This is a genomic window from Streptomyces afghaniensis (genome assembly GCF_044327915.1).
Lineage (GTDB): Bacteria > Actinomycetota > Actinomycetes > Streptomycetales > Streptomycetaceae > Streptomyces > Streptomyces afghaniensis.
In genome coordinates this window covers 412581-468580 of the sequence record NZ_JBIRGJ010000009.1, presented here as the reverse complement: position 1 = coordinate 468580, position 56000 = coordinate 412581, and the positions used below count along the sequence as shown (strand labels likewise).

Below are 56000 nucleotides of genomic sequence, written 5' to 3'. Positions count from 1 at the left end.
GGTCGTTCAGGGCGGCGCTGGAGGGGGCGAGGGTGAGGTCGGCGGCGCCGTGGACGGAGCGGATGCGCCGCCAGGCGGCGGCCTCTCCGGCGCCCATGTAGGTACGGGCGTATCCGGCCAGGTCGGTCTGGTAGACGGCGACGGCGGGGATGCCGAGGCGGGCGGCGGCGGCCATGCCGCGCACACCGAGGACGAAGGGGCTGGCGAGGTGGACGACATCGGCACGGTGCTCGATGAGGGTGGCGGCCAGGCGGCGGCTGGGGAGGGCTACGCGGACCTGGGGGTAGCCGGGGAGCGGGAGGGAGGGGACGTGGACGACGGGGCACGGCGCGGACGCGTCGGGCTTGTTGCCCGGCGCGGGGGCCGGGGCGACGACGACGGGGGCGTGACCGCGATCGACGAGGTGCCGGGCGGTCTGGAGCGCGCAGTGGGCCACGCCGTTCACGTCGGGGGGAAAGGATTCGGTCACGATGACGACACGCATACCGGTGTTCTCGCCGTGCCGGACGTGGCCGCGTCAACGTGGATCTTTCCGGACGAGGAACGTCCTATGAGCGTTCTGAGGCGCACCCGCGCAGGTCAGGCCGCGTCCATGCGCTCCTGACCCGCGAGTCATCCCCCGTTCACCCGGGCGGCCTGATTCCGCCCTGGCGCTCTTGCACGAAGGGGGTCACACGCTCACGCAGAGGGGGGTCACACAGCGGTCTCCTCGGGACCGATCCGGCTCCGTACGGCCGTCTGGACCTCGGCCTCCTCGGCAGGGTCGGCGGCGAGCCGGCGCAGTCGCTCGACGACACGGGCGTCTCCGGTCTCGGCGTGCCGGGCGGCGATCTCCCGGGTGGTCTCCTCGCAGTCCCACAGGCACTCGACGGCGAAGCCGGTGGCGAAGGAGGGGTCGGTGGCGGCGAGGGCACGGGCGGCCCGGCCGCGCAGATGGGAGGAGGCGGTCTCGCGGTAGATGTGGCGGAGCACGGGCGCGGCACAGGCGATGCCGAGCCGTCCGGTGCCGTCGACCAGGGTCCACAGGGTCGGCGCGTCGGGGCCGTCGCCCCGTACGGCTTCGCGTAGCGCCGCGAGGACCAGGTCGCGGTCCTGCGCCCCGCCCCGGCAGGCGAGGACGCGTCCGGCGGCGGCCCCCAGCGCGTCCGGCCGCCGGGCCCAGCCGCGCGCCTGGTCCACGGCGGCGAGCGAGCGCATGCGTTCGAAGGCGGCGACGGCGGCGTCCACGACCACCGTCGAGCCGGTGGCCACGGCGCCCTCGATCAGGCCGAGGACGTCGGGATCGTTGCCGTCGGCGAGGTAGCGCAGGGCGGTGCACCGGGCTCCGTCGCCGCCGTCCTTCGCCGCCTGGATGATCTCGGCCCGGTCCTCGGGGCCCGCCACGGCGGTGAGACAGCGGGCGGCCGGGACATGGAGTGCGGCGCCCCGTTCGAGGCCTTGCTGGGCCCATTCGAAGACGGCCTGCACACTCCACCCTGGGCGGGGGCCGGCCGGCCGCATCTGCCGCTGCCAGCGGTCGAAACAGCCCGTCTCGTGGGCGGCGCGCACGCGTGTGGCGACGGATTCGCGGGGGTCCTCGGCCCACAGCCGCCACGGCCGTGGTTCGAAGGCGTCCCGGACGGCGGCGGCCAGCTCGGCGTCGCCCTCCGGATCGGCCGGGAACCGCGCGAGGACGGGTGCGGCGAGGGCGCGCAGGCCCGCGTCGTCGTCCCTGAGGGCCAGTTCGTCGAGGGCCCAGGCCCAGTTGGAGCCGTGGGCGGCGTACCTGCGCAGCAGTTCGAGCGCGTCCCGCCTGCCGTAGGAGGCGAGGTGCCCGAGGACGGCGAGGGCGAGCCCGGTGCGGGACTCGTCGGCGTCGAGGACGTCCTCGGCGCCGAAGAGGTGGGCCTCGATCTCGTCGAGCTCGCCGTTCAGGTCGAGGTAGAGGCGGGCGTAGTAGAGGGAGCGGTTCTCCACCTGCCAGTCGTGGCGGGGATCGCGCAGCACGCACTGGTTCAACGCCGCGAGCGCCTCGGGGCGCGGGGCGGTGAGCGCGTGCAGCGTGCCGTCGCCGCGGCCCCGCTGGAGCAGGCCGAGCAGCGTACCGCTGGGCGCTATGACCGGATCGAACATGGGAAACAGCCTCACATCAAGCGTCGACGCAACCGGGGACGTGTACTACCTGGCCGCGCGACAACACGTCGGAGTGTCCGCCGTTTCCTGCTTGCTGTAGACCATCTTCCTCTGCCTCTCGTCGGTGGCCCTTGCGGACCGCTTCACGGCCCGCGCGGTGCGGCAACACCTGCCCAACCATCACGTCCGTGAACCACGTCGTCATGATGACTCGGCACTTCCGTCTGCCGCGACCGAAATTTCGGCGGCCCCGTCCCGCCTCCCCCGTTTTCGTTGTCGTTCCAGGTCAGACTGGCCGGCTCAGCGCTCGCCGAACAGTTCGAGCAATTCCGTCCGGCCGAACATCCGGGCGGTGTCGACCGCCGAGGGGGTGCCGGCGGACGGGTCGGCGCCGCCCTCCAGGAGGGCCTTGATGACGTCCGCCTCGCCCTTGAAGACCGCTCCCGCGAGCGGGGTCTGGCCCCGGTCGTTCACCCGGTCGGCCTCGGCTCCGCGGGCGAGCAGCGCACGCACCGCCTCGGAGTGGCCGTGGTAGGCGGCGAGCATCACGAGCGAGTCACCGCGGTCGTTGGTGAGGTCGGCCGGAACGCCCGCGTCGACGTACGCCACAAGTGCCTCCGTCTGTCCCCGCCGGGCCAGATCGAAGATCTTGGTCGCCAGCTCCACGACCTCGGGGTCGGGGCCTTCGGTCATCGGCCGGACCGCCTCTCACATCACACGTCTGTCGGGTGCGTACGCCTGCGACCGGTGCAGCCGTACGAGTGAATCGCCAGGGTACTGGCTCGCGCGGCACATGACCCGATGTGCCCGAGGTAAAGATCACCACAGACCCAGCCGAGCGCAAGAGCCCAGCGCGACCGAGCCGGGAGCCACTCCGCCAGCCAGGGGAAATGGTACGCATTTCACCCAGTTGCACCTTTTATCGTATGGATACATCCTGTGAGCCTGGAAGTACTCATGGTGACTGTCCCCGCGAACCAGGAGACCTCAAATGATCCTCTCCATCTCAGGCGTGGTCCTGCTCGGCATCGTCGTCTTCATCTTCTTCCGCAAGGACGGCCTGAAGGCCTCGCATGCGGTGGTCACGATGCTGTTCGGCTTCTATCTGGCGAGCACGGCCATCGCCCCGAGCATCAAGGCGGGCGGCGAGAGCCTGGCGAGCCTCCTCGGCGGAATCAAGTTCTGACGACGCCGCCCCCCGTACGCATCCCGCCCGTACGCACTCTCTGGAGGCAGCAGTGGCCCGGCGCCCCCTCCCCCGCATTCTGAGCAACGGCAGCGCGCAGCTCGCCCGGAGCCGGGAGCTGGCCCGGACGGCGGCCGACAGTGCCACGGACATCCTCCACCCGCTGATCACGATCACGCGCGGTCTGCGCCGGCTGGCAGTGGCCGGGCGGCGCAGATGGACCGAGACCCCCAGGGAGAGACGGGGGGCGCTGCTGTTCCTCGTGGCCTCCGTGCTCCTGGTCGTGGCACTGCTGCCGTACGGACCGCTGCTCGCCGCCGTCACTCTGATGGCGGCTGCGGCCTGGACGGGACGGGACCGCAAGCCGACGGTTCCCGAGGGACCCGACGAGTCGCAGACCGAGCGCCTCCAAGCGCTCTACGAGGCCCTCGTGCCGTACTTCTCCTCCACCGAGGACCCCGAGCCGCTGTACGCCCACGGCGGTGCGTGGGACAAGGCCTTCCCCACCTACGCGTTCGACGGCGGCGGCCGGATCTCGCACCTGGTGGTCCGCTACCCGGCGTACTTCACGGACGGCGAGGCCGAGGCCCGGGCCCGGATCGAGCACCTGCTCGCAGCCAAGTCGGGCCGGGGCCGCGAGTACCACTTCACGTGGGACGAGGAGGGCAACCAGTTGACGGTCAGCGTGCTCCTGCCGCTGCCCGTCGACATCGCCGCCCAGCGTTTCGTCACCACACCCTGCGAGACGGTCCTCGGCTTCACCGACCCCACCGAGGTCCGGCGCACGCTCCCCCTCACCTTCGGCGCGCAGCAGCGGGACGTGCCCCCGGTCGTCTGGCGCACGGGCCTGCGCTCGACCGAGCCCCATCTGCTCGCCCTGGGCCAGCCGGGCAGCGGCACCTCGACCCTGCTGCGGTCCATCGCCCTCCAGGCCCTCCAGCACGGTGACGTGGTGATCGTCGACGGCGGCGGCACCGGCGAGTACGCCTGCCTGACCGGCCGGGACGGCGTCCTGGCCGTCGAGTGCGGGCTCACCGGGGCGCTGGCCAGCCTGGAGTGGGCCGCGCACGAGACCGAACGCCGCCTCATCGCCGCCAACCGCGCCCATCAGGCGGGCCACCCGCCGCCCGACGACACCAAGCGTCCCCTGTGGATCCTCCTGGACCGCCCGACGGCGTTCACCCATCTGGCCGCCGCCGACGACCGCAAGGACCCGCAGACCCTCCTCCAGGTCCCCCTGCGGCACGGTCGCCCGGCGAACGTGACGGTGGTGGTGGCCGACCAGCTCGACAGCGTCGACGCCCTCACCGAGGCCGTACGGCAGCACACCCGCGCGCGCGTGGTCCTCGGCCCGGCGACAGCTGCCCAGGTCGAGTCCGCCCTGGGAGTCCCCCCGCGCACCACCCCCGTGGACCAGGTCCCGCCCGGCCGCGGCTACGCCCGCCTGGGCACCGGCCCGGTCCACCGCCTCCAGGTCCCGGCCACCCCCAACCCCTACGACGACGCGACGTCCGACGCCCACCGCCAGGCGGTACTGGACCTCCTGCCGCCCCGCACGACACCGGCGGACGGGGAAACGGTGCCCGATCCGGACCCGGCGCAGGGCGAACCGGAGCTGGTCGGGCCGGAGCCGGCGGAACCGGAGCCGGTGGAAGCCGAGCCAGTACCGGTACTGCCGGAACCGGCAGACCGAAAGCCGGTCCCGGTCCTGACGAAAACCACCAAGACGTCCTAGCCGCCATCAGTCAGGCCGGTTCCCGCAGCTGCGGGGACCGGGCCCTACGCCACGAACGTCCGCGGCGACTCACCGGCCCCCACTCCCCCGTCCTCCACGATCCGCGCCGCCGCCGCCAGCCGCGCCGCCGCCTCCTCGGCCACCGCACCGCCCACGGTGAACGGCAACCGCACATATCCCTCGAACGCTCCGTCCACGCCGAACCGAGGCCCGGACGGCACCCGCACGCCCACCCGCTCCCCCGCCTCCGCGAGCCGCGACCCGGACAGACCGCCCGTCCGCACCCACAGCGTCAGCCCGCCACGAGGCACCTCGAACTCCCACCCGGGCAGCTCCCGCCGCACCGCCGCCACGATCTCGTCCCGGTTCTCCCGCGCCTGCTCCCTGCGCACCTGAACGGCCTGCTCCCAGCCCCTCGTGCCGAACAGCCAGTTCACGGCCAGCTGCTCCAGCACCGGAGTGCCGAGGTCCGCGTACGCCCGCGCCGCGACCAGACTGCGGATCACGTCCGGCGCGGCCCGCACCCACCCGATGCGCATCCCGGCCCAGAAGGCCTTGCTCGCCGACCCCACGGTGATCACCGTCGACCCGGCCGGATCGAAGGCGCACACCGCCCGCGGCATCCGCACGTCCGGGTCGAGCCACAGCTCGCTCATCGTCTCGTCGGCGATCAGCACGGTCCCCGCGGACCTGGCCGCGTCGACCAGGCGCCGCCGCTGGTCCTCGTCGGCGAGCGCACCGGTCGGGTTGTGGAAGTCCGCGACGACGTAGGCGATCCGGGGCGCGGCGTCCCGCAGGACCTGCCGCCAGCGGTCCATGTCCCATCCGGAGAGCCCCTCGGCCATCGCGACGGGCACGAGCCGGGCCCCTGCCTCCCGCATCAGCTGAAGGATGTTGGCGTACGAGGGCGACTCGACGGCGATGCGCTCGCCCCGCCCGGCGAACAGATGACAGATCGCGTCGATCGCGCCCATCGCCCCGGTCGTCACCATGATCTGCTCGGGCATGGTCGGTATCCCGCGCGCGGTGTAGCGCTCGGCGATCATCGACCGCAGCGCGGGCAGCCCCGCGGGGTAGTCGCCGTGCGTGTGCGCGTACGGCGGCAGTTCCTCCAGCGCGCCCTGCACGGCCCGGGTCAGCCACGGCTCCGGGGCCGGAAGCGCCGCACAGCCCAGGTCGATCATCGAACCGAGGGCCTCCGGCGGCAGCGGTTCCAGCCCTCGCGCGGGCAGCGGGTTCCCGGCCGGTACGGCCGTCCAACTGCCCGCGCCGCGCCGGGACTCCAGGAAGCCCTCGCTGCGCAGAGCCTCGTACGCGGCGGCGACCGTCGTACGGCTGACGGACAGGGAGAGGGCGAGTTCCCGCTCGGCGGGCAGTCGGGCGGCCACCGGGACCCGCCCTTCGAGCACCAGCAGGCGGACGCCGTCGGCGAGCGCGCGGTAGGCGGGCGGCCGGCGCGTGCCGGGCCCTGCCGGGCGGTCCTGCTGGGAGTTGAGCAACCGCGCGAGCTGTGCCGCACCCACGGCCGAGGTCCACTGCGCCATGAGAATCAGTCCACCTTCCCCGGATTGGCCATGGATGGCCTCTCCATCCAAGCCACAGGGTGTCATGCATCAGTCCACTACCAACAGGGGGGCACATCATGTCCACGCAGCGGCGGCTCGCCCGACGACTGACGCAGCTCTACGTCGGTCTCGCGCTGTACGGGGCGAGTTCGGCGCTCCTGGTCCGGTCCGGCCTCGGACTGGAGCCGTGGAACGTGCTGCACCAGGGGCTCGCCGAGCGGACCGGTCTGTCGATCGGTGTCGTGCTGACCATCGTGGGCGCCGCGGTGCTGCTCGCGTGGATCCCACTGCGCCAGCGGCCGGGCCTGGGCACGATCTCCAACGTGCTGGTCATCGGTATGGCGATGGACGCGACCCTGGCCCTGGTGCCCGACGCGCACGGCTGGGCGGTCCGCGTGGGCCTGCTGGTGGCGGGGATCGTCCTGAACGGCGCGGCGACCGGCCTGTACATCGCGGCCCGCTTCGGCCCCGGCCCGCGCGACGGCCTGATGACGGGGCTCCACCAGCTCACGGGCGTCTCGATCCGCCTGGTGCGCACCGGCATCGAGCTCACGGTCGTGGCGACCGGCTTCGCGCTGGGCGGCACCGTCGGAGCCGGCACCCTCCTGTACGCGGTGGCCATCGGCCCGCTCGCCCAGCTGTTCCTGCGCGTGTTCGCCGTCCCCGCGGCATCCGGCGGCAGCACGGTCGTTGCCACCGGTCAACCCCGAGGAGCGATACTGCGTCCGTGACCCCGCGGATACGCCATCCCTACCTCGACCATCCCGGCCCGATCGCCTTCGCGCACCGGGGCGGGGCCGCGGACGGCCTGGAGAACACCGTGCGGCAGTTCCGGTGCGCCGTCGAGGCGGGCTACCGCTACATCGAGACCGACGTCCACGCCACCCGGGACGGCACACTCGTCGCCTTCCACGACGCGACCCTGGACCGGGTGACGGACGGCGCGGGCCGGATCGCCGACCTGCCCTGGCAGGAGGTGCGCCACGCGCGCGTGGCCGGCGAGGAACCGGTGCCGCTCTTCGAGGAGCTCCTGGAGACCTTCCCGGACGTGCGCTGGAACGTCGATGTCAAGGCGGAGGCCGCCCTGCTGCCCTTCCTCGACCTGGTCGGCCGGACGAACTCGTGGGACCGGATCTGCCTCGGCTCGTTCTCCGAGGCCCGCGTGGTGCGCGCCCAGCGGCTGGCCGGTCCGCGCCTGGCCACCTCGTACGGCACCCGGGGGGTGCTCAATCTGCGGCTGCGCTCCTGGGGGCTGCCGGCCGCGGTGCGCCGCTCGGCGGTCGCCGCCCAGGTGCCCGAGATCCAGTCCGGCATACAGGTCGTGGACCACCGCTTCCTCCGCGCCGCCCACGCGCGCGGGCTCCAGGTGCACGTGTGGACCGTCAACGACCCGGAGAGCATGCACCGGCTTCTGGACCTCGGCGTGGATGGCATCATGACCGATCACATCGACACGTTGCGCAAGGTCATGGAGGACCGCGGCGTCTGGGTCTGAGACCCCCGGCCGGTCGCCTCTGCGCGTTCACGGGGAAGCGAGGGCACGGGTGGGCACCGACACCGCGCGTCCGGAAGCGGCCGACGGCGCTGCCGGCCTGAAGCGCGAGCAGCGCGGTTGGTACGTCTACGACTGGGCCTGCTCCGTCTACTCGACGAGCGTGCTCACCGTGTTCCTGGGCCCCTATCTCACCTCGGTCGCCGAGTCGGCGGCGGACGCCGAGGGGTACGTCCACCCCCTGGGCATCCCGGTCCGCGCCGGATCCTTCTTCGCATACTCGGTGTCCCTGTCGGTGATCGTGGCCGTGCTGGTGATGCCCCTGGTGGGCGCCGCCGCCGACCGCACCGGCCGCAAGAAGCCCCTCCTCGGGGCCGCCGCCTACCTGGGGGCCACGGCCACGACGGCCATGTTCTTCCTGGACGGCGACCGCTACCTGCTCGGCGGGACGCTCCTGATCGTCGCGAACGCCGCGCAGTCCGTGGCGATGATGCTCTACAACTCCTACCTGCCGCAGATCGCCCCGCCCGAGCAGCGGGACGCGGTCTCCTCCCGCGGCTGGGCCTGCGGCTACGCGGCGGGCTCGCTGGTCCTCGTCGCCAACCTGGTCCTCTACACCGGGCACGACGGTTTCGGTGTCTCCGAGAGCACGGCGGTCCGCATCTGCCTGGCATCGGCCGGTCTGTGGTGGGGCGCGTTCGCCCTCGTCCCGCTGACCCGGCTCCGCGATCGCAGGTCCGCCGCGCGGGAGGCGGCCCTTCCCGGCTTCCGGCAGCTGGCAGCGACCGTCCGCGACATGCGCCGCCACCCGCTGACCCTCGCCTTCCTGCTCGCGTACCTCGTCTACAACGACGGCATCCAGACGGTGATCTCCCAGGCCTCGGTCTACGGCTCCGAGGAACTCGGCCTCGGGCAGTCCACCCTGATCGGCGCCGTCCTGCTGGTGCAGGTGCTGGCGGTGGCGGGAGCGCTGACCATGGGCCGGCTGGCCCGGACCTACGGGGCCAAGCGCACGATCCTCGGCTCGCTGGTGGCGTGGACGGTGACGCTGGCGGCCGGGTTCTTCCTGCCGGCCGGGGCGCCGGTGTGGTTCTTCGCCCTGGCCGCCGGCATCGGCCTGGTCCTCGGCGGCAGTCAGGCACTGTCCCGGTCCCTGTTCTCCCATCTCGTCCCGCCCGGCAAGGAGGCCGAATACTTCTCCGCGTACGAGATGAGCGACCGCGGAATGAGCTGGCTCGGGCCGCTGCTGTTCGGGCTCACCTATCAGCTGACCGGGAGCTACCGGGACGCGATCATCTCGCTGGTGGGCTTCTTCGTCATCGGGTTCGCCCTGCTCGCGCGGGTTCCGGTGCGGCGTGCGATCGAGGAAGCGGGGAATCCGGTTCCTGACAGGATTTAGCACTCAAGGCGAAAGGGCTGTAGTGTACGCGTTTGGCCTGCCAGGCGTACCGTTACTGCGCGTCAAAGATGCCGAAACGCTGGGTTACATCTGCTAGCAGATGTGACAAACCGGGCGCTGGTGGGTACAACAAGGGCGGCTACGACGGCGACGCATGACCCGGAACGGGACTCGGAACGGGAATCTTTACCGCCGACCGGACGTTGACCGGATGACGACGACAGCGACACCTGTCCTGTGGGCGACAAGCCCGGGAGGCACGATTCATGAGTGAGCGAGCTCTTCGCGGCACGCGCCTCGTGGTGACCAGCTACGAGACGGACCGCGGCATCGACCTGGCCCCGCGCCAGGCCGTGGAGTACGCATGCGAGAAGGGGCACCGGTTTGAGATGCCCTTCTCGGTCGAGGCGGAGATCCCGCCGGAGTGGGAGTGCAAGGTCTGCGGGGCCCAGGCACTCCTCGTGGACGGCGATGGCCCTGAAGAGAAGAAGGCCAAGCCCGCGCGTACGCATTGGGACATGCTGATGGAGCGGCGCACCCGTGAGGAACTCGAAGAGGTCCTCGAGGAGCGCCTGGCGGTTCTGCGCTCCGGGGCGATGAACATCGCGATTCATCCCCGAGACAGCCGCAAGTCGGCGTAAGTCCCTCCGGGGTCTGGCCGAAAGTTACAGCGCGTCAAGACCGCGGGCGCCGTACGTGAAGTACGGCGCCCGCGGTTTTGTCATGCGCTCTCGCGGATCAGTGCGTCAGCGGCGGCCGCGGCTCCTGCGCCGCGTCGCCCCGGTCGTCCCGGATGACCTCGCCCTGGACGACCTTGCCGTCGGGGCGGTGCATCCGGGCCTGCTGGAAGGCGCCGCCCAGGGTGCCCGGATCGGCCTCCCGGAGCTTGCGCTCGAAGGTGCGCTCCGCCGTGCGGCTCACAGCCTTCTGGACCGGGGGCAGCAGCAGGAGCAGGCCCACCGCGTCCGACACCAGGCCGGGGATCATCAGCAGCAGCCCGCCCAGCATCATCAGGCCGTTGCCCTCGCTGTTGGGCCGGGCAGCCGCGGGGGCCACCCCGCTCTGCTGCTGTTGCAGCGTCTCCGAGAGGTTGCGGAAGGCCCGCCGCCCGGCCCGCTTGATGACGACCGAGCCGAGGACGAAGCCCGCCACCAGGACGAGGAACACCACCAGCCCGCTCGACGCCCCCGCGACCACCGTGAGCAGCCAGATCTCCAGGACCAGCCATGCGGCAAGGCCCAACGGCAGGAACGTACGCAGCCGGGAGCGCCGGGGCCGGGCGGGATTACCGGGGGTCTGAGCGCCAGTCGTCATGTCTCCAGTGTGCCTGGGCCCGGCTCAGCGCGGGATAAGGCCCCGATCAGGTCTTTCTGTGAGCGGCGGACGAGGAGGGAGCGCGACGTGCCGGCTACGGCCTCGACGGCTTGCCGCCGCGGCCCGTGACCTTGCCGACCCGCTCCCCCACACCCCACGCCGTGACCCGCCACAGCGCCTCGACGAGGATGTCGCGGCTCATCTTGGAGTCGCCGTGTTCACGCTCGACGAAGGTGATGGGCACCTCCACGACGTGGTAGCCGGCCCTGACCGCGCGGCGGGCGAGGTCGACCTGGAAGCAGTAGCCCTGGGAGGCGACCTCGTCGAGGCCGAGGCCCTCCAGGGTCTCGCGGCGGAAGGCGCGGTAGCCGCCGGTGATGTCGCGCAGCGGCAAGTCGAGCGCCAGCCGGGAGTAGAGGCTGCCGCCCCGGGAGATCACCTCGCGGGACTTCGGCCAGTTCACCACCCGGCCGCCGGGCACCCAGCGCGAGCCGAGCACCAGGTCGGCGCTCTTCAGGGCGGTGAGCAGACGGGGCAGTTCCTCGGGCTGGTGGGAGCCGTCGGCGTCCATCTCGACCAGCACGCCGTAGTCGCGCTCCAGGCCCCAGCGGAAGCCCGCGAGGTAGGCGGCGCCCAGGCCCTCCTTGCCCTTGCGGTGCAGCACGTGGACGTGATCGTCGTCGACGGTCAGCTCGTCGGCCAGCTTGCCCGTGCCGTCCGGGCTGTTGTCGTCGGCCACGAGTACGTGCGCCTCCGGGACGGCCTCGCGCACCCGGCCGACGATGCTCTTGATGTTCTCCGCCTCGTTGTAGGTCGGGATGATCACCAAGGCCGTGCCGAGCGGGCCGAACTTCCTCCCCTGGGCTCCTGCCGCGAGGGTTCCGTCGCCGTCGTTCACTGATGCCCCTTCATGTCCGTACGCAGGGGTCCACCATAGTGGGCCCGGCCTGCGATGACGTGACCGGACGTTCGAATGGTGGTGTCGAATCCGCAAGACGCGGGTAAGAGAGCGCCTCCGGGTGCGAGCGTACGGCGGATGGGGGCCCGGCGCCCTTCGGGCCGACCTGGGATCCGCTGGCTGCGGATCGACCGAAAGCCGTTGTCTACTGAGCGCCCGGGCCCCACCCGGGGTCACACCTCCCCGACCGGCCGGAACGCTGCCTCGGCGCCGCGCCGGCCTGAGCCTGGCTCCCAGTGGCGGTGCCCCGGTGCGGCACACCGTCCCTGACCCGGCGGCGCTGCGGCGAGTGCGCGGACGTTCCCCGGTCGGGCGTCCGGTGGTGGACTCGGCCGAACCTACCGGCCCCGTGCGGCCGCCTGTCAACAGCCGTTTGACCTGCGCATCTTGCGACAAAGCCCTGGTCAGGGCGGAGGATACGCAGGTCGCGCACCGGGGGCGCGGCGCACGATTGCGTGCGCGCCACCCCCGTAGATCACTCGCCCGGCCGTACGAAGACCGTGTGTCCGCCCACAACTGTGCGCAGGCAGACGGGCAGGTCGCGGCCCGGGGTCAGGTCGGGCAGTCCCGGGGTGCCGGAGCGCGGATCGGTCGACCAGCGGGCGACCCGGTCGTCCGGGGCCTGGACCACGAGTTCGCCGGTGCGCCACACCGCGTAGTCGGCGGGCGCGCCCGGCGCCAGGACGCCCGCGTCGTCCCGTCCGATGGCCCGCCAGCCGCCGCGCGTGTGCGCCGTGAACGCGGCGCGCACAGAGACGCGGTGCTCCGGCGTGCGGTGGAAGGCGGCGGCTCGCACGGTGCCCCAGGGGTCGAGGCGCGTGACCGGGCTGTCGGAGCCGAAGGCGAGCGGCACACCGGCGCGCAGCAGCGCCGCGTAGGGGTTCAGCGTACGGGCCCGCTCGATCCCCAGCCGCTGCGCGTACATGCCGTCCTCGCCGCCCCACAGGGCGTCGAAGGCGGGCTGGACGGAGGCGGTGAGACCGAGTTCGGCGAAGGCCGCGACGCTCTCGGGCGTGAGCATCTCGGCGTGCTCGATCCGGTGGCGGGCGGCCCGGATGCGGGCGAGACCGAGCTTCTCGGCGGCGGCCCGCACGCCCTCGACCACACAGTCCACCGCCGCGTCGCCGATGGCGTGGAAGCCGGCCTGGATGCCCGCCTCGGTACAGGCCACCACGTGGGCGGCGACGGCGGCGGTGTCCAGGTAGGCCCGGCCGGTGTGGTCGGCGTCGGCGTACGGCTGGTGCACACAGGCCGTGTGCGAGCCGATGGAGCCGTCGACGAACAGGTCGCCCGCGGCGCCGGCCGCGCCCAGTTCCCGGGCCTTGGCGACGTCCTCCTCGGCCCAGTAGCCGACGACGCGCGGACCGGGCTCCTCGGCGGCGAGCCGCAGCAGGCCGGTGAGGTCGTCCGCGGAGGAGATCTCCGGGCCGCCGCACTCGTGGATCGTGCCGATGCCCAGCGAGACGGCGTGTGCGAGGGCGGCGCGCTGGGCGTCGGTGCGTTGCTGAGGCGTCACGGCCGCGAACGCGGCGGCGCGCACGGCGTGGTGGGCGTCGGCGGTGAGCGGTCCGTCCTCGGGGACCATGCCGGGGACCATGTCGAGCAGGGCCGTGGTGACGACCGCCGAGTGGACGTCGATCCGGCTGAGGTAGAGCGGCCGGTGGCCGGTGGCCTCGTCGAGTTCCGCACGTGTCGGGGGGCGGCCGCCGGGCCAGCGTGCGGTGTCCCAGCCGTGCCCGAGCAGCACACGGTCGTGCGGCCGGGCGGCGGCGAAGTCCCGTACGAGGGCCAGTGCGGCCTCGAGGGAGGGGGCGGCGGACAGGTCGAGGCCGGTGAGGGCGAGACCGGTGGCGGTGGTGTGCACATGGGCGTCCGTGAAGGCGGGAGTGACCAGCGCCCCGTCCAGGTCGATCACCTCGTCGACCCCGTCCGCGAAGGCGTCGGCGGCCCCCTCCGAACCGACCCAGGCGACCTGCCCCCGCTCCACGACCATCGCGGTCGCGAACGGATCGGCGGGGCTGTGGACCTCTCCGCGACGGAGCAGGACGGTCTTCGGCGGGGCACTGGACTCACTCATGAGGACCAGTCTCGCGCCTCGCCCCGACCACTCCGAACAGGGGTTACCCCCAACGGCCGAAAGGGGAGCCCGGGCGATCAGATCCGCGGTGGCCGTGCCTCGTACGGCGTGGACAGCACCACCGTCGTACGGGTGGAGACGCCCGCCAACGACCGCACCCGCGCCAGGAGTTCCTCCAGTTCGTGCGGCGTCGCGACCCGCACCTTGAGGATGTAGTTCTCGTCGCCCGCGACACTGTGGCACGCCTCGATCTCGGGCACGTCCGCGAGGCGGTCCGCGATGTCGTCGGGCGCACTGGGGTCGAAGGGCTTGACCGAGATGAACGCGGTCATGGGCAGGCCCACGGCTTCCGGGTCGACGACCGCGGCATAACCGCGGATGACGCCACGCTGTTCCAGCCGGCGCACCCGCTGATGCACGGCCGACGTGGACAGGCCCGTGGCCTTGCCCAGGTCTGTGTAGCTCATCCGCCCGTCCTTGACGAGCAGCTGCACGATCTGTCGGTCCAGCTCCTCCATGGCGCAAGAACCTACAGTGCGGTTGATCTCCTCGGATACCTGAGCGGCCCGGGCCATGGCCGGTTCGTGACCTGGCCGGCGGCGGCCGCCCCGGGGGACGAACCCGCCGCAGAGGGCACCTGCGCGCGGCATGTGACGAACGCCACAGGGCTCGAACAGTCTCCGTGATGTTCTCGTGATTACCGCCCAGGGGGGACGGGAAGTGCTTGCTGTGGTCGAGGCCGCAGTGCCTGATACGGCCCAGCCCGAGGGGGAGAACCCAATGCAGAGTCTTAAGCGCCCAGGTCGCACCGCACCCAAGCGGCAGCAGCTCGTCGTCGAGCCCGAGCCGGAGGGCGTCGAACCCGACGCCTTCGACGACGAACTCGACGCCTACGACACGTTCGAGATGTACCGGGTCGTGTGCCCGGACTGCGCACAGCCAATCGCCCTCCTGGCGGACGAGGACGTCCTGCCGGAGCACGCGCTGTGCGCCTCGCCGTGGAACCCGTTCGGACTCACGGTCTGTGCCGGAACCGGCCGCAGGGCCACGGACGCCCGCCCCGCTGACGAGTCCGTCGATCCTCAGGAGCAGGACACCGCCCTGCTGTTGACGCTCCCTCAGGGACTCGACTGGCGGACCCAGCCCTTCTCGCACGTCGGCGGCCCGGGCTCACGCCCCATCAGGGTCCCCGTCATGCGCCGCCAGGCGGCCTGAGCGCGGGCCCGCTTCGCCCGCTCGCTCCATCCCAGTGACTGCCCCGCACCACGGCTCGCAGTCTGCCGTGGTGCGGGATCAGTGCGTCCGAATTCGCGGAACTCCCCTGAACGCACGCGCGATTCCGCCCCGGGGTGACCTGTCCGGCCTCTTCCGCGTTGCCCAGGTATGACCCCCATCTCCTCAGCGACCGGGCGTCAACGCCTCCTGTTCGTCCCGCCGCCCGCAGAATCGGTTCGGCCGACCGCGCCGCGCTATCAGGACCCGCCGATCTACCGTGACCTGATGCAGGCCTGGGCCGAGCGCGGCCGCACTCTTCCGGGCCGGCACGACCCGGAGTGGATGCGGCTCGCGGCGCCCTGGCGGGGCCTCGACCAGTTCAGCGTCCCTCTGGACCCACGAGATGGCGGGCGATGACCATCCGCTGGATCTGGTTGGTGCCCTCGACGATCTGCAGCACCTTCGCCTCGCGCATGTAGCGCTCCGCCGGGAAGTCCGCGGTGTAGCCGTAGCCGCCGAGGATCTGCACGGCGTCGGTCGTGACCCGCATCGCCGTGTCGGTGCAGTGCAGCTTGGCCATGGCCGCCTGCCGGGCGAACGGCCGGCCCGCGTCCCGCAGTCGCGCCGCCGCCAGGTAGAGCGCCCGGCCCGCCTCGATCTGCGTCGCCATGTCGGCGAGCATGAAGCGCAGCCCCTGGAAGTCGGCGATCGGCTTGCCGAACTGGCGCCTCTCGGTCGCGTACGACAGCGCCTCGTCGAGCGCCGCCTGCGCCACGCCGATCGCGCACGCCGCGATGCCGAGCCGACCCGATTCGAGCGCGGTCAGGGCGATCGTGAGGCCCTGCCCCTCCTCGCCGATACGCCGGTCGTCGAGGACGCGTACGCCGTCGAAGTGGACCTGGGCGGTGGGCGAGCCCTTCATGCCCATCTTCTTCTCGGGGGGCGCGGCGCTCAGCCCCGGCGCGTCGCCGGGCACCAGGAACGCGGTGATCCCGCGCGGGCCCTCCTCGCCGGTGCGCGCCATCACCGTGTAGAAGTCGGCGATCCCGCCGTGTGTGATCCAGGCCTTGGTGCCGGTGATCACCCAAGCGTCGCCGTCGCGCACCGCCCGGGTGCGCAGGGCGGCCGCGTCCGAGCCGGAGTGCGGCTCGGAGAGGCAGTAGGCACCGAGCATGCCGCCGCCGAGCATCGCGGGCAGGTGCTCGACCTGCTGCTCCTTGGTGCCGTAGGCGGCGAGCGCGTAGGAGGCCAGGGAGTGCACGCTGACGCCGAGGCCGACGGTGAGGCGGGCCGCGGCGAGTTCCTCGAGGACCTGGAGGTAGACCTCGTAGGGCTGGTCGCCGCCCCCGTACTCCGAGTCGTACGGCAGGCCGAGCAGGCCGGAGCGCGAGAGCAGGGTGAACAGCTCGCGCGGGAAGCGGCCGGCGTCCTCCTCCTCGGCCGCCTTCGGGACGATCTCCTGCTGCGCGATGTCGCGGACGAGCGAGATCAGGTCCCGGGCCTCCTCCGTGGGCAGTTGCCGGTCCACCTGCGGGGCGCGGTCGGGCATGGCGACGCTCTCCTCCCTGTCGGGCACTGGCGGACGGGCCCATGGGTGGGGGCGGCGCCGCCGGGTCGTTCTGGTGCCTGGCCGATGCTTGCAGTTCCGGGTCTCGGAAGCTGCTGACCAGCGGCTCTGCGCTGTGAGTATGCCCGATCGGAGGCATCTCGTCACCAGTTAACGACCGCTTACTTCAAGAAATACCCGAGCGCGGCCCGGGAAGCGAAATTGGTCCGAACCATTGACCGCACTGGTCTAGTCCTCCTACTGTTTCGCAGCACCATTCACCGCGTTCATGCCAATCGGCGCGCGCTCCCTCTCCCCCGAGGAGACACCGGATGCACAACCCTCGACGCTCCCGATTCCGGGCCGTGGTGTCCGCGGCCTGTTGCGCCGTCCTCGGCGCCGGTCTGCTGGCCGGCGCCGGCACCTCCGCCACGGCGGCGACCTCGGCTCAGGAGGCCGCTGCCGGCACGAAGGCCGCTCCCCAGGCCAAGGCCCCCGGATCCAAGGTCATCGGGTACTTCACCGAGTGGGGCACCTACGACCGCAAGTACTACGTCAAGAACATCGAGACGTCCGGCTCGGCGGCCAGGCTCACGCACATCAACTACGCCTTCGGCAACGTCACCGGCGGCAAGTGCGCGATGGGCGACGCCTACGCCGCCACCGACCGGGCCTACACCGCCGCCGAGTCCGTCGACGGCAAGGCCGACACCTGGGACCAGCCGCTGCGCGGCAACTTCAACCAGCTGCGCGAGCTGAAGCGCAAGCACCCGAACCTCAAGGTCCTGTGGTCCTTCGGCGGCTGGACCTGGTCGGCAGGCTTCGGCGAGGCCGCGAAGAACCCGGCCGCCTTCGCCCAGTCCTGCTACGACCTGGTCGAGAACTCGAAGTGGGCCGACGTCTTCGACGGCATCGACATCGACTGGGAGTACCCGAACGCCTGCGGCGCCACTTGCGACACCAGCGGCAAGGCGGCCTTCACGAACCTGATGCAGGCGCTGCGCGCCAAGTTCGGCTCGAAGAACCTGGTCACCGCGGCGATCACCGCCGACGCCACCCCGGGCGGCAAGATCGACGCGGCGGACTACGCGGGCGCCGCCCGGTACGTCGACTGGTACAACCCGATGACGTACGACTACTTCGGCGCCTGGGACGCCACCGGCCCGACGGCCCCGCACTCGCCGCTGACCTCGTACTCCGGCATACCGACGGCGGACAACCACAGCTCGGCGACCATCGCCAAGCTCAAGGGCCTCGGCATACCCGCGTCCAAGCTGCTGCTCGGCATCGGCTTCTACGGCCGCGGCTGGACCGGCGTCACGCAGTCGGCGCCGGGCGGCACCGCGACCGGCCCCGCGGCGGGCACGTACGAGCAGGGCATCGACGACTACAAGGTGCTCAGGACCAAGTGCCCGGCGACGGGGACGGTGGCCGGCACGGCGTACGCGAAGTGCGGGAACGACTGGTGGAGTTACGACACCCCGGCGACCATCGCGACCAAGATGAACTACAAGAACCAGCAGGGGCTGGCCGGTACGTTCTTCTGGGAGCTGAGCGGCGACACGGCGAACGGTGAGCTGATCAAGGCCATCAAGTAGGCCTGGGCGAGCTGGGGGCGGAGGGGCCGTGACGGACCTCTCCGCCCCCGCTCACGCGCCTTGGCGGGCGGCCTCCGGAGCCGGGTAGGCAGGATCCAGGTCCTCGATGGCGCGCAGGGCACCGCCGAGCCCCTTCACCAGCAGCTCGCACATGGTCTCGCGGGGCAGTTCGGGGCGGTCGATCCATTCGAGGGTGGTGCCCTCGACGCCGCACACCCAGGCGAGCAGGCCCATGCGCGCCAGCGGCGTGATGTCGGCGCGGCCGTACGCCCCCTCGGCGATGGTGGCGACGATGGCCTCGCGCACGCCGTCACGGATGGCGTGCACCTCGGTGTCGAAGCCGACGCCGCCGCTGACGATGGTGCGGTACGCGGCCTGGTTGTGCTCGGCGTAGCGCAGATAGCGGTCGATGGTGCGCTGGACGCGGTCGACCGGGGGCAGTTCGTGTCCGCTCGCCGCCAGGGTGACCAGGTCGGTGACCGAGTCCTGGATGATGGCCAGGTAGTAGCCGCGCTTGGACTGGAAGTAGTAGTAGATCAGCCCTTTGGCGACGTGCGCCTGCCGGGCGATGTCGTCCATCGACAGGGCGTCGTAGGACGTGTCGGCGAACAACCTCCGCCCGATTGCGATGAGTTCGGCACGGCGCGCCAGCGAGCGCTCGGTGCCGCGGGCTCTGGGACGCGCGGCAGGCTGTTGACTGATATTCAATTTCGACCCTGGTTCCAACGGGCGGCGAGGCGGGACATCCGCAGTATGGCAGGCCGGAGAGCAGGGTCGTGGGTCAGGTCACAGCGCTTCGTGCCGGGTCACAGCAGCCCGAGCTGGGTCACGAGCATCGCGACGACCACGACGAGGGTCCAGCCCGCGACGTGCTCGACGATCTTCGGGCCGTCGTCCTGGGGACCGCCGGTGCGGACGCCGGCTGCGGTGGCTGAGTGCGCGCTCATGACCTCTCGCTGGTTCGGTGGTGCGGACGGGCTTCACCCGAGGCTGCGTCCACTTTGCCACCGGGAGCGGCGCGTGCGGCGGAGAGCTTGGTCACACGCGCACGCCCACGGCTGTCAGCGCCCCCCGCTGGGCCGCGGTCGGACGGGCCGGGAAGTACAGGTAGCAGACACCGCCGGTGCCGGAGACGACCTTGCCGGAGGCGTTGTACCGCTTGGTCCGCAACCAGATGTTCTCCCACTCCCGCCGCCGGTAGACGCGCCGCACGGCCTCGTTGGTCTCCGAGAAGGGATCGTTGGCGATCACGTCGCCGTCGGCGGTGAAGCCGATGACGGTCATCAGGTGCCCGGCGGTGCCGTACCCGGCGCCGGTCAGCTCCTCCTTCAGGAAGGACTGGGAGGTGATGGCCGGGATGCCCGCCGCGATCAGCGTCTCCAGGTCGGTGAGCGAGCCGAGCCGGGTGACCACGGCCTGGAGATCCTTGAACGTGGCCGCGTAGGCCGCGTTGAACGGCCAGTTGCCGCAGCCGGCGTACTGGTAGTCGTAGGTGAAGCGGGCCGCGTGGCACACCTGCGGATCGGCGTACGACGGATCCACCCAGGCCAGTTGCTCCGAGGTGAGCCGGCCGCCCCAGTACTCGATGATCATCTGCGAGGACGTCGGGCTGCACCAGGCCTCGCCGCCGTTGTCGTACTCGGGGTACTGCCCCTTGTGGATCTCCTGCGAGTAGCGCGGGACGACCAGTTCCCTGGCGAGGCCGGGCACGGACGCCGGGACCGCGAACCGGTCGGGCACGTCGGACCCCATCGCGCCGAGCCGCCACACGGTCGGCGTGGCCTTGGTGCCGGGCTTGCGGTAGAGGGTCAGGCGCAGCCGGTACGAGGCCAGGCGCAGGCCCGTCGAGGGGTCGTCGATCGCCAGAGTGTCGGTCCAGACGGTGCTCTTGCCGTCACTCTGGTCGTCGACCGAGGTGCGGCGGATGTCCTGGTCGCCGGCGGCCCAGCGGCCCATCACGTACCAGGGACTGCTGGTGCCGTCGGTGTAGCCGGCCTTGAGCTCGATCTGGATCCAGGTGCCGGCCGGGGTGTGCGCGTTCCAGGAGACGATCGCCTCCGTCGCGGGGACCGCGAGCCGGTGCACGGGGGATCTCCAGGTGCCGTACTCCCAGCGGGCCGTGGTGCCGGTGTGCGGGTCCCTGTACTCCGCCGTCCCCGCGGGCGTCGCGATCACCACGCCCGGTCGGGCGCCCGCGACGGCGCGGGTGCCCCGGGCGGTGCCGCCACGCCAGTCGCCGTACGAGGTCCAGGCCCGGTTGTCCACGGTCCGGGCCGGGACCGCGCGGGCGGACTCCGCGGTGTCGGTCGTCATGGGCTCCTCGGTGTCGGCGGCCGCCGGACCCGCGCCTGCCGTGACGGCGGCGGCGACCGCGGCGGCCAGGACGGTTCTGCGGGACGGCTGTTCGGCACTGCGCATGGCGGGGACCCCCGGAAAGTCGGCGTCGGGCAGGGGCGGTGCAGGTCCGTTGCACGCGTGCGGACACCACACAGGGAGGTGCGGCACACGGGTATGCGCCACATAGGAGCACAGCCCGCCGGGTCCCGCCAGCACTTCGGCCCGCGCCACGCCCACCAATATTGGAGTCGACCACTGGCACGCGCCGCGGGCCCCGTCGTTAGAGTGCTGCGCGAGATGCATCCGCCCTTCCACCCCGCACCGGGACCCGCCGTCCGCGACCTCGCCCTCCGGATCCGCCGCCTTCCCCCCTCCTGCGGCCCGGTCCGTCTCGTCGGCGTGGACGGGCACGCCGGCTCCGGAAAGACCACGTTCGCCGGGCAGTTGGCCGTGGCGCTGGGCGGCGCGCCGGTGCTGCGCCTCGACGACATCGCCACCCACGACGAACTGTTCGAATGGACCGGACGCCTGTCGGCGCAGGTGATCGGGCCCCTGTCCGAGGGCCGTACCGCGCACTACGCCCCCTACGACTGGCGAGCCCGCCGCTTCGGCGCGCCGCGCCCCCTGCCGCCCGCTCCGGTGGTCCTCGTGGAGGGCGTCGGCGCCGGGCGCCGGGCGCTGCGCCCGCACCTGGCCCTGCTGCTGTGGATGGAGCTGCCCCGTGCAGAGGCCTGGGCACGGGGACGGTCGCGGGACGGGGAGGAGCAGCGGGAGTTCTGGAACGGATGGGTACCGGCGGAACGCCGGCATTTCGCCGACGATCCCTCGCGGCCGTTCGCCGACCTCCTGGTACTTCAGCGAGAGGAGGGATACGAGGTGGTCCCGGGACCCGCTGGGACTGTTGGACCGGACCATCCCCTCACGCACGGTGACGGACCGCCCGCAGTGTGCTGAACTTGTGAAGGGCCTTGCGGGACAACTTGTCGGAGTGCTTCAACTCGGCTTGACCGGGGGGCCGTACAGGTCTTACGTTCTCAATGTGCGGCCATTCGGAGCCGCCCACAGACGCGAAGCCCCCGGTTGTTCCCCCGTGATCGGGGGCTTCGTTCTGTCTTCTTGCCGTTTTCCGGGCGCCGCGCGGCGCCAGATGCTCACCCTCGGTCACCTTGCAGGAGTGTGCCGCATCCGCTCCCACCTCGCCGGACGCCTCGTGCGGCACCCTACGGGGGCGCCGCCCCCGCGGGTACGATGCCCTCGTTGCGACCTACGGACGGTTGCTTCGCGCACCTTGCAACTCCGGTCCGTGGCACAGCGGTTCGAGCAGGGCAGCCGGCTGGGGGACGGCTCGTTGGCATACCGACGGGGGCACGGTTCGTGGGGGACGTGATGGACTTCGGCACGCAGGGCCCGCAGGCCCCGGCCGACCTCGCCTGGCTGCGAGGCGTGGACGCCTACACCATGGGCGCCTATCCGCAGGCGGAGGAGGAGTTCCGCGCCGCCGTGCGGATGGACTCCGGGATGGCCGACGGCTGGCTCGGGCTGCACGCGCTGCGCGTCGACACGACGACCGCGCTGCTCAGGATGTTCCGCCACCGGGACCGCTTCGGCGAGCAGCGGCACCGCTACCGCCGCTCCCTCAACTCCTGGTACTGGCTGGGCTGGTGGGTGCAGCCCGTGCTGGAGAGCTCCCGCGATCTGCTGCTCGCGCACGCCTCCCACTGGCTGGACGGCCGCCACGTCCCCGAGCTGGACCGCGCCCTCGCCGGGCTGCCGCCGGTGGACACCGACGCCCAGGTCCGCTTCCTGCACGCCTGCCGCGCCTATCTGGTCAAGGACTGGGAACAGCTGGTCCGCCACACCGACCCGCTCCTCGACGACCCGATGCTCGGCATCGAGGCGGGCCTGTTCGGCGGCATGGCCCGGGTCCGCCTGGAGATGTACGGACAGGCCGAACCGCTGCTGTCCGCCGCGCTGATGCGCTGCCGCAGCGAGCAGCCCCAGCGCAAGGAACTGCGCTACTGGCTGGCCCGGGCACACGAGGGCACCGGCCGCAGCGCCGCCGCGCTCCCGCTGTACCGGGCCGTGCACCGCATCGACCCGGCCTTCATGGACACCTCGGCCCGGCTCGCCGCGATCGCCGAGGGCGACGGCTACGACGAGGCCACGGACCTCGCGGCGATCACGCTCACCGGCGCCGGCCAGGATGCCGTGGACGGCCCGGACGGATTCGACCCGCTCTTCGGCGCCGAGGGCCGCGATCTGAGACTGCCCGATCCCGAACCTCCGGCCTCCGCTCCCCTGCCGCCGGTGACCGACCCCACGGTGCGCTCGCGGACCGGTCCGGCGCCGTCACTGCCCGCCGGGCCCACCGACCCGGCGCTCCTCGAGGAGGCGCTCGCCGAACTCGAGCGCATGGTGGGTCTGGAGCCGGTGAAACGCCAGGTCAAGGCGCTGTCGGCGCAGCTGAACATGGCCCGGCTGCGGGCCGGGCAGGGACTGCCGGTCCAGCCACCGAAACGCCACTTCGTCTTCTCCGGCCCCTCCGGCACCGGCAAGACCACCGTCGCCCGCATCCTCGGCCGCGTCTTCTACGCGCTCGGCCTGCTCGGCGGCGACCATCTCGTGGAGGCGCAGCGGGCCGACCTGGTCGGCGAGTACCTCGGGCAGACGGCCGTGAAGGCCAACGAACTGATCGACTCCGCGCTCGGCGGCGTGCTCTTCGTCGACGAGGCGTACTCGCTGTCCAACTCGGGCTACGGCAAGGGCGACGCGTACGGCGACGAGGCGCTCCAGGTGCTGCTGAAGCGCGCGGAGGACAACCGCGACCACCTCGTGGTGATCCTGGCCGGCTACCCCGAGGGCATGGACCGCCTGCTCGCCGCCAACCCCGGGTTGTCCTCCCGCTTCACCACCCGCGTCGACTTCCCCTCCTACCGGCCCCTCGAACTCACCGAGATCGGCAAGGTGCTCGCCGCGGAGAACGGCGACCTGTGGGACGAGGAGGCCCTCGACGAGCTGCGGTCGATCGCCGGCCACGTGGTGGACCAGGGATGGATCGACGAGCTGGGCAACGGGCGGTTCCTGCGGACCCTGTACGAGAAGAGCTGCGCGTACCGGGATCTGCGGTTGTCCGTTTATACCGGGGCGCTGGGCAGGGAGGACCTGGCGACGTTGCGGTTGCCGGATCTTATGCAGGCGTACGGGGAGGTGCTGTCCGGGCGGGGGCCACAGGATCCGCCCGGACTATGAGGGAACTGGGGTCGGAGCTGAGGCCGGGTGGGTACGCAGCCCGGCGGAGCGGCTGCCGCTGCGCCCACCCGTGCCGCCCCAGCGTCACGACTGCCCCCAGCTGGGCCTACGTCGCCAGTACCTCCTCGCCGGACCTGGGCTCGGTCAGCCTCACCTCTCGCACCTCCCGGTGCGCGGGATCCCGCACCTCCCCCACCAGCAGCTCCAGCACATCCTCCAGCGCGACCAGCCCCAGCACCTTCCCGGACCCGTCCGCCACCTGGGCCAGATGCGTCGCCGCCCGCCGCATCACGGTCAGCGCGTCGTCCAACGGCAGCTCGGACCGCAGCGTCGTCATGGACCGCCACAACTGCTGCGGCACGGCCCGGTCCGAGTGCTCCAGGTCGAGGACGTCCTTGACGTGCAGGTAGCCCATGAACGCACCGTTGTCCGCGACGACCGGGAACCGCGAGTACCCGGTGCGGGCGGTGAGCTCGACGATGCGGCCGGGGGTGACCGACGGGCTGACCGTCACCAGTGACTCGCGCCTGAGCAGGACGTCCGTCACCGGGCGGGAGCCCAGCTCCAGGGCGTCCTCCAGGCTTTCGGCCTCCTCGGGGTCGAGCAGGCCCGCCTGGCCGGCGTCCTCCACCAGCCGGTTGAGCTGCTCACTGGTGAAGACGGCCTCGACCTCGTCCTTGGGCTCGACGTGGAAGAGCCGCAGGATGCCCTGGGAGACGGCGCCGAGCGCGGCGGTGATCGGCTTGCAGAAGCGGGCGAACCAGACCAGGCCGGGGCTGAGCCACAGCGCGGCCTTCTCGGGGGCCGCCATCGCCAGGTTCTTCGGGACCATCTCGCCGATGACGAGGTGGAAGAAGACCACGGCGGCGAGGGCGATGACGTAGGTGAGCGGGTGGATCATGCCGTGCGGCAGGTGGATCCACTCGAAGACCGGCTCCAGGAGGTGCGCGACGGTCGGTTCGGCGACCGCTCCGAGGGTGAGGGAGCAGATCGTGATGCCGAACTGGGCCGCCGCCATCATCTGCGGCAGCCGTTCCAGGCCGTAGAGGACCTGCCGGGAGCGGGCCGTGCCGAGGGGTTCGATCTGGCTGCGGCGTACGGAGACGAGCGCGAACTCGGCGCCGACGAAGAAGCCGTTGAGCAGCACCAGGAGTGCGGCGAAAGTGAGTTGGAGCACGCTCATCGGGCGGCCTCCACCACGGCGACGGGGGCCGTTCTGACCAGGCGGACCCGCTCGGCGCGGTAGTGGCCGACCTGGCGTACCGACAGCCGCCAGCCGGGCAGTTCCGCCTTGTCGCCGACGGCCGGGATACGGCCCAGCAGGTCGGCGATCAGGCCCGCGACGGTCTCGTAGGGGCCTTCGGGTACGTCGAGGCCTATGCGCTGGAGGATGTCGACCCGGCAGCTGCCGTCGACGTCCCAGGCGGGCCTGCCGTCCTCGGGCGGCGCGGAGGCCAGCTCGGGCAGGTCGTGTCCGTCGTGCTCGTCGCGGACCTCGCCGACGATCTCCTCGACGATGTCCTCCAGCGTGACGACACCGGCCGTGCCGCCGTACTCGTCGACGACGACCGCGATGGGCTGCTCGCTGCGCAGGCGGGCGAGCAGCGGCCGTACGGGCAGGGTCTCGGGGACGAGCAGCGCCGGGCGGGCGATGCGGCCGGCGGGAGTGCGCAGCCGGTCCTGCACGGGCACCGCCAGTGCGTCCTTGAGGTGGACCATGCCGACGACCTCGTCGATCCGCTCCCGGTAGACGGGGAAGCGGGACAGGCCGGTGGCGCGGGTCAGGTTGACCACGTCCTCGGCAGTGGCCGAGGACTGGAGGGCGCTGACCTTCACGCGCGGCGTCATCACGTGCTGCGCGGTCAGCTCGCCCAGCGACAGGGTCCTCACGAAGAGATCGGCCGTGTCCTGTTCCAGGGCGCCGGCCCGGGCCGAGTGGCGGGCGAGGGAGACGAGCTCGCCGGGGGTGCGGGCGGAGGCCAGCTCCTCGGCGGGCTCGATGCCCAGGGCACGCACGAGCCGGTTCGCGACGGCGTTGAGGCCGGCGATGACCGGCCGGAACAGCCGTGCGAAGACGTGCTGCGGGCCCGCGACGAAGCGCGCGACCTGGAGCGGCCTGGAGACCGCCCAGTTCTTGGGCAGGAGCTCGCCGATCACCATCTGCACGGCGGAGGCCAGCAGCATGCCGACGACGACCGTGACACCGGAGACGGCCCCCTCGGGGACGCCGATCGAGGTGAACGGGCCGTGCAGCAGCTCGGCCAGCGCCGGTTCGGCGAGCATGCCGACGACGAGGGAGGTGATGGTGATGCCCAGCTGAGTCCCGGAGAGCTGGAAGGACAGCTCCTTGAGCGACTCGACGACGCGGTGGGCGCGCCGGTCGCCCTCGGCGGCGGCCTTCTCGGCCTCCGCCCGCTCGACCGTCACGAGTCCGAACTCGGCCGCCACGAAGAAACCGTTGGCGAGAATCAGCAGGAACGCGGCTGCCAGAAGCAGCAGGGGGATGGTCATGATGCCGCCGCCTCCGCACGGTCGCGGACACGGTCCGCGCTATGTCGGCAGGGGGCGGCGCAGGTACTGCAGGACGATCCGTCCATCGCCGGAGGGGGTCACTCCTCGGTTAGCAGGAGCCCCTGGCGCACCGGGCGGGGCAACAGGGGCAAAGGCGCATCCGTTCGCGCCTCCGCCAACAGATTAATCAAGACACGGCCCGGTGCGGCAGTGGCGGCCGCCCTGTGGGTGCCCCGAGTCAGCCCTGAGGCCGCTCGGGGTCCGCCACGGAACGGGCCTCGGCGAGCGCCCGCAGGGCACGGGCGTCGGCGATCGCGCGCTGCCGGGCGATGCCCGGCTGGATGCCCAGCGCGGGCAGGCTGGTGCCGTCGCTGAGGTTGAGGAACACCCACGGGTCGCCGGGCCGGAGCGTCACCTGAAGGATCTCGGCCCATTCCAGCCGGCGCTTGTTCGTGAGGTTCACCACAGTGACGCCGGATTCGTCGGCGACGACCTTGGGCCGCGCCAGCAGAAGCAGCACCGCGTCCAGCAGGAGCGCCGTGACGACGAAGCTGAGCCTCTCGGCGGGGCTGAGCTGCTTCAGCAGCATCGCGACGGCCGTGATCACCACGAGGATGGCGACGGCGGCCGTGAGCAGCACCGCGCGGGTGCTGCCCGGCCGGAAGGTGACGGGCAGGGTGGGCAGGTCGGACATCGGTGCGCGCCCCTCAGAGACGGCAGGCGTGGATGGCCGTGGTCAGGATGGCCCGGGCGCCGATGTCGTACAGGTCGTCCATGATCCGCTGCGCCTCCTTGGCCGGGACCATCGCGCGGACGGCGACCCAGCCCTCGTTGTGCAGCGGGGACACGGTCGGCGACTCCAGACCGGGAGTGAGGGCGACGGCCTTCTCCAGCTGCTCGACGCGGCAGTCGTAGTCCATCATCACGTACGTCCGGGCGACCAGGACGCCCTGGAGGCGGCGCAGGAACTGCTGCACCTTGGGGTCGTCACCGTCCGCCCCGGTGCGGCGGATCACGACGGCCTCGGACTGCATGATCGGCTCGCCGACGACCTCCAGGCCCGCGTTGCGCAGCGAGGTGCCGGTCTCGACGACGTCCGCGATGACCTGGGCGACGCCGAGCTGGATGGCGGTCTCGACGGCGCCGTCGAGGTGGACGACGGAGGCGTCGATGCCGTGCTCGGCGAGGTGGGCCGCGACGATGCCCTCGTAGGAGGTGGCGACCGTCTTGCCCGCCAGGTCCGCCAGGCCGCTGATGGTGCCGGGCTTGCCGGCGTAGCGGAAGGTGGAGCGGGCGAAGCCGAGGGCGAGGATCTCCTCCGCGTCGGCGCCGGAGTCGATGAGCAGGTCCCGGCCGGTGAGGCCGATGTCCAGCTGGCCGGAGGCGACGTAGATGGCGATGTCGCGGGGGCGGAGGTAGAAGAACTCGACCTCGTTCGTCGGGTCGACGATCCGCAGTTCCTTGGACTCCCGGCGCTGCTGGTAGCCGGCCTCATGCAGCATCTCCGCCGCAGGGCCTGACAGGGAACCCTTGTTGGGGACGGCGATGCGCAGCATGAGGTCGGCTTCCTTTGCGTGGGTGTCGTGCGGGAACGGGTGCGGCTTACAGGTGGGCGTAGACGTCGTCGAGGGAGATGCCGCGGGCGACCATCATCACCTGGACGTGGTACAGCAGCTGCGAGATCTCCTCGGCGGCCGCCTCCTTGCCCTCGTACTCGGCGGCCATCCAGACCTCGGCGGCCTCTTCGACGACCTTCTTGCCGATGGCGTGGACGCCCTTCTCGACCAGCTCTGCGGTGCGGGAAGTGGCGGGGTCGCCCTGGGCGGCCTTGTGCTGGAGCTCGGTGAAGAGCTCCTCGAACGTCTTCTTGGACATGGTGACGCTCAGCCTATGCCACAGGTGGCTTTCGTCAGCGCCAGGGTTCGGATACTGAGCGGAGGGTGGCCGCGGTCGCCACCGCCGCCGTCACCGCCTCGTGTCCCTTGTCCTCGTTCGAGCCCTCGATTCCGGCGCGGTCCAGGGCCTGCTCCTCCGTGTCGCAGGTCAGCACGCCGAAGCCGACGGGGACGCCGGTGTCGACGGAGACCTGGGTGAGGCCCTGGGTCACGCCCTGGCACACGTACTCGAAGTGGGGGGTGCCGCCCCGGATGACGACGCCGAGGGCGACGATCGCGTCGTAGCCGCGGCCCGCGAGGACCTTGGCGACGACCGGGAGCTCCCAGCTGCCGGGGACCCTGAGGAGGGTCGGCTCGTCGATGCCGAGGTCGTGCAGGGCGCGCAGGGCGCCGTCGACCAGACCGTCCATCACCTTCTCGTGCCACTGTGCCGCGATGACGGCGACCCTGAGGTCACCCACATTGCGTACCGACAGCTCCGGTGCACCCTTGCCGCTCACGTCTCTCCCTCTGTGCTCTTCTACTGGTTGCCGCAGGCCGGCACGGTGGTCGTGTCCAGCCAGGGCAGGTCGTGGCCCATCCGGTCCCGCTTGGTGCGCAGGTAGCGGAGGTTGTGCTCGCCGGCGCTCACGGGCATCGGCACGCGCGCCTTCACCACGATGCCGTGGCGGGTGAGCGCGTCGGTCTTGTCGGGGTTGTTGGTCAGCAGGCGGACGCCGCGCACGCCGAGGTCGGCGAGGATCTGGGCTCCGGCGCCGTAGTCGCGGGCGTCGGCGGGCAGGCCGAGTTCGAGGTTGGCGTCGAGGGTGTCACGGCCGCGCTCCTGGAGTTCGTAGGCGCGCAGCTTGGACATCAGGCCGATGCCGCGGCCCTCGTGTCCGCGCAGGTAGACCACGACTCCCCGGCCCTCGGCCTGGATGCGGGCCAGCGAGGCGTCCAGCTGCGGGCCGCAGTCGCAGCGGGCGGAGCCGAAGACGTCGCCGGTGAGGCATTCGGAGTGGACGCGGACCAGGACGTCCTGGCCGTCGCCGATCTCGCCGTGCACCAGGGCGACGTGCTCGACGCCGTCGACGGTGGAGCGGTAGCCGTAGGCCGTGAAGGTGCCGTGGGCGGTGGGCAGTTGGGTCCTGGCCTCGCGGCGGACGGTGGGTTCGCTGCCGCGCCGGTAGGCGATCAGGTCCTCGATGGAGATGATCGTCAGGCCGTGCTTGCGGGCGAAGGGGATCAGCTCGGGCAGGCGCAGCATCGTGCCGTCCTCGCCGGCGATCTCGACGATCGCACCGGCCGGGCGCAGGCCCGCGAGGCGGGCGAGGTCGACGGCGGCCTCGGTGTGGCCGTTACGCGTGAGGACCCCTCCGGGCCGGGCGCGCAGCGGGAAGATGTGGCCGGGACGGACGAAGTCGTCGGGCTGGGCGGTGCCGTCGGCGAGCAGCTGGAGAGTGGTGGCGCGGTCGGCGGCCGAGATGCCGGTGCCCACGCCGTGCGCGGCGGAGGCGTCGACGGAGACCGTGAACGCGGTCTTCATCGACTCGGTGTTGTCCTCGACCATCTGCGGCAGGCGCAGCCGGTCGAGTTCGTCGCCCTCCATGGGCGCGCAGATCAGGCCACGGCACTCGCTCATCATGAAGGCGACGATCTCGGGGGTCGCCTTCTCGGCGGCGATGACGAGGTCGCCCTCGTTCTCCCGGTCCTCGTCGTCGACGACCACGACCGGGCGGCCGGCCGCGATGTCGGCGATGGCCTGCTCGACCGGGTCGAGCGTGAGGTCCTCGAAGCCGTCGGTGCCGTACAGGATCGGTGCCGTGCTCATGCCGGCGCTCCTTCCAGGGCGGGCTGCGCTGCCGCGCGGGAGCGCAGCCACCAGTCGCGCAGGCCCCACAGGACGAGCGCGCCGTAGATGACGTAGACGAAGCCGGAGAAGGCGAAGCCGTTGGCGAAGTTCAGCGGGACGCCGACCAGGTCGACCAGCAGCCAGGCGAACCAGAACTCGACCATGCCGCGGGCCTGGGCGTACATCGCGACGACCGTGCCGACGAAGATGTACGCGTCCGGCCAGGGGTCCCAGGACAGGGTCGGGAAGGCCGTGAACAGGCCGCCGACCGCGAGGGTGCCGAGGGCGGCGGCGCCGGCCAGCACCCCGCGCTCGCGCCAGGTGGCGAACCGTACGGCGATGGAGCCGTCCTGGGCCTGCTGCCGGCCGCGGTTCCACTGCCAGAAGCCGTACGTGGCGACGAGCATCACGACGACCTGTTTGCCGGCGCTGCCGGAGAGGTGGGCGGTGGCGAAGGCCGCGAAGAGGATCAGGCCGGAGACGAACTGGGCGGGCCAGGTCCATATGGAGCGGCGCCAGCCGAGGGCGAGGGCGACCAGACCGATCACGTTGCCGATCATGTCCGACCACTTGATGTGCTGGCCGAAGAGCGAGAACGCCTCGGAGTTGAGCCAGTTCACTTGGCCGCCCCCTGCGCACGGTCGCCCAGCATCCGCTCGACGTACTTGGCGATGACGTCCACCTCGAGGTTGACCGGGTCGCCGGGCTGCTTGTGGCCGAGCGTGGTCAGGTCGAGGGTGGTGGGGATGAGGCTGACCGTGAAGTAGTCGGGGCCGGCGTCGACGACGGTGAGGCTGATGCCGTCGACGGTGATGGAGCCCTTCTCGACGACGTACCGGGTGAGGTCCGCGGGGAGGGAGATCTTCACGATCTCCCAGTTCTCGGAGGGCTTGCGCTCCAGGATCTCGCCGGTGCCGTCCACATGGCCCTGCACGATGTGCCCGCCGAGGCGTTCGCCGACGGCCATGGGGCGTTCGAGGTTGACGCGGGAGCCGGCCTTGAGGACACCGAGGCTGGAGCGGTCGAGGGTCTCGGCCATCACGTCGGCGGTGAACTCGTCGCCCTCGTGGTCGACGACCGTGAGGCAGACGCCGTTGACGGCGATGGAGTCGCCGTGTTTCGCGCCCTGGGTGACGACGGGGCCTCGCAGGCGGAAGCGACAGGCGTCGTCGAGGGTCTCGACGGCGGTGACCTCGCCCAGCTCTTCGACGATTCCGGTGAACACTTCCCGGGTCCTCCTGCCTCTTCGGGCACGGACTCCGGGGCTGTCGATGACGACAGATTTCACAAGCGAGGACACCGGGAACGACGCCGGACGGAGTCCGCCCGGAGGACGGACTTCTTGGGCGGCGCGCACGTATGCCCGCTCGCCGCGCACTGCCTCCCATCCGGACTTTAACCGTCGGTCCAGGAATTTCACCTGGTCAACCGGCCGCTGGAGGCGACCGGGTCGCGGACTGTAACCGCCGGTTCGGACTTTCACCGACCCCGGAGTGCGCTGCTACTGATACATGGCCAGTGTGCCACGCCTGATCGATGTCCAGACGGGCGGGCGGTGTGGGGTGCCTCACAGAACGTGTCGCCCTCCTTCCCCAGCGCGACAGGGCGACCCAACTCCCGCACGTGCGTCCCTCCTTGGCGGACTCCGGCTTGGTACACACCTATTGACGCTGTGGTCTAGTCCTTTCTAGGGTCGTGCGTGCGCAGACCAGCGTGCGGAGACCGGCGTGCGCAGACCGGCCCGGCGGCGGTGACGACGGCCCTTGCCCGCCGTCGGGCCTTCCCACGCCGTACGGACGGTGTTCTGGCAGGGTGAGGCGTATGACCACCACGCTCGCCGACGAGTTCGAGACCCACCGGCCCCGGATGTTCTCGCTCGCCTACCGGCTGCTGGGCTCCGCGGAGGAGGCGGAGGACGCCGTCCAGGACGCGTTTCTGCGCTTCAGCGGCGCGGACCGTACGGGGATCGAGCATCCGGCGGCCTGGCTCGCCAAGGTCGTCACCAACCTCTGTCTGAACCGGCTGACCTCCGCCCGGGCCCGGCGCGAGCGGTACGTCGGGACCTGGCTGCCCGAGCCGGTGATCACCGCGGACGGCACGCTCGGCCCGCTGGAGTCGGCCGAGCAGCGGGACGCCGTGTCGATGGCGATGCTGGTGCTGCTGGAGCGGCTCACGCCGACCGAGCGGGCCGTGTACGTGCTGCGGGAGGCGTTCGGGTACGGGCACCGGGAGATCGCCGGGGTGCTGGATCTGAGCGAGGGCAACTGCCGCCAGCTGTACCGGCGGGCCGTGCAGCGGGTGGGCGAACCGCAGGCCCGGTTCGAGCCCGCGTCCGAGCGGCAGGAGGAGTTGGTCACGCACTTCATCACAGCGGCCCGTGACGGCGACCTGGCCGGGCTGGAAAAGCTGCTCGCGGCCGACGCTACCTGGTGGAGCGACGGGGGCGGGAAGGTCACCGCGGCCCGGTGGCCGGTCGAGGGCGGTCCCAGGATCGCCCGGTTCCTGGCGGGCGGGGGCCCGAAGTTCGCGGCCGGCCTGGAGTTCACCGTCACCGAGGTCAACGGCGCGACGGGGCTTGCCAGCTGGGCGGGCGACACGCTCGTCGGCCTGGCGGCGTTCGAGGTGCGCGACGGGCTGGTCGCGGGGGTGCGGGTCGTGGTCAACCCGGAAAAGCTGGCGTTCGCCCGGCACCAGCTCAGCCGGCCGTAGGGCAAGCCGGGGCGGTCGCGGGGTTGCCGGGCGCGGTCGGGGGGTTGCCGGGCGGGGTCGCCGGACTCGCCTGGTGCGGTCACGGGATCGCCGGGCATGGTCGCCGGACTCACCGACCGCGGTCGTGGGGTCGCGCCAGGCGCGGTCGTAACTAACCACCGGGGGCGCGGAACCGCCGGGCGCGTGATCGCCGGGCGGGGTCGCGGGATCGCCGGGCGGGTCGCCGGACTCGCCGGGCATGAGTGCCAAGCTCACCGGACACGGCGCGGGATCGCCGGGCGAGGTCGCCAGACCCCCCGGGCATGAACGCCAAGCTCCCCAGGCGCGGTCGCGGAACCGCCGGGGGGCGGTAGCGGAACCGCCGGGGGCCGGTAGCGGAACCGCCGGGCGCGGTCGCGGGATGCCGGGCGGAGTCGCCGGACCCGCGGGGCGAGGTCGCGTAACCACCGGGGGCCGGTAGCGGAACCGCCGGGCGCGGTCGCCAGACCCCCCGGGCATGAGCGCCAAGCTCGCCGGGCGCGGCTCGGGATCACCGGGCGGGGTCGCCAGGCTCGCCTGGTGCGGTCGCGGGGTCGCCGGGCGCGTCGCGGGATCGCCGCAAGCACGGTCGCCGGGCGCGGTCGCGGAACCACCGAGGGGCGGTCGGGATCGCCAGGCACGGTCGCGGACCCCGCCCCCGGGGGCGGTCGGGATCGCCGGGCTCGGTCGCGGAGCACCGGGCGGGTATGTCACATCCGGTGGGGGCTGTTCGGTCTCATCTGGTGAGCGGCGCTCCGTCCGGGGGCGCCGGGCGTCCGAAGGGACTGAACAGCATGACCACGATCCTGGTGACCGGCGGCACCGGAACGCTCGGCCGGCTCGTCGCCGAGCGGCTGCGCGCGGACGGGCACGACGTGCGGGTACTCAGCCGGCACACCCAGCCGTACGCGGTCGACCTGCGGGAGGGCGGGGACGCGCTGGACGCGGCCGTCGCCGGTGTGGAGACGATCGTGCACTGCGCGTCGTCGCCGAAGGGTGACGAACGGGCGGCGGCGAACCTGATCGGGGCGGCGCGCGGAGCCGGTGTGCGGCACCTCGTCTACATCTCCATCGTGGGTGTCGACCGGGTGCCGTTCCGCTACTACAAGAGCAAGCTCGCGGTGGAGCGACTGGTCGAGGAGTCGGGGCTCGGCTGGACCGTGCTGCGGGCGACGCAGTTCCACGACCTGCTCGTCATGCTGCTCCAGGGGCTGTCGAAGCTGCCGGTGATGTTCCTGCCGGCCGGTGTCCGGGACCAGCCGGTCGAGGTGGCCGAGGTCGCCGGCCGGCTGGTCGAACTCGCGGCGGGGGCGCCGGCGGGGCGGGTCGAGGACATGGGCGGGCCGGAGGTGCGGACGCTCGAGTCCCTGGCCCGTGCCTATCTGAAGGCGGCCGGGCGGCGCCGGGCGGTGGTGAACGTGCCGCTGTGGGGCGCGGCGTACCGGGGCTTCCGCAGCGGTGGTCACCTGACGCCGCAGCGTGCGACCGGCACGAGCACGTTCGAGGAGTATCTGGCGCGGCGGTACGGGGGCGAGCAGGCGCGGGCGGGCAGCGGGCGGTCCAGGACGTGAGCCCCGGCACGGCCTACCAGCCCTGAACCGGCCGCTCCCCCGGCGCGAAGAGTTCCTCCTGGGCGCGGTCCCGGGCCGTGAGGAGAGCGCCCCGCAGGACCGCGCGCCCGCCGAGTGTGGTCGTCCGTACCTCGGTGGGCAGGGGGGTCATCCGGGCTATGCGGTCCTGCACAAGGGCGGCGAGTTCGTCGCCGCCCGCCTGGCCGACCTCACCGCCGAGCACCACGCAACCGGGGTCCAGGATCGCGACGACCGAGGCGACGCCGACGGCGAGCCGGTCGGCGAGGGCATCGAGGAAACGGGCAGCGGGGAGGGCTCTGGGGGATGCGGACGCCTCGCTCCCGTTGGCCGAGCGGGGCTCCTCTTCGCCGTCGCTCCGTGCGCGGGTCTCATCGCCCCCGGTCACGCCCCCGGACTCCCCGCCCCCACTCGCAGAGTGAGGCACATCGGCCGCCCTCGCGGGCCCGAGCGCCCCGGCCCCCGTCCCCGCCTCCCGCACCTGGCGCACCGCCGACCGCACCACCGCGACCGCAGCTCGCACCACCCCCACCACCGACGGCTCCTGCCCCGGCCCCGCCGGAACCCCGCACCGCGCCGCGAGGTCCACGACCGCACCCGCCGCCGCCAGGGAGTGGAAACCGCCCTCGCAGTCCGTCGACGACGGCAGGGCGGCGGTGCCCGGGACCGGGAGGAAGCCGATCTCGCCGGTGCCGCCGGAGGCACCGCGTCGCAGCGCGCCGTCGAGGACCACCGCCGCGCCCGTCCCGTGGCCGAGCCACAGCAGGACGAAGGTGTCCCGGTCCCGGGCCACCCCGTCACGCTGCTCCGCCAACGCCGCCAGGTTGGTCTCGTTCTCCACGCTCACCCGGGCCTCGGGCAGCCGCTCCTGGAGGGCGGCGACGAGCCGGCGGTGCCACTCGGGCAACCCGGAGGAGTCACGGAGTTCGCCGCTGGCCGGGTCGATCAGGCCGGGCGCCCCGATCCCGACGGTGTGCAGCCGGTCGGCGCCGGCCTCCTTCACCACGCGCTCGACCAGGGCGACCGCCTGCTCCACGGCGTGGCCCGTTCCCATGTCACCGCCGATCGGCACCGACTCCTCGGCCAGCACCCGTCCCACCAGGTCCGCGACGGCCACGGCGACACCCTCGGTGCGTACGTCCAGCGCGGCGAGGTGCGCCCGGTCGGCGACGATGCCGTACACCTTGGCGTTGGGCCCGCGCCGCTGCTCCCCCGCCTCGCCGACCACCGCGATCAGCCCGGCGGCGGTGAGGCGTTCGACGAGGTCGGCGACGGTCGGCCGGGACAGACCGGTCAGCTGCTTCAACTGCCCTGCCGTCAGCGGGCCCTCCTGCTGGAGCAGACGCAGGGCGAGCCGGTCGTTGATGGCCCGGGCGGTGCTCGGGGATGCGGGCATGCCGGGATCCTTCCAGATCTGTGGGGCCGCACGGCCGTGTGCTCCGGCCGGCCGGTAAATCCTCTTATCTATCAGGCAGGGTTCCTGATAGTTTACGCGCGCCAACGGGCGCCAACGAGCGTCGACGCGGGGAAGACCGGGAGAGGACGGGGCCGGAGAATGAGCAACGTGGTCTACGAACAGCGCGAGGTGAAGCGGTCGCGGTACGCCGTGGCCGCCGTCTTCGCCGTGCACGGCGCCGTGACCGGCTCGTTCGCCACGCGCGTGCCGTGGATCCAGGACCACGCGGGCGTCAGCGCCGGCCAGTTGGGGATCGCGCTCGCCTTCCCCGCGCTCGGCGCGTCCGTCGCGATGCCGCTCGCCGGCAGCGTCAGCCACCGCTTCGGCGCCCGTAACGCGCTGCGCGGACTGATCGCCCTGTGGACGCTGTCGCTGGTGCTGCCGTCCCTCGCCCCGAACCTGCTCACGCTCTGCCTGGCCCTGTTCACCTACGGCGCCACGGCGGGCATGGCGGACGTGGCGATGAACGCGCTGGGCGTCGAGGTCGAGAACCGCCTCGGCCGGTCGATCATGTCCGGACTGCACGGCATGTGGAGCGCGGGCGCCCTGGTCGGCTCGGCGGCCGGCACGCTCGCCGCGCACCTCGGGTCGGACGCCCGGCTGCACCACGTCCTGGCCGCCGCGGTCCTCACCGTCGTCGGCGTGCTGTCCTGCCAGTGGGTGCTCGACCTCCAGCCCGCCGAGGACGAGGAGCCGCCGCCGCGGTTCGCGCTGCCGCCCCGGTCGGCGCTGCTCATCGGCGCGATCGGGTTCTGCGCGGTGTTCGCCGAGGGCGCGAGCCTGGACTGGTCGGCGGTCTATCTGCGCGAACAGCTCCAGACCTCGGCCGGCCTCGCGGCGGCGTGCACGACGGGCTTCACGCTCACCATGGCCATCGCCCGGATCGCCGGTGACAAGGTCGTGGACCGCTTCGGTGCCGTGCGGACCGTGCGGGCGAGCGGAGTGTTCGCCGTCCTCGGCGGGCTGCTGATCGTGGTCGCGGACCATCCGGCGGTGGCGATGAGCGGGTTCGCGCTGATGGGGCTGGGCATCGCCGTCGTCGTGCCGCTGTGCTTCGCGGCGGCGGGCCGCAGCGGCTCCAACCCGAGCCTGGCCATCGCGGGCGTCGCGACCATCACGTACACCTCGGGCCTGATCGCGCCGAGCGCGATCGGCATGCTGGCACAGGCGACCAGCCTGATGGTGTCGTTCGCGCTGGTGACGCTGCTGTCCTGCGGGCTGGTGGCGTTCGCGCGCGTGCTGCGCCCCGGCGACCGGGCGACGATCAGCCGGCCGGACACGGCGGTCCCCGACCCGCGCCCCTGATCGGACCGTGACTCCTGCTCGGCCCCGGTCACCACCGCTCCTGACGCACCCCGACAATGGTCCGGACACTCGCACGCACGACGAAAGCGAAACCGCACCATGGATCTCGGCGTCCGCTGGAAACTGCACGGCGACGGACGCACCCCGGCGCCCGGCGCGGTGGTCCGCCCCGACGAGCGGCTCTCCTGGCCCCGCACCGCCGGGCTCGGTGCCCAGCACGTGGTGGCCATGTTCGGTGCGTCCTTCGTGGCCCCGGTGCTGATGGGCCTGGACCCCAACCTCGCGATCATGATGTCGGGCGTCGCGACCGTCGTCTTCCTGCTCGCCACCCGCGGCCGCGTGCCCAGCTATCTGGGCTGCTCGCTGTCCTTCGTCGGCGTGGCGGCGGTCATCCGCGCGCAGGGCGGCAGCAGCGCCACCGTCACCGGCGCGGTCTTCGTCGTCGGCGCCGCGCTGTTCCTGGTGGGGCTCGCCGTGCGGCGGTTCGGGGCGCGGATCATCCACGCCGCGATGCCGCCGATCGTGACCGGCGCGGTGGTGATGCTGATCGGTTTCAACCTGGCGCCGGTGACGGCCTCGACGTACTGGCCGCAGGACCAGTGGACGGCCCTGCTCGTGATGCTCTTCACCGGGCTGGCCGTCGTCTGTCTGCGCGGCTTCTGGTCCCGGATCGCGATCTTCCTGGGGCTGATCTTCGGGTACGGCATCTCCTGGGTCTTCGACCTGGCCTTCGGCAAGATCCACTCGGTGGACGCGAGCGGCAAGCTCACCGACCACTGGCGGCTCGACCTCTCCGGCGTGGGCCAGGCGGACTGGATCGGGCTGCCGACCCTGCACGCCCCGTCGTTCGAGTGGTCGGCGATCCTGGTCGCCCTGCCGGTCGTCATCGCGCTGGTCGCGGAGAACGCCGGGCACGTCAAGGCGGTCGGCGAGATGACCGGCGACCCGCTGGACGACAAGCTCGGCACGGCGATCGCGGCCGACGGCGTCGGCTCGATGCTGTCCACCGCGGTCGGCGGCCCGCCCAACACCACGTACTCCGAGAACATCGGTGTGATGGCCGCGACCCGGGTCTACTCGACGGCCGCCTACTGGGCCGCCGCCGGCTTCGCCCTGTTCTTCGGTATCTGCCCGAAGTTCGGCGCCGTCGTGGCGGCGATCCCGGGCGGGGTGCTCGGCGGGATCACCGTCATCCTGTACGGCATGATCGGCCTGCTCGGCGCCCAGATCTGGCTCAACGCCGGGGTGGACCTGCGCAATCCGCTGAATCTGGTCCCGGCCGCGGCGGGCATCATCATCGGCGTCGGCAATGTCTCCATGAAGATCACGGACACCTTCTCGCTGAGCGGCATCGCGCTCGGCACGCTCGTCGTCATCACCGGCTACCACGCCCTGCGGGCCTTCGCCCCGGCCCACCTCAAAACGCAGCAGCCGCTGCTGGACGAGGGCACCAGTTCCTACGACGAGGCCAAGTCGTAGGCGTACGACGCCGTGAACGTCCCCGGCGCGCCCTTGCAGCCGTCCGACTCCCCCGGCAGCTTGACCCACAGGTAGGCGTCGATCCGGTCCTCGCCGGTGCTGAGGGTCGGTGTCCGGCCGAGCTTGCGGCCCGCCGGGTCGCACCACGCGCCGCCGGGCGGGGCGCCGTTGCCGTTGCGGCTGGTGTCGATGACGGCGCCCAGGCCCGCCGGGCCGCCGAGCGCGTCGAGGACCCGCCGGTCGTAGGCCACCTCGTCGGCCGTGGTGCGGAAGTTGGAGACGTTGCTGAAGATCCCGTCGGAGGACTCGGGCGAGGCGGCCCCGGCCTGCCGTAGCCACGCCGCCTGTTTGCCGGGCGCGTTCCAGCCCGAGTGCCCGGCGTCGAAGTACACGCGGGCCCGTGGGTTGGCGGCCTTCAGGGCGCGTCCGGCCCGGGCCAGCGAGGCGAAGCGGTCCGCGCGCTCACCGGCGGACAGGCACTCGGCCTGGGCGACGGAGTCCGGCTCCAGGACGACGATGACCTCGCCGGAGCCCAGCCCGTCGGCGAACCGGTCGATCCACGCGTCGTAGGCGTCCAGGTCGGGCGCCCCGCCCTGGGAGTGACCTCCGCAGTCCCGGCCGGGGATCGCGTACGGCACGAGGACGGGCACCCGGCCCTGTGCGGCACCGCCCGACGTCACCGCGGCGACCCGGGCGGTGAGCGTGTCCGGGGAGTAGTCGGCGAACCAGACGGCGGCCGGCTGGTCGGCGATGCGGGAGGCGATGACCGCCTGGCGGGGATCGCCGGCGTTGGCCCGGACCCAGTCGAGCACCTGGGAGTCGGGGTGGCGGTAGAGCCGGGCGCTCACGGGAGTGTTCCGCTCCTGCTTCTTCCGGGTTCTCTGCGGCGACGGCGTGGGGCTCGGCGTCCCGGACGCTGATGTGACGGGCGTGGGGGACGCGGACTCGGTGGCCGACGGGGACGCCGATGGCAGGGCGGGCAGGGGCGCCATGCGGGGCGACGCGGAGACCTCGGGGTGCCGCGCCTGGTCCGAGCCGCGCCGGTCGTCGAACGCGGACAGCACCCCGGCGGCCGAGCCGGCCGCGACCACGACGGAGGCCGCCACGACCATCGCGCCCCGCCGTACGGCACGCCTGCGCTCGGCCCTGCGGGCGGCCAGGCGCTGGGCACGTGAGCCTGACACGGTGCCGGTCCCCCTCCCCCTGCGGCGGGCGGTGTTCCCCCGTTTCGGGGAAGCGCCGGGCCTGCCGGTACTCCCGCCAGCCTAGAGCTGGGACTCTGCCCGCATGCCGCGATGCGAACAAGTCCCCCCAGCAGTGGACACTCCGGTCGACGGAGTCATCTCCCGTATGCGCGCCCTCGACGCGACCCTGCACCCCCGGGACGGGGTGGCGGTCTTCAACCGCGTCTACCTCGCCGTGACGGAAGGGGTGGACCGGTACGTCGACACGGGTCTGTTCCCGGACCCGCACGCCGCGATCACGCTGGACGTACGGTTCGCTGAGCGGTACCTGGAGGCCGTCGAGGCGGCGGCCGACGAGCGGCGCCCGCCGGCCTGCTGGCGGCCCCTGTTCCAGTTCCGCCGGCACCCCGGGGTACGGCCGTTGCAGTTCGCGCTGGCGGGCATCAACGCGCACATCGGACACGATCTCGCGCTGGCCGTCGTGGACACCTGTCGTACGCTCGGCTGCGCTCCCGCCGAGCTGGAGGACGAGTTCGACACGGTGGGCGATCTCCTCGTCTCGCTGGAGGAGCGCATCCGCGAAGACCTTATGCCGGGCCCCGACGTCCTGCAGATCGCCGACCCGCTGACCCATCTGCTCGGCTCCTGGAGCCTGGAGCGCGCCCGCGACGCCACATGGACGGCGGCCCGGGCGCTGTGGGCGCTGCGCGGATTCCCCGACGTGGCCGAGGAGTTCACCGAACGCCTGGACACGGCGGTGGGCTTCGCGGGGCGCATGCTGCTCACGCCCCTGCCGCAGCCCTCCTGCCTGCCCTAGGGATGTCCGCCTAGTCCTCGGGCAGCTCGACCGGTGCGATCTCGTCGTAGACGTCGCCGGGCCCCGGGTTGGCCGGGTCGGTCGTGCCGCCGAAGTGGTGCATGACGCCCCAGACCGCGTTGAGGGCGGTCTGGACGGCGCCCTCGGCCCAGCCGGCCGTCCAGGAGATGTCGTCGCCGGCGAGGAAGATGCCGCGCTTGTCCTCGGGCAGCCGGTCCTGCATGAAATGCGTGAACAGGCGCCGCTGGTAGCGGTAGTGGCCGGGCAGGTTGGCCTTGAACGCGCCCATGAAGTAGGGCTCGTTCTCCCAGGAGACGGTCACCGGGCTGCCGATGATGTGCTTGCGGATGTCGACCTTGGGATAGATCTCACCGAGCGACTTCAGCATGACCTCCATCCGCTCGTTCGCGGACAGCGGCAGCCACTTGAGGCTGTCGTCGCACCAGGTGTAGGAGAGGCAGATGACGGCGGGCTGGTCGGGGCCGTTGTCGAGGAGGTAGGTCCCGCGCGTCATGCGGTCGGTGAGCGTCATCGACATGACGTCCCGACCGGTCTCCTCGTCCTTGTCGAGCCAGAAGGGCCGGTCGACCGGCACGAAGAGCTTCGAGGACTCCATGTAGTGGGTGCGCTCGATCGCGGTCCAGTGGTCGATCGGGAAGAGCGAGTCGTCGCAGTCGATCTTCGACAGCAGCATCCAGGACTGGGCGGTGAAGATCGCCGCCGGGTAGGTGCGGATGTCACCGTGCGCGTCGGTCACGGTGATGCGGTTGCCGGCGGTGCGGTGCAGGCGGGTGACGGCCGGGCGGGGCTCGCCGCCCTCGTGCAGCTTGGCGAGCGAGGTCCCGTAGGCCCAGTGGACGATCTTCTCCGGCTCGCGCTCCCACAGGCGCAGCGGCAGTTGCTGGGAGCCGCCGACGATGCCGCGGTGGTGGTCGTCGGCCTCGGTGTAGACGACGCGGAGGATCTCCAGGATGGAGTTCGGGAAGTCGGTGTCCCAGCCGCCCGTGCCGAAGCCGACCTGGCCGAAGATCTCCCGGTGCCGGAAGGACCTGAACGCCTCGGAGTCGCAGAGGAAGCCGTAGAAGGTCTGGTTGTCGAGCTTCTCGACGAGCCTGGACCAGATCTCGCGGATGCGCGGGACGTCCCGCTCGCGCAGGGCCCGGTTCATGTCGGAGAAGTCGGCGCCCTCCTCCAGGCACCGGTTCCAGGCCTCGGCGACGTCCCGGTACACCTGGGGCAGGTCGGCGATCGTCTCGGCGTAGTGCGACTCGCCCTTGAGGTCGACGACGGTCGACGGGGTCGCCTCCGCCAGGGGGTTGGGGAAGGGCCGCGTCTGGAGGCCGGCCAGGTCGATGTAGTGCTGGAGGGCGGTGGAGGACGGCGGGAAGCGCATCGCGCCCATCTCGGCGGTGAGGGAGTCGTCGCACCCGTCGAAACCCACCGTCCGCAGCCGGCCGCCGATCCGGTCGGCCTCGTACACGACCGGCTTGAGGCCCATCTTCATCAGCTCGTACGCGGCGACGATGCCGGACAGGCCGCCGCCGATGACCGCGACCTCCGTGCCGTGCTCGGTCGCGGGTATCTGCCCGAGACCCGCCGGGTGGGCGAGGAAGTCGTCGTACGCGTACGGGAAGTCCGGGCCGAACATGGTGATCGGCGGCTGCTGCGCGTCTGCGTGCTCGACGGCGTTGGGCACGGTGGACGTCATGGGGTACGGACTCCTTGCACAGATACGAACAGGCGTTGAAGGGGTGTCAGACGAGCGGCCCGTACAGGCCGGGGCGCCGGTCCCGCAGATACGGGTTGGCCTCGCGCGACGCGGCGAGGAACACGGGGTCGACGTCGGCGAGGACCAGTTCCTCGGCGCGCCCGGCCCGGGTCCGGGCGACCCCGTCGGGCCCGGCCAGCGTGGACAGGCCCACGAACTCGAACTCGCCCTCCCGGCCGGCCCGGTTGACGTACGCGACGTACATCTGGTTCTCGAAGGCACGCACCGGGATCATCGACTCGGCGACGAACTGGAACGGGTGCATCTGCGCGGTCGGGACGACCAGCAGGTCGGTGCCGGCGAGGGCGTGGGCGCGGACGTTCTCCGGGAACTCGACGTCGTAGCAGATCAGGATCCCGACGCGCAGACCGCCGAGCTCCGCCTGGACGACCGGCTGGTCCCCGGGCGTGAAGTGGTCGCGCTCGAAGCAGCCGAAGAGGTGGGTCTTGCGGTAGTTGGCGAGACGGGTGCCGTCGGCGGAGATCAGCTGGGCGGAGTTGAACACGGCGTCGCCGGCCCGCTCGGGGTAGCCGTAGGCGATCGCCAGTCCGTGCCGGGTCGCGGTCTCGGCGATGGCGTCCGCGCAGTCGCCGTCGGCGGGCTCGGCCAGCCGGCCGATGTCGTCGCCGATCGCGTACCCGGTCAGGAACATCTCCGGCGCGACCAGCAGCCCGGCACCCGCGGCGGCGGCCCGGCCCGCGGCCTCGTCGAGGACCTTGAGGTTCTCGACGGTGGAGCCGGGGCGGCCGGAGCTCTGGAGCAGGGCGGTGCGCATGCGTGTTCCTCACCGGGGCGCGGGGATTTCGGGGCCTGATAGACGGTACGGTCGGCGGCTCCGGCCGGACAAGGAGCAGCCGTTGCGCGTCCGTGAGCGGATCATTGCGTTCGCCGGCGGGTCGGCGGCGATTCGTTGCGGGCGCTGACCGGTCCTTCCCCGGTCGTATGCACGAACGGCCTTTCCCCGCCGGGCGGCGGAGGCCGGGTCCCGTCCCGGGTGCGATGTGGCGCGGGCGCGGCGACGGGACAGTGGTGAGCGTCCAGTCGACGTGCGTCACCTGCGGAAAGGACCGCCATGAACCGCCGTACGAGGACCGCCTTACTCGGCTCCGCGCTGCTGCTCACCGTCGCCGCGGCGGCAGGCTCCGCCGGAGCTTCCGCCCCCGGCGAAAGCAAGCGTGAGGCCGCCGCGCTCACCGGCACAGCCAAGCTGTACCGATCGGCCGGGGACGACATCACGTTCTCCTTCGACGCGCACCTGGCCGCGAAGGACAAGGCCGATCCGATGAAGGCCACCGGCACCTTCGAGTGGAGCCACTACCTGAACGGTGAGGGCGCCTGGGCGAAGGCGAAGGTCGACTGCCTGGTCACCGGCGGCAAGGTCGCCGTCGTCTCCGGGGTCGTCACCGCCACGGACCTGCCCGGTGCGAAGGGCACCCGGGTCGGCATCACCGTGCACGACCTCGGCCGCCACGACCGGCTCGGCTACAGCTGGGCGACGACCGAGGACCTCGGTCCGAAGGACCTGCCCAAGTGCGTGGGCTCCGCCCCCTTCGAGAAGGTCAGGAAGGGGACGGGCGACTTCACTGTCGTGCCGTGGCGGCCCGACTTCTAGCCAGCGCCAGCGCTGTCACCAGATAGGGGATCGCCAGCACCGCGAAGACGCTGCTGTGCGCCATGTCCGTGCCGAGCAGCGCGTAGACGCCGAACGTGGCGACCGTCGCCAGCTCGGTGCCCAGGCTCGCGACGGAGGTGAGCGTGGCCCGGCGGGACTCGTCGATACGGTGCTGGAGGCGGACGTCGGCCAGCACCTCCGCCAGCTGGAACCCGGCGAAGGCGAGGCTCACGAGGGCGATACCGGCCAGTGAGCGGGACGCGGCGCCCACGGCCAGGGCGAGTGCGGCGCCCGCGAGCAGCGTGGCGAGACCGGCCGGGCCGAGGCGTTCGGCCGGTCCGGTCAGGAGGCTGCCGACGGTGACGCCCGCCCAGATCAGCATGATCAGGTAGGGCACGGTCGCTTCGGCGACGCCGATGTCCCGGACCAGCAGCGGGGTGTACTCGTCGAGCGCGCCCCACACCGCGGCAACGGCCGGGACCAGCAGCAGGGCGCCGCGCACCGCACGGTCCCCGCGGACCTCGGCGAGCCCGGTCCGCAGGGTCGTCGCCCAGCTGTCGCCTGCGTTGTGCGGCCGCACCCGGTGCTCGGGGAACCGGGTCGCGGTGAGGGCGGTCAGCACACAGGCCAGGAAGCTGGCGGCACCGACCGCCGCATAGCCGCCCTGGGCGAAGACGGGCCCCGCGAGGCCGAGCGAGGCCACGGTGCCCACCAGCCGCGCCGCCCGTGCCCGGCCCATGACCCGCGCGTACCGGCCGGCGGCGCCGAGCCGGTCCAGTTCGTCGTAGACCAGCGCCTCCAACGCGCCGGAGCCGAGCGCTCCGCCGGCGCCCCACAGGACGAAGCCGGCCGCGAAGGCCCCGTACGACGGGACGGCCACCCACAGCGCGAAGCCGGCGGCGGTGAGCAGCGGGCCGATCCACAGCAGCCTCCTGCGGGACACGGCGTCGGCCCAGGCGCCGGAGGGCACTTCCAGCACCACCGAGGTGATCGACCACAGGGCGAACAGGGAGGAGATCTGCCAGAGCGACATGCCGGTGTCGGCGAACAGCAGCGCGTACACCGGGTAGAGCAGGACGAAATCGTCGAGGAACGCGTAGCCGTACAGCGTGGTCGTCAGCCGCCGGACACCGGTGGCGGGCACGCGTGCAGGTGAGAGTGTCATGAGGCCTTCCCGCAGGGACGGATCGGATGCCGGAGGTACGGCGTCCGAGGCGGCCCTCGGGAGGCGCGGCTGGTGGATCAATGTCGCCAGGTCATGACACCGATGCTAGGCGCCGACCGGCGGATCGTCCTCTGGATTACGTGGGCGATCCCGACGAGAAGCGCCGCAGCAGCGGCGACAGCACGAGCACGGACTTGGTCCGCTCGACGAACGGCTCCCCGGCGATCCGCTCCAGGACCCGTTCGAAGTGCCGCATGTCGGAGGCGAAGACCTGGGCGATCGCGTCCGCGTCCCCGGTGACGGTGGACGCGGCCACGACCTCCTGGTAGCGCTCCAGGCCCCGCTGGATGGTCTCCGGGGAGGTGTTGCCCCGGCAGTAGATCTCGACGAACCCCTCGGTCTGCCAGCCGAGGGCTCCCGGGTCCACCCGGACGGTGAAGCCGGTGATGGCTCCGGTGGCCCGCAGCCGGTCCACGCGCCGTTTCACGGCGGGCGCGGACAGGCCGACGATGTGGCCGATGTCGGCGTAGGAGCGGCGGGCGTCCTCGGCGAGGGCGTGCACGATGCGTTCGTCGAGATCGTTCAGCACAGTGGGTCGGTCACTTTTCGGATGGTGCGAGTCGGGAACGGCGGTAGCCGTACACGAAGTAGAACACGAGCCCGGCGGCCATCCAGACACCGAAGACGACCCAGGTCACGGTCGGCAGGCTGCCCATCATCCAGACGCAGAAGGCGAAGCCCAGCGCGGGCAGGACCGGGGAGAGCGGCACCCGGAAGGTGCGGGGCATGTCCGGCCGGGTCCGGCGCAGCACCACGACGGCCACGTTGACCAGCGCGAAGGCGAACAGGGTGCCGATGCTGGTGGCGTCGGCGAGCTGCCCGAGCGGGATCGCGGCGGCCAGCACACCGCAGAACAGGGAGACGATCAGGGTGTTGGCGCGGGGCGTGCCGCTCTTCGGGTGGACCCTGGCGAACACCTTCGGCACGAGGCCGTCGCGGGACATGGCGAACAGGACGCGGGTCTGGCCGTACAGCACGGTCAGCACCACGCTCGCGATGGCGATGACGGCGCAGAACGCCAGCAGCGTGCCCCAGAAGGTCTGCCCCGTGACCTCGCGCATGATCTGGGCGAGGGCGGCCTCGGAGCCGGTGAAGTTCTCCCAGGGCTTGGCGCCGACCGCGACGGCGGCGACGAGGACGTACAGCGCCGTGACGATGACCAGCGACAGCATGATCGCGCGGGGCAGGTCGCGCTGGGCGTTCTTGGCCTCCTCGCCGGCGGTGGAGGCGGCGTCGAAGCCGATGTAGGAAAAGAACAGCGTCGCCCCGGCGGCGCTGACGCCCGCCATGCCCAGCGGCATGAAGTTCTCGTAGTTGCCGGAGCGGAACCCCTGGACGCCGATGGCGCAGAAGAGCACCAGCGCGGCGATCTTCACGATGACCATGACGGTGTTGGCCCGGGCGGACTCGCGGGCGCCGCCCAGCAGGAACGCCATCGCGAGCAGCACGACGATCAGCGCGGGGAGGTTGAACACGCCGCCGTCCCCGGGCGGGGCGGACAGGGCGGCCGGGATGGTGACGCCGACGGTCCCGTCGAGCAGTTCGTTGAGGTACTCGCCCCAGCCGACCGCGACGGCGGCGACGGACACGCCGTACTCCAGGACCAGGCACCAGCCGCAGATCCAGGCGATCAGTTCGCCCATCGTTGCGTACGCATACGAGTACGAGGAGCCGGAGACCGGGATGGTGCCCGCCAGCTCGGCGTAGGACAGGGCCGAGAACAAGGCGGTCAGACCGGCTATGACGAAGGCGAGCGTGACGGCCGGTCCCGCCTTGGGGACGGCCTCGCCGAGCACGACGAAGATGCCGGTGCCGAGGGTGGCACCGATGCTGATCATGGTGAGCTGCCACAGGCCGAGGGAGCGCCGCAGCGAGCCTCCCTCGCCCTGGCCACCCTCCGCGACCAGGTTCTCCACCGGCTTGCGACGCATGAGGCGCGCGCCGACGCCCGGGGACGGCGGGGCGGTCTGACTACTGCTGTGCGGGGGTGCGCCTTGGTCGAGCACGCGCTGACTCCTTCGTCACTGCCGGTCTTGGGCGGCGGGGACCGGCAGCGCCCCGCCCGACAGCCGGGACCCACCGAGCGGGGTCCCCGCCACGCCACGTACGAGGCGACAGCCTACGAGGAGCGGCGTTGCCCGTGTAATGCAGCAACCTTGCGCGTGCCCGCAAGATCATTGCGTTCCTCGCAACTGGCCGGTGGTTCGTTGCACGTCCGCGTTCGTCCGTTGCACGGGACTTGCTCGGACCAGCTCCTTCACCAGGAACGTGAGCTCCTCGACACACTCGTGCGTGACACCGTCGTGGCCCTCGTAGGACCAGCGGCCGACGTAGCGGGCAAGGGGCCGGTAGCCGAGCCTGGCGTAGAGGGCGGCGGCTCGCGGGTTGTCGTCGGCGACGCCCAGGCCGATGGCCGTGCGGCCCCGCTCCCGCGCGCGTTCCTCGGCGGCGCGGACCAGGGCGCTGCCGATGCCGCGCGAGCGCAGCGACTCGGGCCACACGGTCAGCGCGTTGATCTCCGGGCAGCCGGGACGTGCCGCCCGTACGGCCGCGTCGTCGCAGCCGCCCCAGCGCAGCTCCGTGTGCCCGACCGGACGTCCGTCGCGCCAGGCGACGAGGTAGGTGCTCTGCCCCCGCTCCTGGCGCGCGAAGCGGCGCGCGTGGAACGAGGTGGCGCCCGGGGAGCCGATGCACTGGTCGAGCAGCGGCACATCGGCGGCCCTGCAGACGGTGATCTCCATGGCGTACGACGGTAGGGGCCCCGTACGCGCGAGGCCCCCGATTTTTTTCATCGGGGGCCTGGACGAGGGTGTGGCGACCGTCAGTTCCAGCTGGCGTGCAGCGGCTTGCCCTCGGCGTAGCCGGCGGCGCTCTGGATACCGACGATGGCCTTCTCGGCGAACTCCTCCAGGGAGGCGGCCCCGGCGTACGTGCAGGAGGAGCGGACGCCCGCGATGATCGAGTCGATCAGGTCCTCGACGCCGGGGCGGGCCGGGTCGAGGAACATCCGGGACGTGGAGATGCCCTCTTCGAACAGCGCCTTGCGGGCCCGGTCGTACGCCGACTCCTCCGAGGTGCGGTTGCGTACGGCCCGCGCGGAGGCCATGCCGAAGGACTCCTTGTAGGCGCGCCCCTGGGCGTCGTGCTGGAGGTCGCCCGGGGACTCGTAGGTGCCCGCGAACCAGGAGCCGACCATCACGTTGGACGCGCCGGCGGCGAGGGCCATGGCCACGTCGCGCGGGTGGCGGACGCCGCCGTCGGCCCACACGTGCTTGCCGTACTTCTTCGCCTCGGCGGCGCACTCCAGAACGGCGGAGAACTGCGGCCTGCCGACGCCGGTCATCATGCGCGTCGTGCACATGGCGCCGGGTCCGACACCGACCTTGACGATGTCCGCGCCCGCTTCGATCAGGTCGCGCACGCCCGCGGCGGCCACCACGTTGCCCGCGACGATCGGCACCTGCGGGTCGAGGTCGCGCACCAGCTTCAGGGCGCTGATCATCGACTCCTGGTGGCCGTGCGCGGTGTCGATCACGAGGGTGTCGACGCCCGCGTCCAGCAGCTGCTTGGCCTTGCCGGCGACGTCGCCGTTGACACCGACGGCGGCGGCGATCCGCAGGCGCCCGTGCACGTCCGTGGCCGGCTTGTAGAGCGTGGCGCGCAGGGCGCCCTTGCGGGTGAGGATGCCGGCGAGCGTGCCGTCCTCGTTGACCGCGGGGGCGTAGCGGCGGTTGGCGTGGTCGAGGGTGTCGAAGGCCTCGCCCGGGTCCATGTCCGCGTCGATGAGCAGCAGGTCCCGGGACATGACCTCGCCCAGCTGCGTGAAGCGGTCCACGCCGGACAGGTCGGAGTCGGTGACCACGCCGACCGGCCGGTGGTTCTCGTCGACGACGACTCCGGCGTTGTGCGCGCGCTTGGGCAGCAGCGCCAGCGCGTCCGCGACGGTCTGGTGGGGCACCAGCATGATCGGGGTGTCCAGGACCAGATGGCGGCTCTTCACCCAGGAGACGACGTCGGTGACCACGTCGATCGGGATGTCCTGCGGAATGACGACGAGGCCGCCGCGACGGGCCACGGTCTCGGCCATGCGGCGCCCGGCGATGGCGGTCATGTTGGCGACGACGAGCGGGATGGTGGTGCCCGTGCCGTCCGGGGAGCTGAGGTCGACGGCCTGCCGCGAGCCCACCGAGGAGCGGCTCGGCACCATGAAGACGTCGTCGTACGTCAGGTCGTACCCGGGCTGGATGTCATTGAGGAAACGCACGTGCTGCACATCCCAGTCGATCAGAGGTGACCCCCCGACCGGCCGGCCAGGGGGAAAAGAGCACGTACTTCATTCTCCCATGACACCGGCGCGGACGACCCCCAGCGGATCATCCAGGCTGGTCAGGGCCTCGTTCGGAGGATGCTCCAAGCCCGAGGGTCACGAAGAGACCCGGGCCCCGGTCCGTCGCCTCGGCGAAGATCTCCTCCGCGACCTGCCACTCCTCGGGCCGCTTCTCGGCGTACGCCCGCCAGCCCCGCACGACGACCAGCAACCCCCGCTCCACGGCTCCCTCGGGCCAGAGGCCGGGGTCGGCCAGGCAGTCCGCGAGGGCGTCCCAGTTGCGGCCGAACCACTCGGGCAGGGCCAGGTCACGGGCGCAGCGGTCCATGAGGCCCGCCTTGTCCGTGACCCCGTCGAGGTCCAGCACGAGCACGATCCGGCCGGCCGGGTCGTCCGGCATCTCACGCGACTGGCTGACCATCTGTCAGACTCCGTCCGGGTCGGACCTGTTGAGCGCGGACTTCGGTGCCGGGCCCGCCGTCATCAGATAGTCCGCGGCCGACGTGTCCGTCACCAGGCTGGTGACGAGCCCGGACCGCAGCACCGCGTCGATCGCGGGTCCCTTGCGCTGTCCGCCGGCGATCGCGACGACCTCGGGGATACGGCGGAGCTGGTCGGCCTTGACGGTGATGCACCGCTCGCCCAGGTCCCGGCCGACCCTTCGGCCCTCGGCGTCGAAGAGGTGCGCGGACATCTCGGCGGCGACCCCGAGGGAGGCGTAGTGCGCGCGCTCCTCGTCGCTGAGCATGTCGTGCACCGTGGAGATGCCCGGCTCCCAGGAGCCGATGGAGACGCAGGCGACGGTGACCTTGTCGAAGTGCTCGAAGGCCCGGGCGATCCCCGTCTGGTTGCGCAGTGCCGTGGCCGTGGCCGCGTCGGGCAGCAGCATCGGCGCGTAGATGGGGTGGGCGTCACCACCGGACACCTGGGCGGCACGGCGTACCGCCTCGACGGAGCCGCGCTCGGCGGTCCCGGCGTCGTACACGCCCGTCAGCTGCACCACCGTGCACGGCGGCAGCCGGTCGAGCGCCGCCGCCATGTGGATGGTGGAGCGGCCCCAGGCCAGGCCCAGCACATCTCCTTCGTTGACCAGTTCGCCGAGCAGGTCGGCGGCCACCTCTCCCAGGTTCTCGGGGTCGGGCGACTCCTCGGCATCGGCCGGGGACTCGACCACGACGGCGTGCCTGAGGCCGTAGCGGGCGCGGAGCGCGTCCGAGCGCTCGGCGTCCAGCTCCGCAGGCACACGGATCTCGATGCGCACGAGATCCCGTTCGAGGGCGGTCTCCAGGACCCGGGCCACCTTGAAGCGGCTGACGCCGAACTCCTCCGCGATCTGGATCTTGGACTTGCCCTCGAGGTAGAAGCGGCGGGCCATGGCCGCCGCCTGCACCAGCTCAGCGGGTCCCATCCGCATGGCTGACCGGCCCGCCGACATACCCGACACGGCGATCTCCTCACTGCTGTTCACACTCTGGATTCGCCGTTCATCCTTGCAGATCCGGCGCGGATGATCAGCCCTGATGAGAGCCGTTCACTTTGCTGTGGCTCAGTGGTCGCAGGCCCAGGATGCCTTGGCGGTCGCCGCATCCGCCTGCGTGCGTAGTGCACGTACCGCCTCTGCCGGGTCGTTTGCCCCGTAGACCGCCGATCCGGCCACGAAGACGTCGGCTCCGGCGTCCGCGCACCGCTCGATCGTGGAAGCGGAGACTCCGCCGTCGACCTGGAGCCAGAGCTCCAGACCGTGCTTGCTGATCAACTCGCGGGTGCGGCGAATCTTCGGAAGCATGATGTCGAGGAAGGCCTGTCCCCCGAAGCCCGGTTCGACCGTCATGATCAGCAGCATGTCGAGCTCGGGGAGCAGGTCCTCGTACGGCTCGATGGGGGTCGCGGGCTTCAGCGCCATGGAGGCGCGGGCGCCCTTGGCGCGGATCTCCCGGGCGAGCCGGACCGGGGCGGCGGCCGCCTCGACGTGGAAGGTGACGGAACCGGCCCCCGCCTCGACGTACTGGGGCGCCCACCGATCGGGGGCCTCGATCATCAGATGGCAGTCCAGCGGGGTGTCCGTCGCACGGGCGAGCGACTCTACGACCGGCACACCGAGCGTGAGGTTCGGGACGAAATGGTTGTCCATGACGTCGACGTGGAGCCAGTCGGCTCCCTCCACGGCCTTCGCCTCGTCCGCGAGGCGGGCGAAATCGGCGGACAGGATGCTGGGGTTGATCTGCGCGGCCATGACCTAAGACTGCCATGCCCTCCGGGGGTTGTGGGCATCGGTCCCGGGTCGCAAAGGGGGTTGCCGTGAAACAGGGCGTCGCACATCTCGTCTGCGGGCGGCGGGCCAAGTGGCTGGTGCTGGTGTTGTGGGTGGCGGTGCTGTTCGTGACGGCACCACTCGCGACGAAGCTCACCGACGCCCAGGACAACGACGCGTCGTCCTGGCTGCCGGGCTCCGCGGAGTCGACGCAGGTGCTGGAGATCTCCGAGGACTTCCGGCCGGAGCAGATCCCTGCGGTCGTGATCTACGCCCGGGACAGCGGGCTGACGGCAGCAGACCGGGCGGAGATCGCCGAGGACGTCACGCAGCTCAAGGAGCTGCGCGACCACGGCATCCTGGGTGCGGAGACCCGGGGGCCGGTCTTCGACCGGCAGACCGATCCGCGGGCGGCGCAGGTCTTCGTGCCGATCACGATGGACGAGCAGGGCTGGGAGCGGATCGCACCCGCCGTGGACTCCATCCGGGACGACGTCGGCGAGGGCGGCGGCGGCCTGGCCGTGCACATCACGGGCCCGGGCGGCACGTCGGCGGACTTCTCGGAGGCCTTCGAGGGCATCGACTCGACACTGCTGTTCGCGGCGATGACCGTCGTCATCGTCATGCTGCTCATCACCTACCGCAGCCTGACCCTGCTGCTGGTCCCCCTGGTCTCCGTGGTCTGCGCGCTGTTCACCGCCCAGGCGCTGATCTATCTGCTGGCCGAGCACGCGGGCCTGACGGTGAACGGCCAGAGCGCGGGCATCCTGACGGTGCTGGTCTTCGGGGCGGGGACGGACTACGCCCTGTTGCTGGTCGCCCGCTACCGGGAGGAGCTGCGCCGGCACGAGGACCGGCACGAGGCGATGGCCCTGGCGCTGCACCGCGCGGGCCCCGCGGTGCTCGCCTCCGGCGCGACGGTCGTGCTGAGCATGCTGGTGCTGCTGGTCGCCGAGATGAACTCGACCAGCGGCCTGGGCCCGGTCGCCGCGATCGGCGTCGCCGTCGCCCTGCTGGCGATGATGACCCTGTTCCCGGCGCTGCTCGTGATCGTCGGCCGGTGGATCTTCTGGCCGGCGATCCCGCACTACGGCACGCCCGACCCGACCGAGCGCGGCATCTGGGCGCGCACGGGCCACCGTATTGCCCGCCGGCCGCGCATGACCTGGGCCGTCACGGCACTGGCCCTGGCGGTCTGTTCGCTGGGCCTGATCCAGCTGCGCGCCGAGGGCATCGGCAACGCGGACGCGTTCACCGGGAAACCGGACTCGATCGTCGGCCAGGAGGTTTCCGAACGCTACTTCCCGGCCGGGAGCGGCAGTCCGCTCGTCATCGTCAGCGACCAGGCGCAGGCCCGGCAGGTGGGCCTGGCGGTCGCCGCCACGCCGGGCGTGGTCCCGGAGTCGCTCGGCCTGCCGCCGGGCACGAAACCGTCCTTCCAGGGCAGGGTCCTCTTCGAGGCCACGATGACCGCCCCGGCCGACAGCGACGCGGCGAAACAGACCGTGGAGCGGGTACGGGACGCCGTCCACGCGGTACCGGACGCCGATGCCCAGGTGGGCGGCGGGACGGCGGGCCTCGTGGACATGGACGAGGCGATCACTCGCGACAACGTGCTGATCATCCCACTGGTGCTGGTGGTCGTCCTGCTGATCCTGTGCGCCCTGCTGCGCGCCCTGATCGCCCCGCTGCTGCTGATCGGGACGGTGATCCTGTCGTTCGCGGCGGCCCTCGGCATCAGCGCGCTCGCGTTCCGGTACGTCTTCGACTACGCGGGCGAGGCGACCGACTTCCCGCTCTTCGTCTTCGTGTTCCTGGTCGCCCTGGGCATCGACTACAACATCTTCCTCACCACACGCATCCGCGAGGAGGCGGCCCGCCAGGGCACCAGACCTGGCGTGGTCACCGGGCTCGCCACCACCGGCGCGGTCATCACCTCCGCCGGGCTGGTCCTGGCCGGCACCTTCGCCGCCCTCGGCACCCTCCCGATGGTCGCCTTCGCCGAGATCGGCTTCGCGGTCGCCCTCGGCGTCCTGATCGACACGTTCATCGTGCGCTCGGTCCTGGTGACGTCGCTGTTCCTGGACGTCGGCCCGAAGGTGTGGTGGCCGCACCGGCTGGCCAGGGAGGACGGCGGTGCGGCGGCCCGGGAGAGCGTCGGTGCGGGTTCTCGAATCCGCTGACCGATCGCGTCCTCGATACTCGGCGACATCGCCCTTGCCGTTCAAAGAGGCGGAACTCGAACGAAGCGTCCGGCCAGGTGCAGATCCATCTCCGTCCGGACCGCCGTTGCACGCAGTTCCGGCAGGACGGCCTTGACGCACTCCGCGGCCGAGCGGCGGCTGCTGTGCATGGTGACGTTGATCGCCGCGACGAGGCTGCCCGCGCGGTCACGCACTGGTACGGCAATCGAGCGGAGGCCCGCTTCGAGCTCCCCGTCGACCAGGGCGTAGTCCTCCTCGCGCACCTGATCCAGGATCGTCCTGAGGTCGGCGGGCCGTGTGACGGTACGGGGGGTCAACGCCCCCATCCGCAGGTGGGCCAGCCGGCTGGAGTACTCCTCGGCCGGCAGACCCGCCAGCAGGACCCGTCCCGTGGAAGTCGCGTAGGCGGGCATGCGTGAGCCCACGGCGATGTCGGCGTCCATGATGCGCCCCGCGGCGACGGAGACCGCACACTGGACGTCATCCCCCGTGAGCACCGCCAGGGACGTCGACTCCTGCACCCTCCGGGTGAGAGCGGTGAGGTGGGGACGGGCGATTCGGGCCAGCGTTGTCCTGGACAGGGGCGGGAAACCGAGGGCGAGAACCCGTGGAGTGAGCCGGAAGACCCGGCCGTGCGACGTGACATGACCAAGATGCTCCAGCGTGATCAGGGCCCGGCGAGCCGTGGCACGCGGCAGGCCGGTGCGCTCGGCAACCTCGGAGAGCGTCAGCTCGGCACGGCCCTCGCCGAACGCGGTGATCACGGTCAGGCCGCGGGCCAATGACGCGATGAATTCCCCGCCCAGTTCTTGCTTGGATTCCCTGGTCCAGGCGGCGCGGCCCGAGGGTGCGCTCCGGCTTTCGGACGGTGGGGCGTCGGCCTCAGCGAGCTCCCGTTCCATGGCGGCCACCGCCGCACGCAGTCTGGGAAGAAGGGAGTCGCGCAACGAGTCGGCGCTGTGCCTGCTGGTGTGACTCACGGTGTTCGCCACACAGGCGATACGGCCATCCGGGGCGCGCACCGGAACGGACACCGCCACGAGGCCCGTCTCGATCAGTTGGTCGTCCATGGCCCAGCCGTGTACACGCGCACGTTCGACCCGTGTTTCGAAGTCCTCGGCGACGGCGCCGTGCGACCGAGGCGGGATCGCCGGGAAGCCGAGGTCCTCCGGGTCGAGGGCCCGCCGCTCTCGCCACCGTGTCCAGTCCCGCGCACTCCACTCGGTTGCCAGCAGCGGTCCGGGGGCGGTGCGTTCGGCGGGCAGAAGATCGCCGATACGGAAGCTCAGCGACAAGGTACGGCGGCGGATCGCCTGGTGGATGAAGCGGATGCCGTCACCGTCCGCCACCGCGAGGGACACCGACTCGTCGAGTTCGTCGGCAAGTCCGTCGGCATGTCCGCCCAGCAGATCGGGCAGACGCAGAGCGCTCAGGTACGCGTTGCCCAACTCCATCAGGCGGGGCTCGAGGACGGCGCTACTGCCGTCCAGGCGCAGATATCCCATGTGCGCGAGCGTTCCGGCGACCCGGTCGACGGTGGCGCGGGCCAGCCCGGTGGCCCGTCCGAGATCGCTCAGGCCGGCCGCCCCTCCGACGTCGGTGAGCCCGCGCAGCACGGCGATGCCGCGCATGAGGGGTGCGACCGCCTCCTCCGGCGGCGCGGGCACCGTCACGGGGTAGGCGGGCGGCACGGCGTGGGTCGATGTCATGGGCTCTCCGCAGCGGCTGTCTCGTCACTCCAGTGAATGATGCCTGGCGGGTGCGGAGTCCCGCTCGGCGGTGCCGAGGCGAGGAGACCACGCGAGCGTTGGCCACGCCATGCCGGGCGGTGTGCTAGGACTCCGAGTTCTGCAGGGTGAGCTCATCACCGGTGTCGGCCGTCCCCGTCCGTTCGGTGTCGCCGTTGTGGTGTTTGGCGCGCTGGATCTGCTCGTAGACGTGCGAGCGCAGTTCCGCGAATCGGGTGCTGGAGCGGGTGTGCAACTGGTCGCGTTCGTCGGGGAGGTCGATGGTCAGGTCCTCCTGCACCACCGTCG

At 71.9% G+C, this 56000-nt stretch carries 52 protein-coding genes and 1 riboswitch (2 of these 53 cut by a window edge); of the genes, 17 read left to right on the top strand and 35 right to left on the bottom strand.

What is annotated here, in order from left to right:
• The 3 genes from ACH4G3_RS34150 to ACH4G3_RS34140 all read right to left on the bottom strand — a co-directional run.
• Positions 1-484 carry the start of a glycosyltransferase family 4 protein gene (locus ACH4G3_RS34150; protein WP_397628095.1) on the bottom strand. 644 nt of this gene lie to the left of the window's left edge, so only the first 484 of its 1128 coding nucleotides appear in the window; it begins with the start codon at positions 482-484; its stop codon lies beyond the left edge, outside the window.
• A 209-nt stretch (positions 485-693) separates the two neighbouring features.
• Complete coding sequence (locus tag ACH4G3_RS34145; protein ID WP_397628094.1) at positions 694-2112, bottom strand: HEAT repeat domain-containing protein; 1419 nt, start codon at positions 2110-2112, stop codon at positions 694-696.
• A gap of 300 nt (positions 2113-2412) precedes the next feature.
• Positions 2413-2805, bottom strand: a complete 393-nt coding sequence (locus tag ACH4G3_RS34140) for an ankyrin repeat domain-containing protein (RefSeq protein ID WP_397628093.1) — start codon at positions 2803-2805, stop codon at positions 2413-2415.
• Positions 2806-3103: 298 nt separating this feature from the next.
• On the opposite strand from ACH4G3_RS34140, the gene ACH4G3_RS34135 reads away from it, so the two are divergent.
• Together ACH4G3_RS34135 and ACH4G3_RS34130 are read left to right on the top strand one after the other, a co-directional pair.
• Positions 3104-3298: a hypothetical protein gene (locus tag ACH4G3_RS34135; protein WP_003988891.1), complete on the top strand. Its 195-nt coding sequence runs from the start codon at positions 3104-3106 to the stop codon at positions 3296-3298.
• Positions 3299-3350: 52 nt separating this feature from the next.
• Positions 3351-5033, top strand: coding sequence for a hypothetical protein (locus ACH4G3_RS34130; protein ID WP_397628092.1), 1683 nt, complete (start codon positions 3351-3353; stop codon positions 5031-5033).
• A gap of 44 nt (positions 5034-5077) precedes the next feature.
• Here the strand turns inward: ACH4G3_RS34130 and ACH4G3_RS34125 are convergent, their stop codons facing one another.
• Positions 5078-6577, bottom strand: a complete 1500-nt coding sequence (locus ACH4G3_RS34125; RefSeq protein WP_397628091.1) for an SCO1417 family PLP biosynthesis transcription factor — start codon at positions 6575-6577, stop codon at positions 5078-5080.
• Between the two features lie 98 nt (positions 6578-6675).
• On the opposite strand from ACH4G3_RS34125, the gene yczE reads away from it, so the two are divergent.
• From yczE to ACH4G3_RS34105, 4 genes are all read left to right on the top strand, one after another.
• Positions 6676-7329 carry a membrane protein YczE gene (gene yczE / locus ACH4G3_RS34120; RefSeq protein WP_397628090.1) on the top strand — a complete coding sequence of 218 codons (654 nt, stop codon included), beginning with the start codon at positions 6676-6678 and terminating at the stop codon, positions 7327-7329.
• The gene (locus tag ACH4G3_RS34115; protein ID WP_397628089.1) at positions 7326-8093 is read left to right on the top strand and encodes a glycerophosphodiester phosphodiesterase family protein; all 768 of its coding nucleotides are present in this window, start codon (positions 7326-7328) and stop codon (positions 8091-8093) included. Before yczE ends, ACH4G3_RS34115 begins: the two co-directional genes overlap by 4 nt.
• 49 nt (positions 8094-8142) lie before the next feature.
• Positions 8143-9489 (top strand): MFS transporter, encoded by a 1347-nt coding sequence (locus tag ACH4G3_RS34110; RefSeq protein ID WP_397628088.1) that lies wholly within the window; start codon positions 8143-8145, stop codon positions 9487-9489.
• Between the two features lie 266 nt (positions 9490-9755).
• Entirely contained in the window at positions 9756-10130 is a 375-nt protein-coding gene (locus tag ACH4G3_RS34105) for an RNA polymerase-binding protein RbpA (RefSeq protein ID WP_010046329.1), read from the top strand.
• Positions 10131-10227: 97 nt separating this feature from the next.
• On the opposite strand, the gene fxsA is transcribed toward ACH4G3_RS34105, so the two are convergent.
• The 4 genes from fxsA to ACH4G3_RS34085 all read right to left on the bottom strand — a co-directional run bounded on the left by fxsA (position 10228) and on the right by ACH4G3_RS34085 (position 14356).
• On the bottom strand, positions 10228-10803 hold the full coding sequence (fxsA, locus tag ACH4G3_RS34100; RefSeq protein WP_397628087.1) for an FxsA family membrane protein: 576 nt from the start codon (positions 10801-10803) through the stop codon (positions 10228-10230).
• 94 nt (positions 10804-10897) lie between these two features.
• Complete coding sequence (locus tag ACH4G3_RS34095; RefSeq protein WP_020275471.1) at positions 10898-11701, bottom strand: polyprenol monophosphomannose synthase; 804 nt, start codon at positions 11699-11701, stop codon at positions 10898-10900.
• A gap of 535 nt (positions 11702-12236) precedes the next feature.
• Positions 12237-13838 (bottom strand): amidohydrolase, encoded by a 1602-nt coding sequence (locus ACH4G3_RS34090; protein ID WP_397628086.1) that lies wholly within the window; start codon positions 13836-13838, stop codon positions 12237-12239.
• Between the two features lie 77 nt (positions 13839-13915).
• Positions 13916-14356: an Lrp/AsnC family transcriptional regulator gene (locus ACH4G3_RS34085; protein WP_010046337.1), complete on the bottom strand. Its 441-nt coding sequence runs from the start codon at positions 14354-14356 to the stop codon at positions 13916-13918.
• Between the two features lie 262 nt (positions 14357-14618).
• On the opposite strand from ACH4G3_RS34085, the gene ACH4G3_RS34080 reads away from it, so the two are divergent.
• Positions 14619-15053, top strand: coding sequence for a hypothetical protein (locus tag ACH4G3_RS34080; protein ID WP_397628085.1), 435 nt, complete (start codon positions 14619-14621; stop codon positions 15051-15053).
• Positions 15054-15432: 379 nt separating this feature from the next.
• Here ACH4G3_RS34080 and ACH4G3_RS34075 read toward each other — a convergent pair whose 3' ends face one another.
• Positions 15433-16602 carry an acyl-CoA dehydrogenase family protein gene (locus ACH4G3_RS34075; RefSeq protein ID WP_397628084.1) on the bottom strand — a complete coding sequence of 390 codons (1170 nt, stop codon included), beginning with the start codon at positions 16600-16602 and terminating at the stop codon, positions 15433-15435.
• A gap of 329 nt (positions 16603-16931) precedes the next feature.
• Between ACH4G3_RS34075 and ACH4G3_RS34070 the strand changes: the two genes are divergently transcribed.
• Positions 16932-18197 carry a glycoside hydrolase family 18 protein gene (locus ACH4G3_RS34070; protein ID WP_397628083.1) on the top strand — a complete coding sequence of 422 codons (1266 nt, stop codon included), beginning with the start codon at positions 16932-16934 and terminating at the stop codon, positions 18195-18197.
• Between the two features lie 51 nt (positions 18198-18248).
• Here ACH4G3_RS34070 and ACH4G3_RS34065 read toward each other — a convergent pair whose 3' ends face one another.
• From ACH4G3_RS34065 to ACH4G3_RS34055, 3 genes are all read right to left on the bottom strand, one after another.
• Positions 18249-18905 (bottom strand): TetR/AcrR family transcriptional regulator, encoded by a 657-nt coding sequence (locus tag ACH4G3_RS34065; RefSeq protein WP_037671875.1) that lies wholly within the window; start codon positions 18903-18905, stop codon positions 18249-18251.
• A gap of 98 nt (positions 18906-19003) precedes the next feature.
• Complete coding sequence (locus ACH4G3_RS34060) at positions 19004-19144, bottom strand: SCO1431 family membrane protein (RefSeq protein ID WP_354747951.1); 141 nt, start codon at positions 19142-19144, stop codon at positions 19004-19006.
• A 91-nt stretch (positions 19145-19235) separates the two neighbouring features.
• Positions 19236-20615 carry a peptidase C39 family protein gene (locus tag ACH4G3_RS34055; RefSeq protein ID WP_397628082.1) on the bottom strand — a complete coding sequence of 460 codons (1380 nt, stop codon included), beginning with the start codon at positions 20613-20615 and terminating at the stop codon, positions 19236-19238.
• A 216-nt stretch (positions 20616-20831) separates the two neighbouring features.
• On the opposite strand from ACH4G3_RS34055, the gene ACH4G3_RS34050 reads away from it, so the two are divergent.
• Together ACH4G3_RS34050 and ACH4G3_RS34045 are read left to right on the top strand one after the other, a co-directional pair.
• A complete protein-coding gene (locus tag ACH4G3_RS34050; RefSeq protein ID WP_397628081.1) occupies positions 20832-21488 on the top strand; it encodes a uridine kinase family protein in 657 nt (218 codons plus the stop codon).
• A gap of 432 nt (positions 21489-21920) precedes the next feature.
• Positions 21921-23783, top strand: coding sequence for an AAA family ATPase (locus tag ACH4G3_RS34045; protein ID WP_397628145.1), 1863 nt, complete (start codon positions 21921-21923; stop codon positions 23781-23783).
• Positions 23784-23889: 106 nt separating this feature from the next.
• Here the strand turns inward: ACH4G3_RS34045 and ACH4G3_RS34040 are convergent, their stop codons facing one another.
• From ACH4G3_RS34040 to ACH4G3_RS34000, 9 genes are all read right to left on the bottom strand, one after another.
• The gene (locus ACH4G3_RS34040; RefSeq protein ID WP_397628080.1) at positions 23890-24966 is read right to left on the bottom strand and encodes a hemolysin family protein; all 1077 of its coding nucleotides are present in this window, start codon (positions 24964-24966) and stop codon (positions 23890-23892) included.
• Positions 24963-26294 (bottom strand): hemolysin family protein, encoded by a 1332-nt coding sequence (locus ACH4G3_RS34035; protein WP_397628079.1) that lies wholly within the window; start codon positions 26292-26294, stop codon positions 24963-24965. Before ACH4G3_RS34035 ends, ACH4G3_RS34040 begins: the two co-directional genes overlap by 4 nt.
• 238 nt (positions 26295-26532) lie before the next feature.
• Entirely contained in the window at positions 26533-26988 is a 456-nt protein-coding gene (locus tag ACH4G3_RS34030; RefSeq protein ID WP_354747941.1) for a PH domain-containing protein, read from the bottom strand.
• A gap of 13 nt (positions 26989-27001) precedes the next feature.
• Positions 27002-27850: an ATP phosphoribosyltransferase gene (gene hisG, locus ACH4G3_RS34025; RefSeq protein WP_020273518.1), complete on the bottom strand. Its 849-nt coding sequence runs from the start codon at positions 27848-27850 to the stop codon at positions 27002-27004.
• Positions 27851-27896: 46 nt separating this feature from the next.
• A complete protein-coding gene (locus tag ACH4G3_RS34020; protein WP_003988914.1) occupies positions 27897-28169 on the bottom strand; it encodes a phosphoribosyl-ATP diphosphatase in 273 nt (90 codons plus the stop codon).
• A gap of 34 nt (positions 28170-28203) precedes the next feature.
• Positions 28204-28689, bottom strand: a complete 486-nt coding sequence (gene ribH, locus ACH4G3_RS34015) for a 6,7-dimethyl-8-ribityllumazine synthase (protein ID WP_030038615.1) — start codon at positions 28687-28689, stop codon at positions 28204-28206.
• Positions 28690-28709: 20 nt separating this feature from the next.
• The gene (locus ACH4G3_RS34010) at positions 28710-29999 is read right to left on the bottom strand and encodes a bifunctional 3,4-dihydroxy-2-butanone-4-phosphate synthase/GTP cyclohydrolase II (RefSeq protein ID WP_397628078.1); all 1290 of its coding nucleotides are present in this window, start codon (positions 29997-29999) and stop codon (positions 28710-28712) included.
• Positions 29996-30640, bottom strand: a complete 645-nt coding sequence (locus tag ACH4G3_RS34005; protein WP_354747936.1) for a nicotinamide mononucleotide transporter family protein — start codon at positions 30638-30640, stop codon at positions 29996-29998. Before ACH4G3_RS34005 ends, ACH4G3_RS34010 begins: the two co-directional genes overlap by 4 nt.
• Positions 30637-31245: a riboflavin synthase gene (locus ACH4G3_RS34000; protein WP_354747934.1), complete on the bottom strand. Its 609-nt coding sequence runs from the start codon at positions 31243-31245 to the stop codon at positions 30637-30639. Before ACH4G3_RS34000 ends, ACH4G3_RS34005 begins: the two co-directional genes overlap by 4 nt.
• Before the next feature lie 145 nt (positions 31246-31390).
• Positions 31391-31521, bottom strand: a riboswitch (FMN riboswitch).
• Between the two features lie 320 nt (positions 31522-31841).
• Here ACH4G3_RS34000 and ACH4G3_RS33995 point away from each other — a divergent pair.
• Positions 31842-32729 (top strand): RNA polymerase sigma-70 factor, encoded by an 888-nt coding sequence (locus ACH4G3_RS33995; RefSeq protein WP_397628077.1) that lies wholly within the window; start codon positions 31842-31844, stop codon positions 32727-32729.
• A gap of 812 nt (positions 32730-33541) precedes the next feature.
• Positions 33542-34318, top strand: a complete 777-nt coding sequence (locus ACH4G3_RS33990; protein WP_397628076.1) for an SDR family oxidoreductase — start codon at positions 33542-33544, stop codon at positions 34316-34318.
• Positions 34319-34331: 13 nt separating this feature from the next.
• Here the strand turns inward: ACH4G3_RS33990 and ACH4G3_RS33985 are convergent, their stop codons facing one another.
• Positions 34332-35732, bottom strand: coding sequence for an ROK family transcriptional regulator (locus ACH4G3_RS33985; protein WP_397628075.1), 1401 nt, complete (start codon positions 35730-35732; stop codon positions 34332-34334).
• A 159-nt stretch (positions 35733-35891) separates the two neighbouring features.
• Between ACH4G3_RS33985 and ACH4G3_RS33980 the strand changes: the two genes are divergently transcribed.
• Complete coding sequence (locus tag ACH4G3_RS33980) at positions 35892-37097, top strand: MFS transporter (protein ID WP_397628074.1); 1206 nt, start codon at positions 35892-35894, stop codon at positions 37095-37097.
• Positions 37098-37196: 99 nt separating this feature from the next.
• On the top strand, positions 37197-38576 hold the full coding sequence (locus ACH4G3_RS33975) for a uracil-xanthine permease family protein (protein ID WP_397628073.1): 1380 nt from the start codon (positions 37197-37199) through the stop codon (positions 38574-38576).
• Here the strand turns inward: ACH4G3_RS33975 and ACH4G3_RS33970 are convergent.
• Positions 38555-39688, bottom strand: a complete 1134-nt coding sequence (locus ACH4G3_RS33970; protein ID WP_397628144.1) for a glycoside hydrolase family 6 protein — start codon at positions 39686-39688, stop codon at positions 38555-38557. The two genes, ACH4G3_RS33975 and ACH4G3_RS33970, sit on opposite strands and share 22 nt — an antisense overlap.
• A 175-nt stretch (positions 39689-39863) precedes the next feature.
• Between ACH4G3_RS33970 and ACH4G3_RS33965 the strand changes: the two genes are divergently transcribed.
• The gene (locus ACH4G3_RS33965) at positions 39864-40577 is read left to right on the top strand and encodes a DUF5995 family protein (protein ID WP_397628072.1); all 714 of its coding nucleotides are present in this window, start codon (positions 39864-39866) and stop codon (positions 40575-40577) included.
• 10 nt (positions 40578-40587) lie between these two features.
• Here the strand turns inward: ACH4G3_RS33965 and ACH4G3_RS33960 are convergent, their stop codons facing one another.
• Positions 40588-42285: a flavin monoamine oxidase family protein gene (locus ACH4G3_RS33960; protein WP_397628071.1), complete on the bottom strand. Its 1698-nt coding sequence runs from the start codon at positions 42283-42285 to the stop codon at positions 40588-40590.
• Positions 42286-42331: 46 nt separating this feature from the next.
• The gene (locus ACH4G3_RS33955) at positions 42332-43120 is read right to left on the bottom strand and encodes a carbon-nitrogen hydrolase family protein (RefSeq protein ID WP_397628070.1); all 789 of its coding nucleotides are present in this window, start codon (positions 43118-43120) and stop codon (positions 42332-42334) included.
• Between the two features lie 297 nt (positions 43121-43417).
• Between ACH4G3_RS33955 and ACH4G3_RS33950 the strand changes: the two genes are divergently transcribed.
• Positions 43418-43957 carry a Repetin gene (locus ACH4G3_RS33950; RefSeq protein ID WP_397628069.1) on the top strand — a complete coding sequence of 180 codons (540 nt, stop codon included), beginning with the start codon at positions 43418-43420 and terminating at the stop codon, positions 43955-43957.
• Here the strand turns inward: ACH4G3_RS33950 and ACH4G3_RS33945 are convergent.
• The 8 genes from ACH4G3_RS33945 to rpe all read right to left on the bottom strand — a co-directional run bounded on the left by ACH4G3_RS33945 (position 43926) and on the right by rpe (position 51742).
• Positions 43926-45122 (bottom strand): MFS transporter, encoded by a 1197-nt coding sequence (locus ACH4G3_RS33945; protein WP_397628068.1) that lies wholly within the window; start codon positions 45120-45122, stop codon positions 43926-43928. The genes ACH4G3_RS33950 and ACH4G3_RS33945 overlap by 32 nt on opposite strands.
• 136 nt (positions 45123-45258) lie before the next feature.
• Positions 45259-45711: an Lrp/AsnC family transcriptional regulator gene (locus tag ACH4G3_RS33940; protein WP_010046396.1), complete on the bottom strand. Its 453-nt coding sequence runs from the start codon at positions 45709-45711 to the stop codon at positions 45259-45261.
• Between the two features lie 10 nt (positions 45712-45721).
• Positions 45722-47188 carry an amino acid permease gene (locus ACH4G3_RS33935; RefSeq protein WP_397628067.1) on the bottom strand — a complete coding sequence of 489 codons (1467 nt, stop codon included), beginning with the start codon at positions 47186-47188 and terminating at the stop codon, positions 45722-45724.
• Between the two features lie 168 nt (positions 47189-47356).
• Positions 47357-47923 (bottom strand): GNAT family N-acetyltransferase, encoded by a 567-nt coding sequence (locus tag ACH4G3_RS33930; RefSeq protein ID WP_397628066.1) that lies wholly within the window; start codon positions 47921-47923, stop codon positions 47357-47359.
• An 80-nt stretch (positions 47924-48003) separates the two neighbouring features.
• Positions 48004-49446, bottom strand: a complete 1443-nt coding sequence (locus ACH4G3_RS33925; RefSeq protein WP_397628065.1) for a GuaB1 family IMP dehydrogenase-related protein — start codon at positions 49444-49446, stop codon at positions 48004-48006.
• A gap of 109 nt (positions 49447-49555) precedes the next feature.
• Positions 49556-49909: a barstar family protein gene (locus ACH4G3_RS33920; protein WP_037670069.1), complete on the bottom strand. Its 354-nt coding sequence runs from the start codon at positions 49907-49909 to the stop codon at positions 49556-49558.
• A 24-nt stretch (positions 49910-49933) separates the two neighbouring features.
• The gene (locus ACH4G3_RS33915) at positions 49934-50977 is read right to left on the bottom strand and encodes a sugar-binding transcriptional regulator (protein ID WP_354747908.1); all 1044 of its coding nucleotides are present in this window, start codon (positions 50975-50977) and stop codon (positions 49934-49936) included.
• Positions 50978-51055: 78 nt separating this feature from the next.
• Complete coding sequence (gene rpe, locus ACH4G3_RS33910; RefSeq protein WP_243381339.1) at positions 51056-51742, bottom strand: ribulose-phosphate 3-epimerase; 687 nt, start codon at positions 51740-51742, stop codon at positions 51056-51058.
• Positions 51743-51756: 14 nt separating this feature from the next.
• On the opposite strand from rpe, the gene ACH4G3_RS33905 reads away from it, so the two are divergent.
• A complete protein-coding gene (locus ACH4G3_RS33905; RefSeq protein WP_397628064.1) occupies positions 51757-53943 on the top strand; it encodes an MMPL family transporter in 2187 nt (728 codons plus the stop codon).
• A gap of 41 nt (positions 53944-53984) precedes the next feature.
• Here the strand turns inward: ACH4G3_RS33905 and ACH4G3_RS33900 are convergent, their stop codons facing one another.
• Positions 53985-55673: an IclR family transcriptional regulator domain-containing protein gene (locus ACH4G3_RS33900; protein ID WP_397628063.1), complete on the bottom strand. Its 1689-nt coding sequence runs from the start codon at positions 55671-55673 to the stop codon at positions 53985-53987.
• 124 nt (positions 55674-55797) lie between these two features.
• A protein-coding gene (locus ACH4G3_RS33895) for an ABC transporter ATP-binding protein (RefSeq protein WP_397628062.1) crosses the window boundary here: on the bottom strand, positions 55798-56000 show its 3' end. It continues 634 nt past the right edge of the window; only the last 203 of its 837 coding nucleotides appear in the window; its start codon lies beyond the right edge, outside the window — the gene reads right to left on this strand; its stop codon occupies positions 55798-55800.

Coding starts and splice junctions, on each gene's coding strand:
- ACH4G3_RS34145 (WP_397628094.1), bottom strand. CDS start 2,112: ATGTTCGATCCGGTCATAGCGCCCAGCGGTACGCTGCTCGGCCTGCTC.
- ACH4G3_RS34140 (WP_397628093.1), bottom strand. CDS start 2,805: ATGACCGAAGGCCCCGACCCCGAGGTCGTGGAGCTGGCGACCAAGATC.
- ACH4G3_RS34135 (WP_003988891.1), top strand. CDS start 3,104: ATGATCCTCTCCATCTCAGGCGTGGTCCTGCTCGGCATCGTCGTCTTC.
- ACH4G3_RS34125 (WP_397628091.1), bottom strand. CDS start 6,577: ATGGCGCAGTGGACCTCGGCCGTGGGTGCGGCACAGCTCGCGCGGTTG.
- yczE (WP_397628090.1), top strand. CDS start 6,676: ATGTCCACGCAGCGGCGGCTCGCCCGACGACTGACGCAGCTCTACGTC.
- ACH4G3_RS34105 (WP_010046329.1), top strand. CDS start 9,756: ATGAGTGAGCGAGCTCTTCGCGGCACGCGCCTCGTGGTGACCAGCTAC.
- fxsA (WP_397628087.1), bottom strand. CDS start 10,803: ATGACGACTGGCGCTCAGACCCCCGGTAATCCCGCCCGGCCCCGGCGC.
- ACH4G3_RS34090 (WP_397628086.1), bottom strand. CDS start 13,838: ATGAGTGAGTCCAGTGCCCCGCCGAAGACCGTCCTGCTCCGTCGCGGA.
- ACH4G3_RS34085 (WP_010046337.1), bottom strand. CDS start 14,356: ATGGAGGAGCTGGACCGACAGATCGTGCAGCTGCTCGTCAAGGACGGG.
- ACH4G3_RS34080 (WP_397628085.1), top strand. CDS start 14,619: ATGCAGAGTCTTAAGCGCCCAGGTCGCACCGCACCCAAGCGGCAGCAG.
- ACH4G3_RS34075 (WP_397628084.1), bottom strand. CDS start 16,602: ATGCCCGACCGCGCCCCGCAGGTGGACCGGCAACTGCCCACGGAGGAG.
- ACH4G3_RS34070 (WP_397628083.1), top strand. CDS start 16,932: ATGCACAACCCTCGACGCTCCCGATTCCGGGCCGTGGTGTCCGCGGCC.
- ACH4G3_RS34060 (WP_354747951.1), bottom strand. CDS start 19,144: ATGAGCGCGCACTCAGCCACCGCAGCCGGCGTCCGCACCGGCGGTCCC.
- ACH4G3_RS34055 (WP_397628082.1), bottom strand. CDS start 20,615: ATGCGCAGTGCCGAACAGCCGTCCCGCAGAACCGTCCTGGCCGCCGCG.
- ACH4G3_RS34050 (WP_397628081.1), top strand. CDS start 20,832: ATGCATCCGCCCTTCCACCCCGCACCGGGACCCGCCGTCCGCGACCTC.
- ACH4G3_RS34045 (WP_397628145.1), top strand. CDS start 21,921: ATGGACTTCGGCACGCAGGGCCCGCAGGCCCCGGCCGACCTCGCCTGG.
- ACH4G3_RS34040 (WP_397628080.1), bottom strand. CDS start 24,966: ATGAGCGTGCTCCAACTCACTTTCGCCGCACTCCTGGTGCTGCTCAAC.
- ACH4G3_RS34035 (WP_397628079.1), bottom strand. CDS start 26,294: ATGACCATCCCCCTGCTGCTTCTGGCAGCCGCGTTCCTGCTGATTCTC.
- ACH4G3_RS34030 (WP_354747941.1), bottom strand. CDS start 26,988: ATGTCCGACCTGCCCACCCTGCCCGTCACCTTCCGGCCGGGCAGCACC.
- hisG (WP_020273518.1), bottom strand. CDS start 27,850: ATGCTGCGCATCGCCGTCCCCAACAAGGGTTCCCTGTCAGGCCCTGCG.
- ACH4G3_RS34020 (WP_003988914.1), bottom strand. CDS start 28,169: ATGTCCAAGAAGACGTTCGAGGAGCTCTTCACCGAGCTCCAGCACAAG.
- ACH4G3_RS34010 (WP_397628078.1), bottom strand. CDS start 29,999: ATGAGCACGGCACCGATCCTGTACGGCACCGACGGCTTCGAGGACCTC.
- ACH4G3_RS33995 (WP_397628077.1), top strand. CDS start 31,842: ATGACCACCACGCTCGCCGACGAGTTCGAGACCCACCGGCCCCGGATG.
- ACH4G3_RS33990 (WP_397628076.1), top strand. CDS start 33,542: ATGACCACGATCCTGGTGACCGGCGGCACCGGAACGCTCGGCCGGCTC.
- ACH4G3_RS33985 (WP_397628075.1), bottom strand. CDS start 35,732: ATGCCCGCATCCCCGAGCACCGCCCGGGCCATCAACGACCGGCTCGCC.
- ACH4G3_RS33980 (WP_397628074.1), top strand. CDS start 35,892: ATGAGCAACGTGGTCTACGAACAGCGCGAGGTGAAGCGGTCGCGGTAC.
- ACH4G3_RS33975 (WP_397628073.1), top strand. CDS start 37,197: ATGGATCTCGGCGTCCGCTGGAAACTGCACGGCGACGGACGCACCCCG.
- ACH4G3_RS33970 (WP_397628144.1), bottom strand. CDS start 39,688: ATGGTCGTGGCGGCCTCCGTCGTGGTCGCGGCCGGCTCGGCCGCCGGG.
- ACH4G3_RS33965 (WP_397628072.1), top strand. CDS start 39,864: ATGCCGCGATGCGAACAAGTCCCCCCAGCAGTGGACACTCCGGTCGAC.
- ACH4G3_RS33960 (WP_397628071.1), bottom strand. CDS start 42,285: ATGACGTCCACCGTGCCCAACGCCGTCGAGCACGCAGACGCGCAGCAG.
- ACH4G3_RS33955 (WP_397628070.1), bottom strand. CDS start 43,120: ATGCGCACCGCCCTGCTCCAGAGCTCCGGCCGCCCCGGCTCCACCGTC.
- ACH4G3_RS33950 (WP_397628069.1), top strand. CDS start 43,418: ATGAACCGCCGTACGAGGACCGCCTTACTCGGCTCCGCGCTGCTGCTC.
- ACH4G3_RS33945 (WP_397628068.1), bottom strand. CDS start 45,122: ATGACACTCTCACCTGCACGCGTGCCCGCCACCGGTGTCCGGCGGCTG.
- ACH4G3_RS33930 (WP_397628066.1), bottom strand. CDS start 47,923: ATGGAGATCACCGTCTGCAGGGCCGCCGATGTGCCGCTGCTCGACCAG.
- ACH4G3_RS33920 (WP_037670069.1), bottom strand. CDS start 49,909: ATGCCGGACGACCCGGCCGGCCGGATCGTGCTCGTGCTGGACCTCGAC.
- rpe (WP_243381339.1), bottom strand. CDS start 51,742: ATGGCCGCGCAGATCAACCCCAGCATCCTGTCCGCCGATTTCGCCCGC.
- ACH4G3_RS33905 (WP_397628064.1), top strand. CDS start 51,757: ATGCCCTCCGGGGGTTGTGGGCATCGGTCCCGGGTCGCAAAGGGGGTT.
- ACH4G3_RS33900 (WP_397628063.1), bottom strand. CDS start 55,673: ATGACATCGACCCACGCCGTGCCGCCCGCCTACCCCGTGACGGTGCCC.